The 57,671-nt window shown below is 50.6% G+C and carries 57 protein-coding genes, 1 tRNA gene and 1 pseudogene (2 of these 59 cut by a window edge); 31 read left to right on the top strand and 28 right to left on the bottom strand.

The window, feature by feature from the left end; all coding sequences use genetic code 11:
* The 8 genes from clpX to HUU10_09220 all read right to left on the bottom strand — a co-directional run.
* Positions 1–128, bottom strand: the beginning of a protein-coding gene (gene clpX, locus HUU10_09255) for an ATP-dependent Clp protease ATP-binding subunit ClpX (GenBank protein ID NUQ81782.1). 1,144 nt of this gene lie to the left of the window's left edge; 128 of the gene's 1,272 nt are visible here — the first part of the coding sequence; its start codon is at positions 126–128; its stop codon lies off the left edge, out of view.
* Entirely contained in the window at positions 125–736 is a 612-nt protein-coding gene (gene clpP / locus HUU10_09250) for an ATP-dependent Clp endopeptidase proteolytic subunit ClpP (protein ID NUQ81781.1), read from the bottom strand. Before clpP ends, clpX begins: the two co-directional genes overlap by 4 nt.
* A 91-nt stretch (positions 737–827) precedes the next feature.
* Positions 828–2,117: a trigger factor gene (gene tig / locus HUU10_09245; GenBank protein ID NUQ81780.1), complete on the bottom strand. Its 1,290-nt coding sequence runs from the start codon at positions 2,115–2,117 to the stop codon at positions 828–830.
* 86 nt (positions 2,118–2,203) lie between these two features.
* Positions 2,204–2,285: transfer RNA gene (locus HUU10_09240), tRNA-Leu, on the bottom strand.
* A 72-nt stretch (positions 2,286–2,357) separates the two neighbouring features.
* Positions 2,358–3,200 carry an acetyl-CoA carboxylase carboxyltransferase subunit beta gene (locus tag HUU10_09235; protein ID NUQ81779.1) on the bottom strand — a complete coding sequence of 281 codons (843 nt, stop codon included), beginning with the start codon at positions 3,198–3,200 and terminating at the stop codon, positions 2,358–2,360.
* Between the two features lie 8 nt (positions 3,201–3,208).
* Complete coding sequence (gene tsaB, locus HUU10_09230) at positions 3,209–3,859, bottom strand: tRNA (adenosine(37)-N6)-threonylcarbamoyltransferase complex dimerization subunit type 1 TsaB (GenBank protein NUQ81778.1); 651 nt, start codon at positions 3,857–3,859, stop codon at positions 3,209–3,211.
* Positions 3,856–4,278: a tRNA (adenosine(37)-N6)-threonylcarbamoyltransferase complex ATPase subunit type 1 TsaE gene (gene tsaE, locus HUU10_09225; GenBank protein NUQ81777.1), complete on the bottom strand. Its 423-nt coding sequence runs from the start codon at positions 4,276–4,278 to the stop codon at positions 3,856–3,858. Before tsaE ends, tsaB begins: the two co-directional genes overlap by 4 nt.
* 6 nt (positions 4,279–4,284) lie before the next feature.
* A complete protein-coding gene (locus HUU10_09220; protein NUQ81776.1) occupies positions 4,285–5,856 on the bottom strand; it encodes a bifunctional response regulator/alkaline phosphatase family protein in 1,572 nt (523 codons plus the stop codon).
* Between the two features lie 231 nt (positions 5,857–6,087).
* Between HUU10_09220 and HUU10_09215 the strand changes: the two genes are divergently transcribed.
* The 10 genes from HUU10_09215 to HUU10_09170 all read left to right on the top strand — a co-directional run bounded on the left by HUU10_09215 (position 6,088) and on the right by HUU10_09170 (position 15,107).
* Entirely contained in the window at positions 6,088–6,504 is a 417-nt protein-coding gene (locus HUU10_09215; GenBank protein ID NUQ81775.1) for a hypothetical protein, read from the top strand.
* Between the two features lie 16 nt (positions 6,505–6,520).
* Entirely contained in the window at positions 6,521–8,407 is a 1,887-nt protein-coding gene (locus tag HUU10_09210) for a hypothetical protein (GenBank protein ID NUQ81774.1), read from the top strand.
* Positions 8,398–9,249 (top strand): ABC transporter substrate-binding protein, encoded by an 852-nt coding sequence (locus HUU10_09205; GenBank protein NUQ81773.1) that lies wholly within the window; start codon positions 8,398–8,400, stop codon positions 9,247–9,249. The genes HUU10_09210 and HUU10_09205 overlap by 10 nt, the downstream gene beginning before the upstream one ends.
* On the top strand, positions 9,246–10,235 hold the full coding sequence (locus HUU10_09200) for an iron ABC transporter permease (GenBank protein NUQ81772.1): 990 nt from the start codon (positions 9,246–9,248) through the stop codon (positions 10,233–10,235). Before HUU10_09205 ends, HUU10_09200 begins: the two co-directional genes overlap by 4 nt.
* Complete coding sequence (locus HUU10_09195; protein NUQ81771.1) at positions 10,235–11,023, top strand: ABC transporter ATP-binding protein; 789 nt, start codon at positions 10,235–10,237, stop codon at positions 11,021–11,023. Before HUU10_09200 ends, HUU10_09195 begins: the two co-directional genes overlap by 1 nt.
* A gap of 35 nt (positions 11,024–11,058) precedes the next feature.
* Positions 11,059–12,174: a Glu/Leu/Phe/Val dehydrogenase gene (locus HUU10_09190; GenBank protein NUQ81770.1), complete on the top strand. Its 1,116-nt coding sequence runs from the start codon at positions 11,059–11,061 to the stop codon at positions 12,172–12,174.
* A gap of 78 nt (positions 12,175–12,252) precedes the next feature.
* The gene (nusB, locus tag HUU10_09185) at positions 12,253–12,699 is read left to right on the top strand and encodes a transcription antitermination factor NusB (protein ID NUQ81769.1); all 447 of its coding nucleotides are present in this window, start codon (positions 12,253–12,255) and stop codon (positions 12,697–12,699) included.
* Positions 12,699–13,409, top strand: coding sequence for a serine/threonine protein phosphatase (locus HUU10_09180; protein ID NUQ81768.1), 711 nt, complete (start codon positions 12,699–12,701; stop codon positions 13,407–13,409). The genes nusB and HUU10_09180 overlap by 1 nt, the downstream gene beginning before the upstream one ends.
* A complete protein-coding gene (locus HUU10_09175) occupies positions 13,399–14,667 on the top strand; it encodes an MFS transporter (protein ID NUQ81767.1) in 1,269 nt (422 codons plus the stop codon). Before HUU10_09180 ends, HUU10_09175 begins: the two co-directional genes overlap by 11 nt.
* A gap of 53 nt (positions 14,668–14,720) precedes the next feature.
* Positions 14,721–15,107, top strand: coding sequence for an aspartate 1-decarboxylase (locus tag HUU10_09170; protein NUQ81766.1), 387 nt, complete (start codon positions 14,721–14,723; stop codon positions 15,105–15,107).
* Between the two features lie 329 nt (positions 15,108–15,436).
* On the opposite strand, the gene hisI is transcribed toward HUU10_09170, so the two are convergent.
* From hisI to hisH, 4 genes are read right to left on the bottom strand one after another with little or no spacing between them, the layout of a single operon-like run.
* A complete protein-coding gene (gene hisI, locus HUU10_09165) occupies positions 15,437–15,736 on the bottom strand; it encodes a phosphoribosyl-AMP cyclohydrolase (GenBank protein ID NUQ81765.1) in 300 nt (99 codons plus the stop codon).
* Between the two features lie 35 nt (positions 15,737–15,771).
* Positions 15,772–16,536, bottom strand: coding sequence for an imidazole glycerol phosphate synthase subunit HisF (hisF, locus tag HUU10_09160; protein ID NUQ81764.1), 765 nt, complete (start codon positions 16,534–16,536; stop codon positions 15,772–15,774).
* Positions 16,537–17,331, bottom strand: a complete 795-nt coding sequence (gene hisA / locus HUU10_09155) for a 1-(5-phosphoribosyl)-5-[(5-phosphoribosylamino)methylideneamino]imidazole-4-carboxamide isomerase (GenBank protein NUQ81763.1) — start codon at positions 17,329–17,331, stop codon at positions 16,537–16,539.
* 3 nt (positions 17,332–17,334) lie between these two features.
* Positions 17,335–17,937: an imidazole glycerol phosphate synthase subunit HisH gene (gene hisH, locus HUU10_09150; GenBank protein ID NUQ81762.1), complete on the bottom strand. Its 603-nt coding sequence runs from the start codon at positions 17,935–17,937 to the stop codon at positions 17,335–17,337.
* 84 nt (positions 17,938–18,021) lie between these two features.
* Here hisH and HUU10_09145 point away from each other — a divergent pair, with 84 nt between their 5' ends.
* Positions 18,022–18,831, top strand: coding sequence for a hypothetical protein (locus HUU10_09145; GenBank protein NUQ81761.1), 810 nt, complete (start codon positions 18,022–18,024; stop codon positions 18,829–18,831).
* Here HUU10_09145 and HUU10_09140 read toward each other — a convergent pair.
* From HUU10_09140 to HUU10_09090, 11 genes and pseudogenes are all read right to left on the bottom strand, one after another.
* Positions 18,828–20,363 carry a YifB family Mg chelatase-like AAA ATPase gene (locus HUU10_09140; protein NUQ81760.1) on the bottom strand — a complete coding sequence of 512 codons (1,536 nt, stop codon included), beginning with the start codon at positions 20,361–20,363 and terminating at the stop codon, positions 18,828–18,830. The two genes, HUU10_09145 and HUU10_09140, sit on opposite strands and share 4 nt — an antisense overlap.
* A 429-nt stretch (positions 20,364–20,792) precedes the next feature.
* Positions 20,793–22,181, bottom strand: coding sequence for an argininosuccinate lyase (gene argH, locus HUU10_09135; protein NUQ81759.1), 1,389 nt, complete (start codon positions 22,179–22,181; stop codon positions 20,793–20,795).
* A gap of 76 nt (positions 22,182–22,257) precedes the next feature.
* Positions 22,258–23,472, bottom strand: coding sequence for an argininosuccinate synthase (locus HUU10_09130; protein NUQ81758.1), 1,215 nt, complete (start codon positions 23,470–23,472; stop codon positions 22,258–22,260).
* Positions 23,473–23,589: 117 nt separating this feature from the next.
* Positions 23,590–23,943, bottom strand: a pseudogene (locus HUU10_09125) (four helix bundle protein).
* Between the two features lie 91 nt (positions 23,944–24,034).
* Complete coding sequence (argR, locus tag HUU10_09120; GenBank protein ID NUQ81757.1) at positions 24,035–24,505, bottom strand: arginine repressor; 471 nt, start codon at positions 24,503–24,505, stop codon at positions 24,035–24,037.
* Entirely contained in the window at positions 24,505–25,470 is a 966-nt protein-coding gene (locus tag HUU10_09115) for an ornithine carbamoyltransferase (protein NUQ81756.1), read from the bottom strand. Before HUU10_09115 ends, argR begins: the two co-directional genes overlap by 1 nt.
* On the bottom strand, positions 25,467–26,636 hold the full coding sequence (locus HUU10_09110; protein ID NUQ81755.1) for an acetylornithine transaminase: 1,170 nt from the start codon (positions 26,634–26,636) through the stop codon (positions 25,467–25,469). Before HUU10_09110 ends, HUU10_09115 begins: the two co-directional genes overlap by 4 nt.
* Positions 26,633–27,412, bottom strand: a complete 780-nt coding sequence (gene argB, locus HUU10_09105; GenBank protein ID NUQ81754.1) for an acetylglutamate kinase — start codon at positions 27,410–27,412, stop codon at positions 26,633–26,635. The genes HUU10_09110 and argB overlap by 4 nt, the downstream gene beginning before the upstream one ends.
* A 69-nt stretch (positions 27,413–27,481) precedes the next feature.
* A complete protein-coding gene (locus HUU10_09100) occupies positions 27,482–27,847 on the bottom strand; it encodes a four helix bundle protein (protein NUQ81753.1) in 366 nt (121 codons plus the stop codon).
* Positions 27,848–27,910: 63 nt separating this feature from the next.
* Positions 27,911–29,116 (bottom strand): bifunctional glutamate N-acetyltransferase/amino-acid acetyltransferase ArgJ, encoded by a 1,206-nt coding sequence (gene argJ / locus HUU10_09095; GenBank protein ID NUQ81752.1) that lies wholly within the window; start codon positions 29,114–29,116, stop codon positions 27,911–27,913.
* Entirely contained in the window at positions 29,100–30,137 is a 1,038-nt protein-coding gene (locus HUU10_09090; protein NUQ81751.1) for an N-acetyl-gamma-glutamyl-phosphate reductase, read from the bottom strand. The genes argJ and HUU10_09090 overlap by 17 nt, the downstream gene beginning before the upstream one ends.
* 343 nt (positions 30,138–30,480) lie before the next feature.
* Between HUU10_09090 and HUU10_09085 the strand changes: the two genes are divergently transcribed.
* The 8 genes from HUU10_09085 (at position 30,481) to HUU10_09050 (ending at position 37,183) form a co-directional block, all read left to right on the top strand.
* The gene (locus HUU10_09085; protein NUQ81750.1) at positions 30,481–31,323 is read left to right on the top strand and encodes a phytoene/squalene synthase family protein; all 843 of its coding nucleotides are present in this window, start codon (positions 30,481–30,483) and stop codon (positions 31,321–31,323) included.
* Positions 31,324–31,328: 5 nt separating this feature from the next.
* The gene (locus tag HUU10_09080; protein NUQ81749.1) at positions 31,329–31,835 is read left to right on the top strand and encodes a hypothetical protein; all 507 of its coding nucleotides are present in this window, start codon (positions 31,329–31,331) and stop codon (positions 31,833–31,835) included.
* Positions 31,832–32,509: a lycopene cyclase domain-containing protein gene (locus HUU10_09075; GenBank protein ID NUQ81748.1), complete on the top strand. Its 678-nt coding sequence runs from the start codon at positions 31,832–31,834 to the stop codon at positions 32,507–32,509. The genes HUU10_09080 and HUU10_09075 overlap by 4 nt, the downstream gene beginning before the upstream one ends.
* Positions 32,499–33,974 (top strand): phytoene desaturase, encoded by a 1,476-nt coding sequence (gene crtI, locus HUU10_09070; protein NUQ81747.1) that lies wholly within the window; start codon positions 32,499–32,501, stop codon positions 33,972–33,974. Before HUU10_09075 ends, crtI begins: the two co-directional genes overlap by 11 nt.
* Entirely contained in the window at positions 33,971–34,597 is a 627-nt protein-coding gene (locus tag HUU10_09065) for a 1-acyl-sn-glycerol-3-phosphate acyltransferase (GenBank protein ID NUQ81746.1), read from the top strand. Before crtI ends, HUU10_09065 begins: the two co-directional genes overlap by 4 nt.
* On the top strand, positions 34,594–35,697 hold the full coding sequence (locus tag HUU10_09060; protein ID NUQ81745.1) for a glycosyltransferase: 1,104 nt from the start codon (positions 34,594–34,596) through the stop codon (positions 35,695–35,697). The genes HUU10_09065 and HUU10_09060 overlap by 4 nt, the downstream gene beginning before the upstream one ends.
* Complete coding sequence (locus HUU10_09055; protein ID NUQ81744.1) at positions 35,664–36,305, top strand: carotenoid biosynthesis protein; 642 nt, start codon at positions 35,664–35,666, stop codon at positions 36,303–36,305. The genes HUU10_09060 and HUU10_09055 overlap by 34 nt, the downstream gene beginning before the upstream one ends.
* A 176-nt stretch (positions 36,306–36,481) precedes the next feature.
* A complete protein-coding gene (locus HUU10_09050) occupies positions 36,482–37,183 on the top strand; it encodes a fatty acid desaturase (protein ID NUQ81743.1) in 702 nt (233 codons plus the stop codon).
* Between the two features lie 507 nt (positions 37,184–37,690).
* Here the strand turns inward: HUU10_09050 and HUU10_09045 are convergent.
* A complete protein-coding gene (locus HUU10_09045) occupies positions 37,691–38,668 on the bottom strand; it encodes an arsenic resistance protein (protein ID NUQ81742.1) in 978 nt (325 codons plus the stop codon).
* Between the two features lie 90 nt (positions 38,669–38,758).
* Here HUU10_09045 and HUU10_09040 point away from each other — a divergent pair, with 90 nt between their 5' ends.
* From HUU10_09040 to HUU10_08985, 12 genes are all read left to right on the top strand, one after another.
* Positions 38,759–39,673, top strand: a complete 915-nt coding sequence (locus HUU10_09040; protein NUQ81741.1) for a hypothetical protein — start codon at positions 38,759–38,761, stop codon at positions 39,671–39,673.
* 423 nt (positions 39,674–40,096) lie between these two features.
* Complete coding sequence (locus HUU10_09035; protein ID NUQ81740.1) at positions 40,097–41,674, top strand: T9SS type A sorting domain-containing protein; 1,578 nt, start codon at positions 40,097–40,099, stop codon at positions 41,672–41,674.
* 66 nt (positions 41,675–41,740) lie between these two features.
* Positions 41,741–42,067 (top strand): helix-turn-helix transcriptional regulator, encoded by a 327-nt coding sequence (locus HUU10_09030; protein ID NUQ81739.1) that lies wholly within the window; start codon positions 41,741–41,743, stop codon positions 42,065–42,067.
* Position 42,068: 1 nt separating this feature from the next.
* Positions 42,069–42,494: an arsenate reductase ArsC gene (locus HUU10_09025; GenBank protein NUQ81738.1), complete on the top strand. Its 426-nt coding sequence runs from the start codon at positions 42,069–42,071 to the stop codon at positions 42,492–42,494.
* A 114-nt stretch (positions 42,495–42,608) separates the two neighbouring features.
* The gene (arsB, locus tag HUU10_09020; GenBank protein NUQ81737.1) at positions 42,609–43,670 is read left to right on the top strand and encodes an ACR3 family arsenite efflux transporter; all 1,062 of its coding nucleotides are present in this window, start codon (positions 42,609–42,611) and stop codon (positions 43,668–43,670) included.
* Positions 43,667–44,233, top strand: a complete 567-nt coding sequence (locus HUU10_09015; GenBank protein NUQ81736.1) for a sigma-70 family RNA polymerase sigma factor — start codon at positions 43,667–43,669, stop codon at positions 44,231–44,233. Before arsB ends, HUU10_09015 begins: the two co-directional genes overlap by 4 nt.
* A gap of 64 nt (positions 44,234–44,297) precedes the next feature.
* Positions 44,298–44,693: a glyoxalase/bleomycin resistance/dioxygenase family protein gene (locus HUU10_09010; protein NUQ81735.1), complete on the top strand. Its 396-nt coding sequence runs from the start codon at positions 44,298–44,300 to the stop codon at positions 44,691–44,693.
* Between the two features lie 334 nt (positions 44,694–45,027).
* Complete coding sequence (locus HUU10_09005; GenBank protein ID NUQ81734.1) at positions 45,028–45,390, top strand: DUF1304 domain-containing protein; 363 nt, start codon at positions 45,028–45,030, stop codon at positions 45,388–45,390.
* A gap of 9 nt (positions 45,391–45,399) precedes the next feature.
* On the top strand, positions 45,400–45,897 hold the full coding sequence (locus HUU10_09000; protein NUQ81733.1) for a methylated-DNA--[protein]-cysteine S-methyltransferase: 498 nt from the start codon (positions 45,400–45,402) through the stop codon (positions 45,895–45,897).
* Between the two features lie 29 nt (positions 45,898–45,926).
* Entirely contained in the window at positions 45,927–46,625 is a 699-nt protein-coding gene (gene pepE, locus HUU10_08995; protein NUQ81732.1) for a dipeptidase PepE, read from the top strand.
* 135 nt (positions 46,626–46,760) lie between these two features.
* On the top strand, positions 46,761–52,121 hold the full coding sequence (locus HUU10_08990; protein NUQ81731.1) for a VCBS repeat-containing protein: 5,361 nt from the start codon (positions 46,761–46,763) through the stop codon (positions 52,119–52,121).
* A gap of 62 nt (positions 52,122–52,183) precedes the next feature.
* Complete coding sequence (locus HUU10_08985; protein ID NUQ81730.1) at positions 52,184–53,932, top strand: T9SS type A sorting domain-containing protein; 1,749 nt, start codon at positions 52,184–52,186, stop codon at positions 53,930–53,932.
* 218 nt (positions 53,933–54,150) lie between these two features.
* On the opposite strand, the gene HUU10_08980 is transcribed toward HUU10_08985, so the two are convergent.
* The 4 genes from HUU10_08980 to HUU10_08965 all read right to left on the bottom strand — a co-directional run.
* Entirely contained in the window at positions 54,151–54,912 is a 762-nt protein-coding gene (locus tag HUU10_08980; GenBank protein ID NUQ81729.1) for a DnaJ domain-containing protein, read from the bottom strand.
* Positions 54,913–54,930: 18 nt separating this feature from the next.
* Positions 54,931–55,563 (bottom strand): alpha/beta hydrolase, encoded by a 633-nt coding sequence (locus tag HUU10_08975; protein ID NUQ81728.1) that lies wholly within the window; start codon positions 55,561–55,563, stop codon positions 54,931–54,933.
* A gap of 77 nt (positions 55,564–55,640) precedes the next feature.
* On the bottom strand, positions 55,641–57,035 hold the full coding sequence (locus tag HUU10_08970) for a hypothetical protein (protein NUQ81727.1): 1,395 nt from the start codon (positions 57,033–57,035) through the stop codon (positions 55,641–55,643).
* A gap of 22 nt (positions 57,036–57,057) precedes the next feature.
* Positions 57,058–57,671 carry the 3' portion of a cytochrome b N-terminal domain-containing protein gene (locus tag HUU10_08965; GenBank protein ID NUQ81726.1) on the bottom strand. Its footprint extends 484 nt past the window's final position, so 614 of the gene's 1,098 nt are visible here — the last part of the coding sequence; the start codon falls outside the window, past its right edge — the gene reads right to left on this strand; the stop codon is at positions 57,058–57,060.

The following is a 57,671-nucleotide window of genomic DNA, read 5'->3' as shown; positions in this document are numbered from 1 at the left end:
ATTTCAACCGCACTGTTCACACACCGGTCGCAGATGTAGGCGCTCAGACCAGCCACCATCGAATTCACTTCGGTGGAGGGTCGTCCGCAAAACGAACATTTTATCCGGAGGTTCTCGGTCTTACTCATGGTTTCCGTTCCAGAATTTCATCGACGAGGCCGTATTCTTTGGCTTCGGTAGCCGACAGCCAGTAATCGCGTTCAGAATCTTTGTGAATCTTATCGAAGGTCTGACCGGTATGCCGGGCCAGAATCTGATACAGATTTTCTTTCATTTTCAGGATTTCCCGAGCATGAATTTCAATATCAGTGGCCTGGCCCTGAACCCCGCCCATCCATGGCTGGTGAATCATGACCCGGCTGTTGGGCAATACCGACCGTTTGCCTGCTTTACCGCCGGCAAGAAGAACAGCTCCCATGGAAGCGGCCATTCCGATACAGATGGTTGCCACATCGGGTTTAACGTACTGCATGGTATCATAAATGGCCAGACCCGAAGAAATCGATCCGCCCGGCGTATTCAGATACATAAAAATGTCGCGTTCAGGGTCTTCCGATTCCAGGAAAAGCAGCTGAGCAATAACCAGGGAGGCCGTTACATCATCAATGGGAGATCCGATGAAAATGATCCGTTCCTTCAGTAACCGGGAGAAAATGTCATAAGCCCGTTCGCCGCGACCGGTTTGTTCGATAACCATGGGAACGAGGTTGTTGTGAAAATCGGGGGTCTTGTACATCATGGGGGGTGTCCTTTATGTCTGTTGATAGCAGAACATTTCTTCCAAGGTAAAAATTTCGGGCCGGCAAAGAAACCGGCCCTTTTCCATATCAGGCGTTCTGAACCCGGAGTTTGAAGTCTTCGGGAGCAACCATGGTCACCTTCACTTTTGATGTGATCAGGGAAACCAGCTTATCGGTCAGAATCATGTTGTTAACTGACTCACGGGCATCGGGTTTTGAATAAGCCCGACGCAACGATTCCACTGGAATTTTATCCTGCTCAGAGACCTTTTTCAGGTAGGCTGTAAAATCGTCTTCAGTCACAGCCAGATTCTCTTTTTCGATGAGGTTTTGCTTGATCAGATACCATTTGGCGCTGCGCTCAGCCAGAGGTTTATTCTGGGCGCGGTAACTGTTTTCATCGAAATCGGCAGGAAGTTTATGATCCTTTTGCTGATGGGCCACTTCGTGAATGAAGTTTTCGAGAAAGGCCTCAACCAGTGTTTCGGGAATTTCCATTTCAGCAAGTCCGACCAGTTCATCCATGATGGAATCCTGCAGACTGGTTTCACTGCGCCGGGCAAACCGCCGGGCAATGCCTTCCTTCAGGTTCTCACGAAACGCATCGACCGTCTGGAACTGACCTTTTGTATAGTCTTTTACAAAATCATCAGTCAGATCGGCCTTTTTAAGGGCAGTGACATTCTGAATGGTAACCTGCACCGGACGCCCGCTTTCGGTACCATCAAGCATCGTCAGCGCAACGGAATCTCCTTTGGATTTGCCGATGAGCTTTTGTTTGTCCGATTCAGAAAACTCTTCTGACCGCATGCTGAAGAATTTGGGATTCAGCTTATGTCCGGAAGGCTTTCCGTCGGCACCCAGTTCTTCCACTTCGAGGGTTGCAAAGTCTTCAGATTCAAAGGCTTTGGCCGCATCATGTTCAAAGGAACCAGAAATTTTGCGGATGTAATCCAGTTCATTATCCACATCGGCTTCATTGATATCGGGAGAGATCTGCTTCACCGATAATTTTTTATAATCGGGCAATTTAATCTCGGGCTGAACGTCATAGGCCACCGTGAATTTCAGGGGCTGCCCCGGGTTAAAATCGATGGAAGTCATCACCGGACGGGCCACCGGCTTCAGACCTTTTTCATCAAATGCCTTCTGAAAAAACTTCTGGGCAATTTTTTCGATCTCCTGATACTGGATCGACACGCCATACATTTTTTCAATCATGGCCATGGGGACTTTCCCCGGCCGGAATCCGGGCATGGTCGCCTTCTGCTGATAGCGGCGGTAAGCCTCGGAAAAGTGAGGGGTCAGTTCATCGGTTGAGACCTCGACATGGAGTTCTTTTCTGACTTTTGTAACATCAACAATGGTTGATTGCATGGATGGTTCTTTCATCGTTTTAAAACAAAAAAACGGAACAGGGTTCCGTTTCCGTTGGTTCCACCGGTTTCCCGGCAGATATGTTGTACGCGAGGAGGGACTTGAACCCCCACGGGTTACCCCACCAGATCCTAAGTCTGGCGCGTCTGCCAATTTCGCCACTCGCGCGTTAAGTCAAACGGAACCTTAAATATCAGATTTCTCCGTTTTAAAAGCAAAAACGGAATATCATCAAACCCGTCAGACGCGGGTCATGGAAGCCAGTTTGCTGATGGTGTTCTTCAGATCGGCCCGGGGAACAATGAGGTCGAGAAAACCATGTTCCTGCACAAATTCAGAGGTTTGAAAGCCGGGAGGGAGATCCTTGCCGATGGTTTGCCTGATGACACGCGGACCTGCAAAACCGATTAGAGCACCGGGCTCTGCAATATTAAAATCGCCCAGCATGGCAAACGAGGCGGTAACCCCGCCGGTGGTCGGATCGGTCAGAACCGAGAAGTAAGGCAGACGTGCTTCGGCAAGAAGTGTCAGTTTGGCAGAGGTTTTGGCCATCTGCATCAGAGAAAAAGTGGCTTCCATCATCCGGGCGCCACCCGATTTGGATATCATCACAAACGGACATTTCAGTTGTAGAGCTTTATCGATGCCGCGGGCAATTTTTTCGCCCATTACCGAACCCATCGATCCGCCAATGAAGCCGAAATCCATACAGGCAATCACGATGGCATTGCCATTCATGGTTCCAGAGGCATAGCGGCAGGCATCGTGCAATCCGGTCTTTTTGATGGTGGCCTTGATTCGGTCGGTGTACCGCTTGGTATCAACAAAACCCAGCGGATCTTCCGAGATCATATTGGCATCATACTCGGTGAAATCGTTGTTATCGAACAGGATTTCAAAGTAAATTTCCGAGCCAATCCGGAAATGGTGTCCGCATTTGAAGCATACATACAGGTTATCGACCAGCTGACGTTTATACAGCATGGTTCCGCAGCTGTCACATTTGCTCCATAACCCATCGGGTGAATCCTTCTTTTCAGATTCAGCCGTAATCCCTGCTTCTTTCCGTTTAAACCAGGCCATAGTTTCTCCTAAATCAACGACGGATTTCCGGAAATCCGCGCAACAAAATCCTTGATGTAAACCGGTTCGGTGACAAATACGTCATCCGATTCACCCTTTGCCAACCGGCGTCCAGCCAGAATACCCACCGAAACCGCCAGTCTGCCCGCATCCGGGTATGTTTTCCAGCTTTCTATCCGAACTCCTTCCCGTACCGGAATCTGGTCACTTTCGACCATCCAGACCCGGGTGCCGGACCGTTCCGACAACCAGGCATCCAGGGACTGACAGGCCAGTCGGCCATCCGGATGGCGACCGTACCAATCTCCCTGGCGGGCATCAATCAGACATCCAATTTCAGCGATCGCGGGGTCAGACGCAAGCCGGTGTTCCCATGCCTGAAAAGTTGGAACCACCAGAAAAGGGCAGTTCCACCCCAAAGCAAGGCCCTTTGCCACAGAAAACCCGATACGCAGACCAGTGAATGAACCGGGACCTCCGCAGACCGCCACGGCATCGGGACGGGTGACGCCAGTCCCGGAAAGGATCTTAACTATTGCTGGCATGAGCTGTTCACTGTGACCGTTGGGAATCCAGTCGGACCATGCAGCCCTTTCCTGCTCACCCTCGGTCAGGGCCACTCCGGCCATGGCAGAAAAGGTATCAATTGAAAGAATCATCCTGGCTCCGACAATGAAATGGTTCTGGGTTCATCACCGGTTCCGGTCAGATGAATCCGGTAATGAACGGCGGGCAGCACCTCGGGACACTTTTCGGCCCACTCGATCAGCTTGATTCCCGGAAGCAGCCAGTATTCCTCAATTCCGATGTCCCATAATTCTCTTACATCATCAATCCGGTAAAAATCGAAATGATAAACGGGGACTTGGCCTTCATAGGCATTTACAATGGAAAAGGTCGGAGAGCTGACCTGACTGCCCTGAATACCAAAGACGGATACCAGCCCGTTAATCAGGGTGGTCTTTCCCGAGCCCAGGTCACCGGTCAGGGCCACGACCGATCCCGTGTTCAGTTTTTCACCGATGGCTTTACCGATGGATCGGGTCTCTTCAGCCGATGACGAGGTCCAGGAGTGCATACAATATTAACGTAGTCTGGGTGACAGAACCGACACGGGAACAATCATTTCTTCCATGGAAAGTCCGCCATGCTGGAACGTGTCGCGGAACTGGTTCTGGTATTGGTTGTAATTATTCGGATACAGCAGAACGGCATCCTGCTTGGCAATCATGTAATTGGTGTTACCGCTGTATTTCGGAAGTCTGAAATCGTTCGGATTCCGGATAATCAGAATATCCTTGGGATCGCCATTGAGGTTCCTTCCGTACTTATACCGCAGATTGGTGCTGGTTTCACGGTCTGCGTTCACCCGGGTTCCCCGAGTACAACGGACACAGCCATGATCGCTGGTCACAACCACTTTCACTCCGGCTTTCGACAGATTAATCAGAAGGTCTTTCAGAAAGGAATGATCGAACCAACTGTTCGACAGCGACCGGTAGGCCTGTTCATCGGGTGCCAGTTCCTTCAGAATACCCATTTCGCTGCGGGCATGGGAGATCATGTCGACAAAATTGATCACCACCGCTGTCAGATCCTGCCGGATAAGATTTCCAAAGGATTGCTCCAGCCCTTTAGAATCGGCCTGGGTATTGATTTTAAAATAGCGCGGATCCTGACTTAAGGATGTCCGGTTACGCGCAAAAAAGGCTTTCAGTAGCTCAGCCTCGTAGGCATTCAATGACTCTTCACTATCCACCGAATACGTCCACAGATCAGGATACCGGTTTTCGATTTCAGAGGGGAACAGTCCCGAAAAAAGTGAGTTACGGGAATATGGAGTGGCAGTGGGTAAAATGCTGAAGTAATAACGTGTATCTGCTGTGAAGTAATCGGTCAGTCTTGCTTCAAATTCCATCCACTGATCGGAACGCAGGCAATCGATCACAATATAAAAGACCGGTTGTTTCGATTTCAGTTCAGGAACCAGAACCTGCTGCAGGATATCCACACTCAGAAGCGGACGTTCCCCCGGTTTTGCGTTCACCCAGCCCCGGTACTGGTCTTCGACAAAACGGATAAAGCGAAGGTTGGCCTGTCGTTTCTGGTCGGTAAGCATCTGCCTGATGCTGTCATCCTGCACGGATGCCATGGCCAATTCCCACCTGGTCAAAGAGGTAAAGACTTCTATCCAGTCATCGGCAGAGGAAGCCAGGTCGATATCCTGATTGAGCCGGTTGGAGGACTGCAGATAGTCCCTGCTGGTGATTTCATGGGTGATCCGGCTGTTATCAAGGCTCTTTTTAATGGTCATCAGAATCTGGTTCGGATTCACCGGTTTGATCAGAAAGTCGGTGATCTGGCGGCCAATGGCTTCTTCCATGAGCGATTCGGCTTCGCTTTTGGTGATCATGACCACCGGAAGGAACGGTTTACGCTTTTTCAATTCACCCAGCGTTTCGAGTCCGCCCATTCCGGGCATGTTTTCGTCGAGAAAGACCAGATCATAAGATCGCTGGTCGACCAGTTTCAGAGCATCTGCTCCGCTGGCGACGGCATCAACCAGATATCCTCGTGATTTCAGAAAGGTAAGATGAGCGGTCAGATTTTCGATTTCGTCATCGACCCAAAGCAGGGTGGCCACCGGTTTTTCCATGTTCAGTCTCCGTTAAGTAAAACGATAGCCAGTGACAATAAAATCCTCCCCAAAAAGGTTGAATGTAATCTGCACCTTGCCGATTTTCAATGTTCTTTGTTGTTTAACCGGCAGGCTCTATCTTGACAAGACAGACGGGCAGCACCGGGTTTCAGTTGCTGGTGTACAACAATCAAATCCGGAAAAAAATTGCATCCGCTGCCGGCAGCACTCAACTTTTACAGGTATCCGATGAGCTATTCCCTGTCCCAACTGGTCTTTGAACTCAGTCATCATCTGAATGGTGAACTTTCCGAACTTCAGGGAAACTTCCTGATGCGAATTCCCATGCCCGACGGGGAAATTCAGGAAGTCATTTTTATCCAGATCGAAAATCAGAACAAGGAAGTCATTCTGAAATATTTCAGCATTGCAGGTCCGGTTGAACCTACCGCCCAACTTCTTGAATTCCTGCTGAGGAACAATCTTGGAATGGATTATGGCGGGTTTTCACTCATGCAACTGAACAACGCCGAAAACCTGGTAATTTACGAATCAAGAGCCATGGAAACGGCCAAACCGGCCGAAATGGTAACTGCTGTGGCTTACGTCGCCAAACTTGCCCATGAAGCCAAAAAACGTCTGAGGTCTGGTCTTGCCCCACTGTAATCACCGACGTCTGACGGTGTTGGGTCTGCTTTTGGTACCAGGTCTGATTGCTGCATCGGTTCCCGACTCACTGCGGACAGCCTCCATGTCAACCATTCCCTCCGTCCGGCAGGAAGCCGTTTTTCAGAATCAGGCATCCGACAGCAGCCGGTTTTATTTTCCTTTCCGCGATCTGACGTGTCTGCAGGCCCTGGTACGGCCCGGGTACCATTTCTCGGGTTACGGTCCGTCTGTCAAGTCATCCTTTTTTACCGATGGATTACTGCCGGGGGATCAGGGTCTTGTGCTGAACGGGTTCGATCTGCGTGATCCGGTAACCGGGTGGTTACACCCTTCCGCATTGTTCATCAGTGCCATTGATGGCTTGCAATGGGGTCCGTCTGCTTTTTCCACAGCAGCTGCCTCCTGGGAACTGAGCCAATCCATCACACAGCCCGATGTTCCGCTTTCGAAGGTCTTTTTCCACCAGGGTTATGATCGGTTATCGGTTTTTCAGGGGCAGTTTACAGCCCGGGTGACAGGTCCGACCACCATTCAGGCCGGTTTCGGCCGCACCATTTTTGATGGTCCGTTTAAGTCGGACATCGGATTTAATCCGGTACTTCCCGGCTCTTCCGACCAGTATCAGTACCTGTTCCAGATTCGACACCAACTTACCGAAGGGTCGACCCTCCGGGCCTGGTTTAACGGATCCAAAATCCGGAATGGCAACTATGGTGGGGTCGATGATTCCCTGGTTGCAACAGGTCAGAGCTCGGCCTACAATCCCATCGATGCCGTGCTGGTCTCTCCCGATAAGTATTCCCGGACCACCACAACCCTGATGGGGGCCGACTGGACTCACCGCGATACCCTGGCGGGTCAGGTTTTCTCGTTTTTTGGTCGGCTGGCCTATCAGCGTCACGGGTACAAATCCCGTGGTCCGGCAGATGAATACAACGACCAGACGCATTGGACGGGATGGGATGTTGAACTTACCCGTTTCCGGACCGGACTGGAAGCCTTGCCGGGTGGATTTCCCGTTCAGATCTGGACCGGAGTAGAAACCACCAGCCGGCCTGGATCCACTTTTATCCCGGCATTTTCCTCGATGACCCGGTTTCCGGGCGGGTTGTCTGCGCACACCCCATCCGGTCTTTTCCGGTTTTCGGCTGGTGTGACAACCGGCGACCTGAAAGATGCTGCTGACTGGCGGACTTTCTGGGCAAGCGCCCGGATGTCGGTACTCAATCATACCCTTTCACTCAATGTTTCGGATAGCCGTGAACCGCTTCCCATTCTGGATCAGGTCTTACTGACAGGTTTTGCTGATGGAAAGGCGATCAAATCCATACGCATGATGAGTGCATCCTGGGCATCAGGAAACGAAACCGGAGAGTACTCCGTTTCTGTGAGTTACCTGCAGCGAAACAGTCCAGGTCCGGAATGGACCACCGGGCGGGTGCAGCCCGATTCCATTGTCTACTATTTTTCCTCGCAGTCAAAGGCCCGTTATCTCGCCGGAGGGGCCCGGTTTCTGCAACGGTTTGGGTGGTTTGAAACCGATGGGGATGCTGCTTTCCATTCGGACCATCGCCTGCCGGCCTGGCAGACCCGTCTCGGAGCGGCCGTGAATCTGCTGCTTTTCAGAGACCATCTTTATCTCAAAGCCGGATTGGAAGGGTACCTACGTCCTGAGAGCTCACGGCTTTACCCCGATACCCGTTTTAATCAGATTTTTTTCACAGGAGGAAACACACCAGCCCACAAACAGGTGAATGTGTTTCTTCGCGGGAAGGTCAATGATATTCTCTTCTGGTGGCAATGGGAAAATGTCACCAATGAACCAGGGTATCTGTATGACGGATTTCCAATTCCGGTATCGGTATTCAGTCTGGGTCTGACCTGGTGGTTATGGAACTGAGTTTACGGATTTTCCTGATGGGTTTGCTGGTTGCCGGCTGTTCTAAACCCGCCCCACAAACCGGAGAAACGATCACCGACGAGGTGGGAAGAACCCTTCAGGTGACCATTCCTGCAAAGCGGATTGTATCGATGGCACCCAGTATCACAGAAATTCTGTTTGCCATTGGTGCCGGTAAGCAGGTTGTTGGAGTCACTGATTTCTGCAATTTCCCGGCCGGAGCTGATTCACTGCCCACCATCGGCGGTCTGACCACCCCCTCTGCAGAACAATTGTTGCTTCTGACCCCCGACTTGGTCGTTGCCACTGCAGACGGAAACCCCAGACAGCTGGCTGACCGTCTTGGCAATGCTGGAGTTCCCTTCTACACCACGCACCCGGTTTCCATCGTCAGCCTGTATGACGGCATTTCCAGATTGGGATATCTGACCGGACATGTCCGTGAGGCCGATTCGCTGATTGCTTCCATGATCTCAATCATTGGCAAACAACCCGATCGGGTACAGCCACCCACGGCCTTTGTGGTCATTGGCACCGACCCGCTTATGTCGGTTTCTTCCGGTTCTTATCTGGATGATGTCCTGATGCTTTCCGGTCTGAAGAACCATTCAGCCGGACTTGCGGTCCGGTATCCTGTGATCAACCCGGAAAGTCTGATTCTGAATCCGCCCGATTACATCCTGATTCCTACCGGGTCAACCACCATGCCCGATCCTCATTTGCCGGAATCCATTCTACAGTTGAACCGCCCGGTGATCCGTGTGGATGCTGATTCCTTTTACCGTCCCGGTCCCAGGCTGGCCACGGTCATCGCAGACATCCGCCGGCAGGTCAGGCTGTGACCACTTTTCATCCTCTCCGGTTTGCTGCTCATTTAACCGGCTGGATGGTGGCTCTGATCATCCTCTCTCTCGCTTCCGTCCTGATCCAACCGGGATCAGCTTCTCTTACTGAATGGATTTCCTGGTTCCGGACCGGTGAACCCGAGTCATTGGGACTGATCTGGACCGAATTCAGACTGCCACGGCTGATTGCGGCAGGAATGACCGGCGGGGCACTTGCCGTGTCGGGGTTAATTCTGCAACTCATGCTCAGAAATCCTTTGGCAGAACCTTACATTCTGGGCATCAGTTCAGGCGCTTCACTGGGTGCTATTCTTCCCCTTCTGCTGGGTGTTCATCTGTATTTCATTCAGGCTGGGGGCGCTTTTCTGGGTGCCGTAATCGTCAGTGCGGTGGTATTCAGAATTGGCTACCGCTTTGGTGTGCTCGATACCGGCCGGTTGCTTTTGGGTGGGGTCATGATGTCGGCCCTTCTGTCTGCTGTTATTTTTCTGGCCCTGCATCTGACCGGCGACAGTCTCCGAATCGCCATCACCTGGCTGATGGGAAATCTGAGTCTTTCCGATCCGCAGCTGGTCTGGCCCTTGTTTCCCGTTATCCTGTTTTTACTGGCTGTGCTGATCCGGTATGCCTGGTCATTTAACCTGTTGCTCACCGGAGAAGCCGTGGCCCGTCAGTCGGGTGTACCCGTTGAACGGCTGAAAAGGGTGGCCTATCTTTGCGTTTCGGCCATGACCGGACTGTGTGTGGCAACCAGCGGAATCATTGGCTTCACCGGACTGGTGGTTCCGCACATCCTGCGGATATTTTATGGCAACGATCACCGGTATCTGATTCCGGTTTCCTTTCTGGCCGGTGCCATTTTTCTGATTCTGTCCGATTGGATAGCCAGAAGTCTCCTCTATCCGTCCGAATTACCGGTCGGAGCCATCACGGCCCTGATTGGTGCACCCTATTTTATCTATCTTCTGATTAAAAAAACCTGATGAGTTTCCGCCTGGACCATGTCAGTTTCCGGTACCCTGATCACCAGTTTCTGACACTGGATGCGCTGAATTTTTCCATCGAACCCGGTTCTTTTGTGTCGGTGATCGGACCCAATGGAAGCGGCAAATCCACGTTACTGAAATTGCTGGCTGGTATCCATCCGCCCGCAATGGGATCCATCTGGTATCACGATCGTTCTTTCCATACCATGCGCCCGGAAGAACGCGCCACCCATATCGCTTATGTTCCCCAGCAACACCCGTTGCTTTTCACCATGACGGTGACCGAACTGGTTGCCACCGGACGTGCACCCTATCTGAACTGGTGGGGTCAGCAGACAGCCGCGGACCTTCAGGCCATGGATGAAGCCATGAATCTGGCCGATATCCATCATTTGAAACCATTGCCTGTCGATCAGCTTTCCGGCGGGGAACAACAACGTGTCTGGATAGCCCGGGCCCTTGCCCAACAATCGGAAACCATTCTTCTGGATGAACCAACGGCTCACCTCGACATCCGGCATCAGATTGATGTCTACCAGTTGCTGAAAAAATTACAGACCCACAGTGGCCGGACCATTGTCACTGCCTGTCATGACCTGAACCTGGCGGCCCGGTTCAGCAGCCACATTCTTGTTCTGGTCTGTGGCCGGCCGTTCCGCTTCGGAACGGTTGCCGACACCCTGACTCCCTCTGTCATCCGGGATGCCTTTCAGGTGAACACCCACATTGAATCAACCCTTGCCGGTATCCGGATTGACCTGATTCCGGATCCGGCAGATCCATAAACCATGACTGACCCAGAAAAGGAGAACCCATCACCATGAATGTATTTGAACTGATGTCGCAAAGGGACCACGAACAGGTTGTTTTCTGTTCGGATACCCGCACCGGACTGAAGGCCATTATTGCCATTCACAACACCACACTCGGACCTGCTCTCGGGGGAACCCGGATGTGGAAATATGAAAACGATGCCGCTGCCCTGAACGATGTGCTGAGACTTTCCCGCGGAATGACTTACAAAGCCGCCGCTGCCGGCCTGAATCTGGGCGGAGGAAAAGCAGTCATTATCGGAAATCCGAAAACCGACAAGAATGAAGCCCTGTTCCGCAATTTTGGAAGGTTTGTAGAAGGACTGGCCGGTCGCTATATCACCGCAGAAGACGTTGGAACCGAAACCCGTGACATGGAATGGGTGCGGATGGAAACGAAATATGTTACCGGAATCTCTCGCAATCTGGGCGGAAGCGGTGATCCTTCACCAGTAACCGCCCTTGGCGTGTTTATGGGCCTGAAAGCCACCGTCCGCGATTTGTACGGAACCGATGTGCTCGCCGGAAAATCGGTCGCGGTTCAGGGTGCCGGACATGTGGGATACTATCTGATCGGACACCTGAAAAAGGAAGGTTGCAAGGTCTATGTGACCGATATCGACGAAGAACGGGTAGGTAAGGCTGTTCGTGATCATGGTGCCATTGCTGTGACCACCGACGAAATCTATGACCTGCCGGTCGATGTGTATTCACCCTGCGCACTGGGTGCAACGGTAAATGACGACACCATCCCACGGCTGAAAGCAAAGATCATTGCCGGTGCAGCCAACAATCAGCTGGCCGATGAAGAAAAGCACGGACATGAACTGATCCGCCGCGGAATTCTTTATGCACCCGACTTTGTGATCAATGCAGGCGGACTGATCAACGTGGCCAACGAACTGGAAGGATACAACCAGGAACGGGCACTCACCCAGGCGGAGGGTATTTATGACCTGATGCTGAAGATTTACAACATTGCCCGCGAAAACAAGATCCCAACATACGAAGCAGCCAATCTCTACGCCGAAAAACGCCTTGAGCTGATTGGCCGTGTGAAGGGCATTTACGCCAGCCGAAGTGAATTTTCAGGCCGTCTTGGCGAAATGGGACGCCACCACTGAAAATAAAACGAAACGCCCGGACCATTTTATCCGGGCGTTGTATCCTTTAACTTTGCACCCATGGAAAAAAAACCTTCAATGAGCCGGCGGGAACTCAGGGCCAAAGTCATGCAGGCGCTCTATGCCAATGAAATGTCGGGTGACCCGATCGCCCACCTTCGCTCCACCATTCTGCCCGAAGTGGAAGACGACTCCCCCGAATACACCTATGCCTCCCGGATGCTCAACCGTCTGATCGGAGACCCGTCAGAAGTCACGGCCCTGCTTGAATCGCATCTGAAAAACTGGGACCGTGAACGGGTGGCCGTTATCGACCGGATTCTGATCCAGATGGGGATCGCCGAGTTTCTGTTCTTCCCCGATATTCCTCCCAAGGTAACCATCAATGAAATGATCGAAATTGCCAAAGAATACAGCACCGAAAAAAGCGGACTGTTCGTCAATGGCATACTGGATGCTATCAGAAATGATCTGGTGACCGAAGGCCGTATCAATAAAACCGGACGGGGTCTCGTCAATTCGTAATGCTTAGTCTGTCTTCCCTCCCTGCAGATAATACCTATGCCATCGGAGATATCCATGGATGCAGTGATACCCTGAAGGCTCTGATTGGTCAATTGCCGTTGAATGATCAGTCAGTCCTGATTTTTCTGGGAGATTATGTGGATCGGGGCCCCGATTCACGCGGAGTGATTGACTACCTGATTGACCTTTCTGGCCGCCAGACCTGCTACTTCCTGCGCGGAAATCATGAAGACATGATGCTGCACGCCATGGAAACCGGCAATGTGACCAACTGGCTGATGAACGGTGCCAAAGAAACCCTGATGAGTTATGGTGCCACCACGCTGGGCAGCCTTCGGTTACCCGATTCTCACCTGTCATTTCTTAAAAACACCCTTTATTACATCGATACACCCGGCTTTTTATTTGTTCATGCTGGCGCCAATCCCGATCAATCATTGGCCGATTCCATCAGAAACCGACGATTTGAGGACTTTATCTGGAGTCGATCTCACCTGCGCGCCCGCAAGCTGAAGTGGGAAAAAACCATGGTTTGCGGTCACACCCCCCATGATCAGGCCATCCTGACAGACAAACTGATCCTCATCGACACCGGCTGCGTTTACAAAACTCCGAAATTCGCCCGTGACATGGGTATCCTGACCGCCATTCAGCTCCCCTCACGCAAACTGTTCCAGACCGACTACTGCGAGTCATTCGATGTCCTCTAAAAAAGGGGCCATCAGCTGGGCATTGTACGACTGGGCCAACAGCGCCTTTGCCACCACCGTGATTGCCGGATTCTTTCCTATTTTTTTTAAGGATTACTGGAGCCGGAACTCCCCCGCCGAAACATCCACTTTCTGGCTGGGCCTTTCCATTTCAGCCGCTGGTCTGATGGTTGCCGTTTTTTCACCCGTCCTGGGATCGCTGGCCGATATGAGTGGTCGCAGGAAGGAATTTCTTGCCTTTTTTGCCATGGTTGGCGCGTTACTCACCGGTGCTCTTCATTTTATTCCTGCCGGGGATTGGCCTGCTGCAGCCGCCGTTTACACCCTGAGCACCGTCTGTTTCCTCAGTGCCAATGTGTTTTATGATGCCTTGCTGCTGAACGTCAGCACGCCGGGCAATGTCGACCGGATTTCCAGCTTTGGTTATGCCCTCGGGTATGCGGGTGGCGGACTGCTCTTTCTGGTCAATGTCCTGATGGTTCAGCAACCCGCCTGGTTCGGACTGGCCGGTCCGGCCGAAGCCGTGCAATGGTCGTTTCTGATGGTGGCTGTCTGGTGGATTGCCTTTACTCTGCCGCTGATTTTACGGGTACCTGAACCTTTCGACCTGTCAGTTGCCTCCCGGAAAATCGTCCTGCGCGCCGGTTTCCATGAGTACCTCGTAACGCTGAAATCCATGATCCGTAACCGGAACATGGCGCTTTTTCTTCTCGCCTATTGGCTTTACATCGACGGAGTTGATACGGTCATTTCCATGGCGGTCGACTTTGGAAAATCCATCGGAATCGGTAATTCCGATCTGATCACCTCCCTGCTGATTGTTCAGTTTGTCGGTTTCCCCTTTGCCCTGTTGTTCGGCTGGCTGGGTCAGAAACTGGGACCACGACCCATGATCATGGTCTGTATTGTGGTGTACATCGGTGTGTCGGTGGGGGCCTCCGTCATGACGGCATCCCCGCTGATGGTGGGTGATATCGCCATCAGTCAGTTTATGATTCTTGCCTTTGCAGTTGCGTTGGTTCAGGGAGGCATTCAGGCACTCAGCCGGTCCTTTTTCAGCCGGATGGTTCCGCCGTATCACTCTGCTGAGTATTATGGCTTTTTCAACATGATTGGAAAATTTGCCGCCATTATCGGACCGGTTCTGATGGGATTCATTGGCGTGGTTACCGGCAATCCCCGATTCGGAATTCTATCGGTGGCCATCCTGTTCATCGCCGGAGCCCTGCTTCTCATGAGGGTTAAAACCACCGAATAACCAACCGATTTTTATTTTCTGAATCTTTTTTCCACTTTTATGATATGACTATGTTGCGTTGGGTCCTGACCTCAAAAATCCAGAAAGCAGTGGTAACCGAAGCCAATCTGGCTTACGTTGGCAGCATTACCATCGATGAAGATCTGATCGAAAAAGCCGGTTTGTGGCCTGGTGAGCGCGTTCTGGTCGTCAGCAACACCTCGGGTTCCCGCCTCGAAACCTATGTGATTAAGGGTGAACGGGGATCGGGCGCCATTCACATGAATGGTGCAGCCGCTCACCTTATCAAACGGGGCGAAGAACTCATCATCATGGGTTTTTCTCTGACCGATCAACCCCAGACTCCAAAAAACATCCTCGTCGACAGCCATAACCGGTTTGTCCGTTACATCGAAGAGCTGGAAAGAATGGAGCTGCCTGACTCGCCGTTCGACCGGTAGTCTGCAAAATTCTGGTGATTGGTGATGGGTGATTGGTAATGGGAAAAAACCGGACCCTGAGGTGAAAGTTTACCCCGATGAAGTCGGGGAAGGGTTGGTGTTTTTCCAGGGACGAGTGACAAGAAAAAATTATTGAGTGGTGATGGAAAAACCAGAACCCCGAGTTGATCGAAGGGACAAGGGATTTTCCGGCTGAAATTCAATTGACCCTTACCCCTTCCCTCTCCGGCAAAGAGAGTGAGATTCCGTATTCTGAATTCTGAATTCTGAATTCTGAATTCTGAATTCTGAATTCTGAATTCCGTATTCTGACTCCTGACTCCTGTCTCCTATCCCCTGTCTCCTGCATTTAATACTTCTGTAAAGAAACAACTGACAGCGCCGGTATGGCAGGCAATACCTCCGGCAGGATCCACTTCGGCCAGCAGGACATCCGAGTCACAATCCACCGATATCCTGATAACCTTCTGTACATGTCCCGAAGTGGCTCCCTTGTGCCAGAGCTCCTGACGTGACCGGGACCAGAACCACATTTCCCTGGTTGAAACCGTCTTTTGCCAGGCTGATTCATTCATCCAGGCCATCATGAGAACCTGCTTTGTGGAAAAATCCTGCACAATGACCGGCATTAATCCATCGGGAGTTCTTTTAAAGTCTGACCAGTTCAACCGACCCTCCTTACCGGGATGCCCCGGTCGTGCAACCAGTTTTTCAGATCGGCTATTTCCAGTTCCCTGAAGTGAAACAAGGAGGCAGCCAAAGCAGCATCGGCTTTTCCAATGGTAAATGCATCATAAAAATGGTCGGGTTTTCCTGCCCCGCCCGAGGCAATAACCGGGACCTGAACCTGGGAGGAAATACGGGCAAGCAGTTCGTTGTCATACCCCGACTTACTGCCATCGCGGTCCATCGAAGTGATTAAAAGCTCTCCGGCACCCCGTCTGACACCATCCAGCGCCCATTGAACGGCATCCAGCCCAGTGGCTTTCCGGCCGCCATGTGTGTATACTTCCCAGGAATCTGAACCCGTTCGTCTGGCATCAATTGCGAGAACCACACATTGTGATCCGAACCGTTCAGCGCCTGCCGAAATCAGGTCCGGGGTGGCAATGGCTGAAGAATTGACCGAGACCTTATCGGCGCCGGAATCCAGCATGGCTTTCATATCATCCACCGTGCGGATTCCGCCTCCCACTGTCAGCGGTATAAAAACCTCGGCAGCCGTTTTTTCAATCACCGAATACATGCTTCGGCGATTGTCGCTGGTTGCGGTGATATCGAGGAAAACCAATTCATCGGCACCCGCCGCATTGTAAACACGGGCTTGTTCAACCGGGTCTCCGGCATCGACCAGATTCACAAACTGAATGCCTTTAACCACCCGGCCGTCATGGACATCAAGGCAGGGAATGATTCGACGGGTCAGCATTCAGTTTCCGGAACAGCGTTTGAAATCGTGTTCGGTGAACACCTTGATTTCCTGTTCAACATGCAGGTCCTTTTCACATTCCCGCCAGAGGGATTGGCAGGGAAACCGGTTTTCATACAAGGCTTTGCCCACAATGACAGAGTCGACTCCGAACGGAGTCAGTTCTTTCAGTGCGATCAGATCTTTAAATCCGGAAACTCCCCCGCTGGCTGTGACTTTCAGTCCGGATTTCACCGCCATGTTTTTGGTGGCTTCCAGATTGGGTCCCTGCAGCATGCCGTCCTTTGAAATGTCGGTAAAAACGACCCGTTCCAGGCCCATCGACTTCATTTCACAGGCCAGGTCGACTGCATCACGGGCCGAGGTTTCTGTCCATCCCTTAATGGCAACTTTGCCATTACTTGCATCGATTCCAACCACCACGCACCGCTTTCCGAATTCGGAAACAGCCTGCCTGACGAGTTCAGGATTTTTCACAGCTGCCGTTCCGATGATCACGCGGCAAACCCCGATGGACAGGTAAGAACGGATATCTTCCAGAGTCCGGATCCCTCCACCGACCTGAACGGGAATGTCAATTCCCTTCACGATCTGTTCAATAACAGATAAATTTTCACGGGACCCCGACAGGGCACCATCCAGATCAACCAGATGAATAATTTTCGCGTTTTCAATCCGCCACAATTGCGCGGTTTTTACCGGATCAGAAAAATAGACGGTCTCATCTTCGAACCGTCCCTGCTGCAACCGCACGCACTGGCCACCCTTGATATCGATGGCCGGTATTACCAACATGATTTATAAGTCTCCGAAATTTTTCAGTAACGTCAGTCCGGTTGTTGAACTTTTTTCGGGATGGAATTGCATTCCAACCACCCGATCTTTGATCAGAACCGATGAATAGTCACCGTAGTAATCGGTCGTGGCAGCCGTGCCATCACCGACCGGTGCATAATAACTGTGTACAAAGTAAACGTAATCTCCCGGCAAAGCATTCCGGAACAGCGGGTGATGCGGATCAACCGGATGAAGGGTATTCCATCCCATCTGAGGGACCTTGGGGCAACCGGTAAAACTGGTAACTTCCAGATTAAAATATCCCAGACCCGGAAACCAGCCGAATTCATGGCTGCCGCTGCAAAGCAACTGCATTCCCAGGCAGATTCCCAACAGCGGGCGGCCGGCGGCCGTATGCTCATGAATCAGGTCTGTCAGACCAAGTGAGTTCAGTTTTTTCATGGCGGGCTGAAAAGCACCCACGCCGGGCAGCAGCAGTCGGTCTGCCCTGGAAATAAGAGTCCGGTCGGCGGTAAACGTCACCGTATAACCCACATGATTCAGGGCGTTCAGTACACTCCGGATGTTGCCGATTCCGTAATCGATGACTGTAATGGATTTCATAAAAGCGCTTACAACCAAAGGTAGACCACCCGGCCATCAATCTCAAGAAAACGGATTTTCCCGCCGGATCTGGTTTATATTTTCATGGAATCCCTTTACTTTCGGGCCTTTCTGAATGAAAGGACCTGCCGGATGCCTGCACCAACCCAACTTCACGACCGCCTGAATGCCATCGCCCGTTCGCTGGAATCTGATTCCGCCGGATTGGCCCTGATAGGTCTGGGATCGGTCGGCGCTGAAACCGACCGGATGGATGCTTACTCGGATCTGGATTTTTTTGCCATTGTATCTCCGGGAAATAAACAGCGTTACATCCAGAATCTGGATTGGCTCTCACGGATCAATCCCATTGCCTACTGCTTTCTGAATTCAGCCGATGGATACAAGTTGCTGTTTGAGGATGGCATTTTCTGTGAGTTCGCCGTTTTTGAGGAGCATGAACTGGCCTCGATTCCGTTTGCAGAAGGGCGCATCATCTGGAAACGGGACTGGATTTCCGATTCGATCGGGGTTCCCCACCGGCCAACACCCCAGCCCTCCGGCTCACCCGTGGACTGGCTGGTTGGCGAGGCCATTACCAATCTGTATGTCGGCTTATGCCGTTACCGGCGGGGAGAGAAACTTTCAGCCATGCGGTTTATTCAATGGTATGCCGTGGACCGTCTGCTTGATCTTGCGGGACGGATTGAATCCGTTCAACCGGGTTATCCCGATTTCTTCTCTCCGGATCGCCGTTTCGAATTCCGGTTTCCAGGCCTGGCGGAAAAGCTGGGGTCCTTCTGCCAGGGTTACGACCGGTCACCCGAGTCGGCGCTGGCCTACCTGACTTTTCTTGAGCAGCACTTTCCGGTCAATCCGGCCATGGCAGCCGAGATCAGAAAACTGGCCCGCTAAGCTGCAAACAGGTTCCGGTCCAGGGACCGGTATTGAATGGCTTCGGACAAATGTTGCGGACGGATGGAGTCACTACCATCCAGATCCGCAATGGTCCGGCTGACCTTCAGAATGCGGTCATAGGCTCTCGCTGAAAGTCCCAGCCGGTCCATCGCTGTTTTAAGCAATTGCTGGCACGACTCATCCAGCCGGCAGAATTTCCGGATATCCTGAGGTTTCATTTGTGCATTGCAGTACAATCCGGACCCCTGAAAACGGTCTGTCTGGATTTCGCGTGACCTGATCACCCGGCTTCTGATCATTCCGGATGGTTCACCCGGTGACCTGGAACTGAGTTCTCTGTATCCAACCGCAGCCACTTCCACATGAATATCAATCCGGTCCATCAGCGGACCAGAAATCTTCGACATGTACTTCTGAATTTGCGGTGACTGGCAGGTACAGGCATGAGCCGGATCGGTGTAATACCCGCACGGACAGGGATTCATGGAGGCAACCAGCATAAACCGGGCAGGATAGTCCACCGTCAGGGCAGCCCGTGAAATGGTCACACGTCCATCCTCGAGGGGTTGCCGCATCACCTCGAGCACATTTCTGGCAAACTCGGGAAGTTCATCCAGAAACAGAACCCCATTATGGGAAAGGGATATTTCACCCGGTCTCGGGTTGTGACCTCCGCCAACCAGGGCCACATCGGATACCGTGTGATGCGGTGACCGGAATGGCCGGGTGGCAAGCAAACCGGTACGTCCCGGCAACATGCCGGCTACGGAATGGATTTTGGTACACTCCAGTGCTTCATTCAACGACAGGGGTGGTAAAATCGATGGAATCCGTCTGGCGAGCATGGTTTTACCACTGCCGGGAGGTCCGACCATGATAATATTGTGTCCACCAGAGGCGGCCACCTCCAATGCCCGTTTGACGTTTTCCTGTCCTTTCACATCCGAAAAATCATCATGATAGACAGACCCTTGTGAGAAGAGTTCATCCATATCCACCTGATAGGGCGGTACAGAATCGGGTTCTGCCAATACCTGAACCGCTTCCTGAAGAGTTGCAACCGGTATAACCGACAATCCGGAAACCACCGCTGCTTCCAGTGCATTCTCGGCCGGAAGAATCAGCCGGCGGAAACCCTGAGAACCGGCCGCATAGGCAATGGGAAGACTTCCCTTCACAGGTCGTAGCCGCCCTTCCAGAGACAGTTCCCCGATGATCAGCGTATCCCGCAGTGATTCAGCCGGAAATTTACCGAAAGCAGCCAGAACACCCAGTGCGATGGGAAGATCAAAAGCCGATCCTTCCTTACGGATATCAGCCGGGGCCAGATTGATGGTGATTCGCTTGGGTGGCAGGTTATATCCTGAATTCCGGATGGCACCAGCCACCCGTTCCCTGCTTTCGCGCACAGCCGAATCGGGCAATCCGACCATGACAAAACCGGGCATGGCCCCTTCAAGATTACATTCCACTTCAACAATAAACGCGTCCACGCCCAGCGTGGCCGCTGAAAATGCCTGTGAAACCATACGTTCCTCAATATTGTGTCGGGATCAGTGACGAATTAAAGATACTTTATTCTTCTGAAAGACAAAACAGAAACAAGGAAGGAAATGATTGGGATGGGCATAAAAAAACCCGGGTTTACCAGCAGATCGGGATACCTGCCTTCAACCCGGGCTCACAAACAGGAGGAAGCCGCTTAAACCAGATAAAGCAACCCGAAACTGAAGCCAATCAGCATGACGGCCAGAATCAGATCACGAATTTCCTGTCTTGACATAAACACCTCTACCCTTTAAAAAAATCTTATTACAAAGGTACGGCAGATTTGTGAACCCAGGATTAATGCAAATCACAAAATCAGCATTTCATTCAGGTCAAAACAGAATTATATTAAGTGGAAGCGGTTGTATATTTAGAATAAGTTTAGTAAGTAAGTTATTTCAGCGGTTTTCTTAAGTTTTTGCTTCCCGCTTCAGTAGCTTCTGCCAATGACGGATGGTTTGCTTTACCCGGTCAGGATGGGGAGAACCAATGGTCTTTTTGCGTGAAAGTGCGGTGGAAATGCGCACAACCGGCAACACCTCGGTGTTGAAAACCGGGTGGATGGATGTCCAGTCGGCAAGGGTCAGATCGCTGAGCCGGCAGGAACGTTTCTCGCACAGGCGAACCACTTCACCGACCACATGATGGGCCTCCCGGAAAGGGATGCCTTTCAGCACCAGCCAGTCTGCCACATCGGTTGCCAGTGAAAAATCGCCATCCAGTTCTCCTGTAAAACGATCCTGATTGACTTCCATGGTGCCAATCATGAGCGACATGATCGCCAGACTGTCCTGAACGGTGTCCATGGCATGAAAAAGCACAGCCTTGTCTTCCTGAAGGTCCCGGTTGTAACTAAGTGGCAATCCTTTCAGCAAGGTTTGCAACTGAACATATCCGGCCGTCAGACCTCCGGTCTTGCCGCGGATCAGTTCGGCCATATCCGGATTTTTTTTCTGCGGCATCAGGGAAGAGCCGGTGGTAACCCTGTCAGAAAGCCGGATAAACCGCCATTCACTTCCCGACCAGAGAATTAACTCCTCTGACAGACGGCTCAGGTGCATCATGGTCATCGCGGCAGCATGAACTGCATCGAGGAAAAAATCGCGGTTAGAAACGGTATCCAGAGCATTGGCCGTCGGACGGGCAAATCCGAGCAACCCGGCCGTGATGTCACGATCAAGCGGAAGTGTGGATCCAGCCAAAGCCCCGGCTCCCAACGGACAGTCGGTCAGAGCACCGGCCACCGATTCCCAACGCAGCCGGTCCCTGTGAAGCATCTCCACATAGGCCAGCAGGTGGAAGGCCAGGCTGACTGGCTGCGCCCTTTGAAGATGGGTATAGCCAGGCATCAGCGTTCCTGCATGCCGGTCCGCCTGCTCGACCAAGGCCTCCTTTAAAGTCCAAATCAGGGTAAGAACCTGTGGCAGCTGTTTCCTGAGCCAGAGGACCACATCGGTGATGACCTGATCATTGCGGCTGCGACCGGTATGCAATTTACCAGCTGGGGTTCCAATCAGATCGGTCAGACGAGACTCTACCGCTGAGTGGATATCTTCGAACCGTGACGCATCGGGAAACCAGGTTTTCGCCCGGCTTTCCGACAGTATGGTCACCAATCCGTCGATGATCGCACTTTTTTCATCTGCAGTGACCAGACCAACCTGCTCGAGCATGGTCACGTGTGCAATCGATCCCTCGATATCTTCCTCGATCAGCCTGCTGTCGACTGCAAGGGAAGAAGAAAACCGCAATGCGGCCGAATCGAGTCCTTCTTCAAAACGGCCACCCCACAATTTCATCGTCTCCGGCTCCTTTTTTGTTCCAGGTTGCTGTTTTTACGAAGATACCCGACCCGGCCGTAAATGTCTGCCACACTCAGGCAGAAACTGATGATTCCTGGCGGACCTGAGAATGAATTTTGTATGGCAGACCAAAAATCTCGATAAATCCTTCCGATGCTTTGTGGTTGAATTTATCCGATGAAGTGTAGGTAGCCAGTTCTTCGTTGTACATGCTGAACGGTGAGGTTCTGGAAAGGGTTTTGAGATTTCCCTTGTACAATTCAATCACCACCTGACCACTGACCGATTCCTGCGTTGCATCCACAAAAGCCATCAATGAACGGAAAAGCGGCGAAAACCACAATCCGTCATAAATCAGATTGGCGACTTCATGCGACACTTTCTGTTTATAACGGAACGTTTCTTTATCCAGCACCAGGCGTTCCAGCTCACCATGCGCCCAGTGAAGAACGGTTGCAGCAGGCGCCTCGTAAATTTCACGGGACTTAATGCCCACCACCCGGTTTTCGACCAGATCGAGACGACCAACCCCATGCGAAGCAGCAATTTTATTCAGCGCAGAAAGCAGTTCAACCCCATCCATTTTTTTCCCGTTCAGCGAAACCGGAATCCCTGCTTCAAATTCCAGGGTAACCACTTCAGATTTATCGGGTGCAGCAGCCGGACTGATGGTCATCTGGTAGGCATCTTCGGGAGGGGCTACTGTCGGATCTTCAAGCACTCCGCATTCGATGGAAATTCCAAACAGATTTTCATCAATGGAATAAGGTGATTTTTTGGTGGCGGAAACCGGGATTCCCTTGGCAATAGCATATTCAATCTCTTCCTCACGCGATTTGAATTCCCAGTCACGAAGCGGAGCAAGCACCTTCAGATGCGGAGCCAGTGTCATAATCCCGACTTCGAACCGGACCTGATCATTGCCTTTGCCGGTGCACCCGTGCGCAACCATATCGGCGCCTTCCTGAATAGCCACATCAGCAAGCATTTTTGCCAGCAACGGACGGCCTATGGAAGTGGCCATGGGATATAACCCTTCATACAATGCACCAGCCTTTAATGCCTTCCAGACATAATCATTCACAAACGTGTGGCGAAGGTCCACCACATGAGCTTTAGCTGCACCTGTTTTATAGGCCTTCGCCTCCAATGCCTTCCAGTCTTCACGCTGACCAAGGTCACCCGAGGCCGTGATAATTTCGGCATCGAACTTTTCTGATAACCATTGAACCATTACCGAGGTATCCAGACCTCCGGAATAAGCAACGACAATTTTAGGTTTTTTCATATAAAGAGACTCCTGATGTTTCTATGTTAAAATGGATTGTGAAATGTATTCAGTAACGAGTAACTCTTTACTAATTGCTACTGAATGGGTTGACATAAACAAAATGTTGGACAAGTATCATTTGGTCTTTTCCAAAAAGGAAATCAGACCAATCAACATCCGGCGTATTTCACCTAATTCTTCCTGGACCTTATCGGGTATTTTCGCAACATTTAACTTATCTACCAAAATCAGATGGGTTTCCAATTCTGCAAGTGAACCCAAAGAAATATAGCAGAACTGTTTAAACTCCTTATTGTGGTTCCTGGCGGCGCCTTCCGCAATGTTTGATGGAAGGGATATTACCGCACTTCTCATTTAGGAAATCAGCCCAGATCTTTCGCCATCCGGGAATTGACTTGTGATAGAATAAATGGTTTTTGCAAATTCAATTGATCGTTTCCAAACATCGAGATCTTTGTGAGTTTTCATAAAAAATGAAATTACTTTATCCTTCAGTTTTTAACAGTCCTGCAAGAAATTGCCATTCAAGCCGTAATCTTTTCCTTTCACTCGTCACCCGTCACTCGTCACGAGTCAAGTCCCCGCTTTCCTCCATCATTTCCCTCAGAAAATGGACAAGAACAGGGATATTTCTTACCGTATCGGGAATAATCAGGATGGTATCGTCACCGGCAATGGTTCCGAGGATCTCGGGTTTATTCAGGCGATCAAAGAAATGACCAACCCCTTGTGCACGACCAGCCAGAGTCCGGACCACAATCACCATTTCATTATGAGTGACACTGATAATTTCATACCGGATCAGCCGGGCCACCTGGTGACCAGCCTCATTCTGACTGATGACATAATGTGCCCCCTCATCATCCCGCACCCTGATAATTCCCAGATCGGAAAAATCACGGCTCAGAGTGGCCTGAGTGACTTCGATTCCTTCTTTTTTTAACTGACGAACCAGTTCCTCCTGGCTGTCAATCCGCTTTTTCAGCAGAATTTCCTTGATTTTATTCTGCCTGTGAAGTTTTGTCGACATCAGGCTTTTACCAACGGACTGGTTGATTCCTGAGGAAACTGCGAACAAAACCACGCCATTCTCACCGGTTCAAGCAGGTAACCAAGGATGGTTTTCTGCACGTGCAGACGGTTCTCTGATTCACGGAAAATAACCGGCTTGAATTTGTTCATGGTAAAGTCATCAACTTCCTGACCCCGTTTGGCAGGAAGACAGTGGAGGATCACCGCATGGTCCTGCATGTAACCAGTCATTTCCTCATTGACCTGATAGGCGGCATATTTTGCCAACCGGGCTTCCGCTTCATCTTCCTGCCCCATTGATATCCAGGTATCGAGATAAACCACATCGGCAAGCGAAATGGCCTGCTTCGGATTCTGAATCCAGGTGAGGCGATCTTTCATTCTCGGATCATCAAACCAGGATTGAAAGGCCGTTGGAATATCCGGACTGGAAACAATGACTTTGATCGGGTAAAACAGGGCCATTTCGAGCCAGGATTGCAACACATTGTTCGGATCACCCACCCAGGTGAGAGTAAAATGACCGTCATTCCACAATCCGATTTCCTTAAGCGTCACCACATCGGCCATGATCTGGCAGGGATGGGAAAAGTCGGTCAGTGCATTCACGATGGACATATCGGACCATTGGCGCAATTCGTGCAGCGTCTGGTGATTAAACAGGCGGCAGACCATGGCATCAACAAAACCATTCAGCGTATTGGCCACATCATGAACCGACTCACGGGTGCCGATGCCTGCCATAAACTGTTCAACGATGGTTGTGTTGCCACCCAATTCCTGAATTCCGATATCAAAACTGACACGGGTTCTCAGACTGGGTTTTTCGAAGTACAAGGCAACCGACCGTCCCGCCAGCGGTTTAAAACCGGGATCGGGGTGTTTTTTCATGGTCAATGTCCAGGAAAAGACGGTTTCCAGTTCTTCTTTCGTCCATTCGGTGATATCAATTAAATGTTTCATACTGCAACTCCATGTGCCTCATAACCGGCCAATACCGATCCGAAGGCTTCCGTTAATCCGTCAATGTGTGAGTGTCCGATGGTGAAGGGCGGCAGTAACCTGATGACCGAGTTACCCGAGGTTCCCACCAGAAAGCCGCTTTCCTGTAATTGGTGGGCCACCAGTCTGGCCGACAGTCCCTGTTTCAATTCAATTCCTGCCATCAGTCCGAGACCACGGATGGACTGGATGCCTGGCAGGGATGCTTCTTTCAGTTTCGATTTTAAATAGGCTCCTCTTTCCAGAACCGAGGTCAGAAGGTCATCGGTGATCAGACCAGCCACAGCATTGGCTGCAGCCACCGACACCGGGTTTCCGCCAAAAGTGGACCCATGATCACCCGGTTTGATGGCCGAGGCCACCGCATCGGTACAAAGCGTGGCTCCCAGTGGCAATCCGTTGGCAACCCCTTTTGCAACGGTGAGAATATCTGGCCGGATTTCATCCCACTGATGAGCAAACCATTTACCGGTCCTTCCCATGCCGGTCTGAACCTCATCCAGAATCAGGAGAATATGGTGGCGATCGCACAACTCCCTGACCGCTTTCAGATAGCCAGCCGGGGGTACAATAACACCGCTTTCTCCCTGAATAGGCTCCAGCATGATAGCCACTGTTTCCTTGGTGATGGCAGCGGACAAGGCCTGAATGTCTCCATAGGGAACCGACATGAATCCGTGTACGAGCGGATAAAAACCCTGCCAGAACTTGTGCTGTCCGGTTGCTGACAGGGCTCCGTACGTCCTGCCATGAAATCCGCCAAGAGCCGAGATAATCTGGTACCTTCCCGAGCCCCACTTTCTGGCAAATTTGATGGCGGCCTCATTGGCTTCCGTCCCGGAATTACTGAAAAAAACCTTATCCAGTCCAGAGGCATTCGAAAGTGCAAGCGCAAGTTCCTTCTGACCGGATGAGTCGAACAGATTACTGGTGTGCCAGACCTGATTCAGCTGTTTTACAACTGCTTCGGTGATGACCGGATGTTTATGACCAAATCCGGTCACTGCAATTCCACTGAGAAAATCCACGTACTCTTTGCCATTCTGGTCTTTGACCAGGACTCCCTCTGCCGACACCAATTCAATCGGGTACCGGTTATAAGTCTGCATCAGGTGGTTACTGCTCACTTCAATTCTCCTTCCATAATCCAGGTACCGGCACCCGGAACCTGTTGAATTGCCTGAATAAATACATCTGGTTTGCCAGGACCGATCCAGACCGCACCCACGCCATTGTTCACCAGATCAAGGGCGCTGGTCAGTTTTGGAATCATCCCGTTGGTAATTTGTCCTGATTCAATGCCCGACCCGATCAGATCTGCATTCATGACCGGTTGTACCGTTCCGTTCATAATGACACCGGGAATATCCGACAGAAAGAATATCCGGCTGGTGCCCAGGGCTTTGCCCAACTCTCCGGCCATCACATCGGCATTGATGTTCATCAGTCCGCCATCCGTCCCCAGACAGGTGGATGAAAAAACCGGGATGATGCCATCGGTCAGCAGTTGACGCAGCCAGCCAAGGTCACCGGAAATGACCGGAATGCCGACCCGTCCCAACCGGTCATCCATCGGAGCAGCGCTGGCCAGCCCATGGTCGGCGCCGGTGAGCCCGACAGCCTTGATTCCGGCATGATTCAGGGCTGCAACCAGCCGTCCGTTGATCAATCCGCTCTGAACGGCGGCCACCACATCCATCATGGCATCATCGGTCACCCTCAGACCGTTAATAAAAGTCGACTCAAGACCCAGCGCCTTCGACCATTCGGTGATGAGTGTTCCTGCCCCATGCACCAGAATGACAGGATGACCCTGCGATTTCAACCAATGAAGATGATCGACCCATGCCGGCTGGCTGATAAACTCGTCGATGGTTTTTCCGGAAAGTTTAATTAATACCATAAGTTCAGGAAGTCAGAATTCAGAATTCGGAATTCAGAAGATGTTGAATAACGTCGGTTGAATGCATGATCAGTTGCCTGATTCTAAAAGTTTGTGGTTATAGGATTCTATCAGCATACTGACATTTTCCAGTATCGGCTGAAGACTCTCATTAGCATGGTATCCCAAATCCCTCGATAAAATGATGTAATACCTGCATTCTTCTAGCGAACTCTGCGAAAGCAGATAGAACCTCCCTTTATCAATTTTTGTCTTCCGCTTATAACCTTCTGCAATATTTGCTGCTACAGAAACGGCCGCACGGCGAAATTGACTCGTCAACCCATACTGCTCAGATTGAGGAAATTTTGAAGTTGTCTTATACACTTCAAGAACAAATTCATGGGCCTTTTGCCACATGATAAGGTCTTGAAAATTGTTATATTTAGCCTTCATTTATTGATTCTGCCTGCGGTCTTCTGAATTCTGGATTCTGAATTCTGAATTCTTCCTTATGATTTAACTCCGGTAATCCGCATTGATACGGATGTAGTCGGCAGACAGATCGCAGGTATACCAGGTTGTAGAGCCGGGTCCTGAGCCCACACGGATGGTCAGGCGCAGTTCTGATTTGGAGAGTCGCTTCAATGCTTCCTCCTCGTCGAGTACGATCTGATAACCCGGCAGAAAAACAGCCAGATCATCGAAATGAATAGAGACCTCGGCCGGATCGAAATCGGCACCGGAATAACCGGCTGCAGAGATAATCCGTCCCCAATTGGCATCTTCACCGTGAATGGCTGTCTTGACCAGCGGTGAGTTGGCAATGGCCCGTGCAATTTTATCGGCATCTGCCTCGGTGGCAGCACCATGAACCTGAACTTCCACCAGTTTGGTGGCCCCTTCGCCATCCACAATGATGGCCTTGGCCATTTCCAGACAAATGGCATGAAGGGCGTTACGGAAGGTTTGATAGTCCTCGGTTCCTTCCAGAATGGCCATTCCGGAAGTCCCGTTTGCCATGAGCGTAACCATGTCATTGGTGCTTGTATCGCCATCCACCGTGATCTTATTGAAAGAATGACTCACGGCATAGGTCAGAAGACCCTGCAGGACCGGTGAAGGAATGGCTGCATCGGTGGCCAGAAATCCCAGCATGGTTGCCATATTCGGCATGATCATTCCCGATCCCTTGGCAATACCGCCGATGGTCACGGTTCCATGGCTGAGCTGAACTTCCACTGCATACGATTTGATCCGCGTGTCGGTGGTCAGAATGGCTTCGGCTGCATCCAATCCGCCATCCGGATTGACCTGAGGGACAATGGCCTTGATTCCCGCTTCCACGACCGGCATCGGCAAGCGCTGACCGATTACCCCGGTCGAGCTGATCAGCACTTCTCTGGTGGAAATTCCCAACGCATCGGCCACCCATTGCTGGCAGGTCAGCGCATCCTGCATCCCGGGTTCACCGGTACAGGCATTGGCATTGCCGCTGTTAACCAGAATGGCCTTAATCTTACCGCCTGCCCTGACCACCGATTGTGAAATCAGCAACGGGGCTGCTTTGACCTTGTTCAATGTAAATGTGCCGGCCACAGTTGCCGGTGACAAGGACAGAATCAGAGCCAGATCCTTTTTTTTCTTTTTGATTCCGGAGAAAATACCGGCAGCCTGGATTCCGGGGACCGAGGTGATGGTTCCGTTTTCAATAAACTGATACATGTTGTTTTCCTGTTGATTGCAGGCCAAGAAAAGGTTCCCAGCCAAAATGAAGATTCATGTTTTGTACAGCCTGTCCGCTGGCACCTTTTACCAGATTGTCGATGGCCGTGAAAATCAGAATGGATTGGTTCCGGACCGACACGTGGATATCGGCGAAATTGGTTCCGTTCACCCAACTGATCTGAGGAGGAACCGACCGCAGCCGGATAAAGGGTTTATTCTGGTAAGCCTCCTGAAACCAGCCATCCACTTCCTGTTTCGAAAAAGAACGGTTCATAAAAACCGATGTGGTTGCATACATGCCAACCGCCAATGGAAGAAGATGAACGGTAAATGAAAAAAGTCCGTCATATCCAGCCTTTTTCATCTGCTGAGCAATTTCTGGTTCATGACGATGCTGATGAACGTTGTAAGCCCTCACATTTCCATCCATCTCTGAAAGCAACAGATCGGGATTGGCCGATTTCCCTGCCCCGCTGGTCCCGGATCCTGCCGATGTGGCAACGGAAATCACCGAAGCTCCGGCTGCTTTTACAATCGGCAATACAGAAAGCAGAGTTGCCGTCGGATAACAACCCGGATTCGATATCAGGGCCGACCCGGATGGGCCTTCCCAGTCGGCAAGCGCATACGATTTTGAGGCCAGCAATTCAGGGGATGGATGGGTAAAATGATACCAGCTGTCATAGGCAGATGCTTCATCCAGACGGAAATCACCACTCAGATCGATCACCACTTTGCCCGCTTCAACCAGTTTGGGTGCCAGTTTTGCCGCCTCACCATGCGGAAGGGCCAGAAAGTACACATCGGCTTCGGCAGTCAGAGAATCAATGTGGCTGACCATCAGATCGGGCGAAACCACCCCTTTCATTTCCGGAACCAATTCATCAAACGGCTTACCTGCCGAGGTGAAGCTGTACAAATCCATTCCCGAAACCATCGGATGGGCCGCCAGGTAAGAAACCAGCTTTTTTCCTGTGTATCCGGTACAACCGGTGATGGCAACTTTGATCATTTTCATGAGTTTAATGGGTAAAAACAGTGAGTTGAGTGACAAACCAGGGGCGGCAAACGCTCAGCGTCGCCGGATGATTATCCGGATGGGGTGCCTGAAGACCTTCGGCACTGGTCCTGAAGCGAGGCAAGGATGGCAAATGGATTCTTGGGTCATGATTATGCAAATATCTGCATATTTATTCATTTTGTCAATGTGTTTATGCATGATTTTTACCATTCCCTCTTTTAAACTGCATGATTGCCGGATAAAAGACCGGAAAGTGTTATTTTAGATCCTTGCCTGACCTGTCAGATTTTTAAATAATTTCGGAACAGAGCAGGCCAGACTTACTGTTTAGGGCTTCAGTATGTCATTTTCCTTATTCCGAAAAACCAATTACCGGTGTGCCAGGCTGATCACAAGGGCCTATTCCACGTCCTTCAGCATGGGTATCATGGCCTTTGGCTCCGCCCTGCGCGACCCGATCTATGGCATTTATGCTTATGTTCGGTATGCCGATGAAATTGTTGATACTTTCCATGACTATAATAAACCCGATCTGTTCATCCGGTTCCGGGAAGAAACCTGGAAAGCCATTGACGAACGAATCAGCCTGAATCCGGTTCTGGATGCCTTTCAGCATGTGGTGAATACTTACCACATTGACCGGGAGGTCATCGATGCCTTTCTCGACAGCATGGAAATGGATCTGGATCAGCGGACTTACAATCCTGAATCGTATTCTGATTATATCTATGGGTCTGCAGAAGTGGTCGGACTCATGTGTCTGCGTGTTTTCGTGAACGGAAATGAAGCGCTTTACCGTGAATTGGTCGGACCGGCACGAAGCCTGGGAGCTGCCTTCCAGAAGGTGAACTTTCTGCGTGACATGAAAGATGATTTCGAAAACCGGGGCCGGACGTACTTTCCGGGTATTAACTTCAGTCAGGGGTTCACCCCCGATATGAAGGCCGCCATCGAGACGGACATTCAAAAGGATTTCGATGACGCACTCGTCGGAATCAGGAAACTGCCACGCGAGGCAAAGACGGGCGTCTACATGGCCTACCTGCTGTATGTCACCCTGTTTAAGAAATTAAAATCGGCCTCGACCGATGACATCCGTCAATCGAGAATCCGGGTACCGGATACTGAAAAACTGGCCCTGATTCCGCTCGCTGTGTTCCGGACCCGCCTCGGAACGGTCTGATCACCATGCTCCTGCTCGCTTTCTTGTTTTTTTTCACACCTGCCGGCGGTTCCGCCACCGATCTGAATCAGATCAGGGAGCGGTACTATCAATCGGTAACCGATGAAGAAGCCACCCGTGACCTTTACCGTGAGTTAAGTTCCATCCCCCATCCAACGGCTCTGGTTCTCGGCTATCAGGCCGCTTTGGAAGCATTGTTTGCAAAACATGTATGGAATCCCTACTCGAAGCTGACGTGGCTCGATAAAGCCGAACTCAGTTTTGCGAAGGCGATCCGGCAGGATCCAACAAATGTGGAAATCAGGTTTCTCCGGTTCACTTACCAGCATTATCTTCCCGGTTTTCTGAAACGAAGTCCCAATCTGGATGAAGATCGGGCAGCCATCATTAACGGACTCGCTTCCAACGTAAATCAACCCGAGCCGGATCTTCGGAAAAACGTGATCCGGTTCCTGCTGGAATCGGGCCGTTGTTCACCCGTTGAATTGAAATTGCTGCGCTCCCTCCTATGAAATACACCTATCTTTTCCTGAATCTGATTACCATTCTCGGACCGGTGATCATGTCCTTCGAAAAGAAAATCCGGTTTTTCCGATACTGGAAACCGGCCTTCACGGCACTGACCTTTTCCGGTTTGTTTTTCCTTTCCTGGGATTACCTGTTCACTTACAAACGAATCTGGTCATTCAATCCCGACTACCTGACCGGGTTCTATCTGGGTGTGCTTCCCATCGAGGAGATCCTGTTCTTTATCACAGTCCCCTTTGCCTGCCTGTTCATTTATGAAGTGGTCCGCTTTTATTACCCGGCTCCCGGATGGAACCCGCAGGCTCTGATTATCGGCATCATCTGGGGCAGTTTCCTGATCGGGATTGCCCTGATGAATATTCCCAAACTGTACACGTCGGTTAAATTGCTCCTCACGGGCGGATTCCTTCTCTACATGAGCCTGATGATAAAACCGGTTTATATGGCTCAGTTCTGGATTCTTTATCTCATTCACCTGATTCCCTTTGCCCTTATCAACGGAGTCCTGACCTCGCTTCCTGTGGTGAGGTATGATGATTACTACAATCTGGGAATCCGGTTGGGCACCATCCCCATTGAAGACACTCAATATTCCCTTCTGTTGCTGCTCATGACCGTGGCGGTGTTTGAACATTACAAACAAAAGCATGGCCTCTGAACCTGCCGTTGTCATTGGTTCCGGAATTGCTGGTCTGGCCAGTGCCATCCGGTTGAAAGCGCAGGGGTATGAAGTGACCATACTGGAAGCCAGTCCTGTTCCCGGGGGAAAAAACCGCGATTTTTACCGCGATGGATTCCGGTTCGATGCCGGCCCCAGTGTGTTCACACTTCCCGAGCTCCTTAAAGACACCCTTTCCTCGGCCGGCCTGGATCCGGATGAATTCATTTCCATCCGTGAACTGGAGGCCAGTTGCCGGTACTTCTGGCGCGATGGCACCACCCTGACCGCCTGGACCGATCCGGATCGGTTTGCCCGCGAAGCGGAACAGGTGCTGGGTGAGCCGGCAGAATCGATCCACCGTTTTCTTGGCCGGGCAGAAAAGATCTATAATCTGACTGAACCGCTGTTTTTAAAGAAAAGCCTTCACCGGATTTCGACCTATCTGAACCGGGACGCCTGGCGTGCACTGGTGAATCTGCCTGCCATCGATACCCATCGAACACTGGATCAGGCGGTACGTTCATCCATCAGAAACACGAAATTGCAGCAGCTGTTCAACCGCTATGCCACCTACAATGGGTCCGATCCGTTTCAGGCACCGGCTACCCTGTCGGTCATTGCCCATCTGGAACACACGCGGGGTGCCTATTTTCCCGATGGGGGTATGATTTCTGTCAGCCGGTCCCTGGTGAAGGCTGCAGAAAAACTCGGAATTGCCATGCATCTGAACACCCGCGCTCAGGAAATCCTGTTCCAAAACGGAAAAGTCACCGGCGTCCGGACCGACGGCCAGGTATGGCCCGCCCAGGTGGTGGTTTCCAACATGGATATTCACTACACGTATCATCACCTGCTACCCACCATTGATCCGCCCGACCGGTTGCTGAGTCAGCCCAAATCGAGTTCCGCATTGATTTTTTATTGGGGAATCCGCGGTGAAACCCCTTCATTCGGACTGCATAATATCTTCTTTTCCGACCAGTACCGTCAGGAATTTGACGATCTCTTTCAGAAACACCAGATTCCCGCCGATCCGACCGTGTACTTATACATTTCCTCAAAACTAAACCGGGCCGATGCCCCGGCCGGACATGAGAACTGGTTTGTCATGATCAATGTGCCAAACAATCAGGGACAGGAATGGGACCGGATGATCAACCAGATCCGCCCGGTGATTCTTAAAACACTCAGTCAGGCCGCCGGTTTTGATGTATCCGAACGATTGGTTACCGAAAGCTCGCTCGATCCGCGTTCCATCGAATCGCAAACCCTTTCCTGGCAGGGTGCGTTGTATGGCAATTCGTCGAACAACCGGTTTGCTGCATTCCTTCGTCACAAGAATTTTCTGTCTTCGGTAAGGGGACTGTATATCGCCGGTGGCAGTGTGCATCCCGGAGGCGGGGTTCCGCTTTGCCTGCTTTCTGCGAAAATTGTGAGCGATCTGGTAAAGGAACGCGAATGATCAAAGCCAGGCATCATCCCGTTAAGCGATGGATTCTGGATTGGTATTCCAGGATCCGGATTCATTTTCACTTCAGAGAATTGCTGATTCAATCCGACCTGAACCTGCCCGCTGACCGGCCGGTGGTGGTATTGGGTAATCATTTTTCCTGGTGGGACGGACTGTGGGCGTGGGTGATTAACAAGCGCGCCATCGGCCGGGTCTTCCACGTCATGATGCTTGAAGATTTTCTTGAAAAAACGCCTATTCTAACGGGAATCGGCGCCTATTCCATCAAGCGGAATTCCAGGTCCATTCTGGAATCCTTTTCCTACACCCGTGAACTGCTGACCAATCCTGACCATGTGGTGTTTCTGTATCCGCAAGGGGCGTTGTTTTCCCAATCGGTCGATGAGGTCGCCTTCAAGTCGGGCATTCAAAAACTGCTCGACACCCTGCATCAGCCGGTCACAGTGGTATTCATGGCCGTTTTCCTGGATTATGGGATTCACGACAAGGAAACCGTGTCGGTGATTCTTCACCAGGTGCCCGAAACCACCCCCATCCGCAATCTGGAAGAAGCTTACAACACTTTTTATTCCGATGCCCACCGGAAACATCAGCAGGTGTTTGCCGATTTATGATCTGGCTGGTGGTTGTTTTCATTCTGCTCGGTTTCAGAGTGCTTTCAACGGTAACCGCGCTGGTAAACCTGTTTGGCAGAACCCGTCTCCGTGCAAGCCTGCCTCTGGCAACTTCACCAACGGTGTCGGTGCTGATTCCCGCCCGGAATGAAGAAACCACCTTACCATCCTTGCTGAAAACGCTGTCTCAGTCGGCGGGTATTCATGAAATTCTGGTTCTGGATGATCACTCCACCGATCAAACCGCCGCGGTGGTTAAACAGTGGCAGAAAACCGATCCGCGCATCCGGCTGCTGAACGGTAAGCCGTTACCCGCCGGGTGGCTGGGAAAAAATCACGCCTGTTATCAACTGGCAGCCGAAGCAACCGGTGAACTGCTCCTGTTTGTCGATGCCGATGTGCGACCGGCACCGACCGCCATTCATGCCACCATCCAACAACTGGTTTCCAACAATCTGGATATGGTGTCGGTGTTTCCGCATCAGCAGATGGTTACCCTGGGCGAAAAACTGACGGTGCCGATTATGCATCACATTCTGCAATCGCTGTTACCGCTCCCGTTGGTTCGCAACACCCGGGAATCATCACTCGCTGCTGCCAATGGGCAATGGATTGTAATCCGGAAGCAGGTGTATCAGCAGTTGAAATTACATGAGACACTCCGGAACCAGATTGCCGAAGACATCGCCATGGCACGGTTAATGAAACAATCCGGTTTCCGGGTGGATTGCCTGGTCTCGGACGGACTGATTTCCTGCAGGATGTATTCCGGCTGGAATGAAGCGTTAAATGGGTTCACCAAGAACATCCGGCAGATGCTGGGCGGATCGGTTACCAGTTCCGTCATCCTTACCATTCTGATGACCACCACGTTTCCGTTGTTGCTTATTTCACCGTGGCCCTGGCTGGCTGTGGCTGACGGAGTGGCCATCCTGATCACCCGTATGGCAATCAGCATGAATTCGGGCGCTTCAGTCTGGATGGCCATCTGGACCGTTCCCATTCTATTTTTTGTTCAATGGATGTTGGTTTTCAGAACACTTACACGATCCGGAAAGGAGATCACATGGAAAGACCGGCCGTTAACCACCGGATCCTGATTGGCGTTCTGATCATCTTATATGCCGTTGGTCTGGTGGGTTTTTCACAGGAATCCCTGCAGCCTCTGTTTATTGAACTGGTCCCGGTTCATCTGCTGGTGGTGACCGTCATTCTTCTTTACACGACCCATCCGCTGAATACACGGGTTGTTATCATTCTGGCCGCCATTGGTATCACCGGCTTTTTTGCAGAAGTGGCTGGTGTGTTAACCGGATTGATTTTCGGCAGCTATTCCTACGGACCGGCTCTCGGGGTAAAATTGTGGGACGTTCCGCTTCTGATCGGATTAAACTGGGTTTCGCTCACGCTGGCATCGGTAATCATTGTCAGCCGTTTATCTTTTCCGGCCTGGATAAAGGCCCTGCTCGGCGGCAGTCTGATGGTCTTCCTGGATCTGTGGCTGGAACCGCTTGCGGGTCCTTTGCATTACTGGTATTGGGAAGGCGGTGTTATTCCCATCCAGAATTATATCGCCTGGATGTTCTTTTCGGTTCTGTTTTGCTTTACCCTGCTGCGTTTTGGTCCTAAACTGACCTCTCCCATTGCTGGCTGGTGGCTTGGACTGCAGATTGGTTTTTTTGTGATTTTAAATGGGGTGCTCTGGTAAAAACGTACGCAAAGTCGGTAAGACGCAAAGAATTCAAAATATTAATTGTGTGTTCTTTGCTTTGAATGTCTATTTACCACCAAGTCCACGAAGAGTAAACAACCAAGGACACGAAGGATCCTATATTGAAAACCAGAAACTCTTAGCGTATTCGCGACTTTGCGACCAAATTATCTATGAAAATCCATTCCTTTCCACATAATCCGACCACTTCACTCAGCATTGCCCTGCTGATTATACTGCTGTGGACGGGATCGCTTGTGTTCATGCTGTCGCTGGAATTGACGGATGCCAGTTTGTGGTTCTGGCTACCGCTATTCATTCTGATTCAAACCCATCTGTTCACCGGTCTGTTTATCACCGCCCATGATGCCATGCATCATCTGATCACACCCTCTCTCCGGCTGAATCATGCAATTGGTTGGATCTGTTCACTGCTGTTTATGTTCAACCGGTATGACCAACTGTACCCGAAACACCATGACCATCACCGGTACCCGGCCACCGATCGGGATCCCGATTTCGCGACCGGCGGATTTTTCCGGTGGTATGGTTCTTTTGTGCGGCAATACGTGACGGTTTTTCAGATTCTGGCTGTCGCGGTTTTATTCAATTTGCTGGCACTCTGGATTCCGCAAACCAATCTGATCCTGTTCTGGGTGATTCCATCGGTGCTTTCCACCATACAATTGTTTTACTTCGGAACCTACTTACCACACCGAGGTACGCATCCGGCCGACAATCCTCACAAGGCCCGGTCCTTCACCGGCGGTCCGGCAGCCGCCTTTTTCACCTGCTACTTTTTCGGATATCATTACGAACATCACGACCGGCCCTACCTGGCCTGGTGGCGTCTGGCAACGGCGAGAATCCGCTAAAACAGATCACCGATTGTTACTGCCGGCAGTAACATCCGATTTCCATTTCATTTGACAATATCCAGCAAGTATATCATACTCGTCTATTCCCGGAATCAATATGAAAACTATAACCGTAAAAATAGACGAAACCACTTTCCACGAGATGGACCAGATTGTGGAAGAAACCAATTTGAGCCGGAATCGTTACATCAACGACGCCTTGCGGTAATACAATCACCTGCAGAAGCGACGGTTGCTGGCAGAAAAGATCAAAGCGGAATCCCTCTTGGTCCGGGAGAACTCAATGAACGTGCTGGTTGATTTCGATTGGATGGACGACCATGATCAGGCATTTTTTAAATCCGGTCTGCAAACCTGAATCCATTGGTTGGGACCCCACTAAACCCTTCAAACTATTTTCAATTCTTAATTCGACTGATCTGTTCCACTTATAAATGGTTGTCACATAGAGACTGCAAAGTAAGGCCATCATTGCCTCTGCTTCTGTAAGTCTCACAGTGAAAATCACCCTGCCCGCTTTGCTGCCCATTTCGAATACACCGATGAAAGCGGAACCTGAACAAAAAATGCCAGCGCCACCATGAGAACCACCAGGGCGCTGCTGGTTCCATCACCCAGTAACGGAACAGCAATTCCCAATGCCAGTGCCAGATACCGGACCGAGGTACCGAACACCACCGCCACTCCAACCGGAAAGGGAAGTTTACTTGTCAGCAGGGTACTTAATCCAAACATGAGCAGGTAATACAACACCAGCGGAATAATGGCCTTCCCGACCAGGACCGGATTTTCTATAATCATCGTGTTCACATCTAGCGACATAATCAGAAAGAGAACCACCAACAGGCCCAAAGAAGAAAGACCGGCAAAGAGCGGCTTTTTCGATTTGAAATACTCCTCCCCTTTCTTTTCAATGATCCACCGGCGGGTCATGTCACCCATGAGCAGCGGAACGATGATGACAGCAATAATCCGTTGAAAAATGAACCACGGTCCAACCTCCAGCAAATCCCCGGCCACCAGCGGTAACACCAGTGGCAGCGTCACCACCACCACCAGCAGGCTGATGGCAATAATCGACAGAGCCACTTTCAGATTTCCCCTCGACCGTTCCGTCCAGGTGGCCGTCATTCCGCTGGTGGGAATCAGGGCTATCAGCATCAGACCCAATGATAAATACGGATCCTGACCCAGAAACAGCCAGCCAAGTCCGAATGCAATCGCGGGTGACAGGATAAAATTAAGTACGAGTGAAAGGGCGACCGGCAGCTTATGTTGTGTGATTTCTGCGACGTCCTCGATTCGCAGATTGATAAACATGGGATAGATCATCAGAAAGGATGCCACTGCACAGATGATCAGATTGAAGGGAATTCCACCCAGAAAGTAGCTGTTTGCCAGTCCAAGAATCATGACGACCAGAATCAGACGGGTGAGATTCGTCTGAACAAATGACGTGGTGGATTTTAATATCGCTTCCATCGGTTACCTTTAAATTTGTGTGATGAGCCTGTTGGCTCGTTTCAATTGCAGATCAGACCACCGAATCCGATTAAAGTGTCAGGATTGAGTATGACCAGAATGATTCCACAGATTTTTCTTCTCATCATTGGGTTTCTTTTTGCTGCGCCGCTCAGCGGATACGGTCAACTGTTCACCGGGCGCAGTCAGATGACCATTCCCGATTCCTCCCTTCCGGTTGGCTGGTTACCTGGACTCGGTCTGTCGGCGGAGATGAACAGCGGATACGGCTCGGTTGCTGAGGAACAGGCGTGGAATTACAAACTGCAGGGAACCATTTATTTCGCCCGGCTTGATTCCTGGATCCTGTCCGGAACACTGACCCACGAACAATCGGCCAATCCCTACAGCGATATCAACTTCAATCCGAAACGGGCCTGGTGGACCGAAACCATCAATCTCAGCTATCTGACCACCGATTATATCATTCAAACCGGCATCTTTCACCGCTGCAAGCACGACATTGATAACGCGGAAGCCACCAATCCAGAGAAGCCTGAACCCGTTTCCACTCAACGGGGACCGATTGTGACCGGTTTGCATCTGACAGTTCTTTCATCCCCGCAACCTCTTCTGAGAACCATTCAACATCGGTGGGGGGGATCTCTGAATTATCATTTGTTCGGATCGGATTACCGGAATCCATCCAGCGAAGAGATTAACCGGATACAACCGCGTCTGGATGAATCGGTCGGATCGGTCTGGGCTCTCAGCCGGTTGGATGCCCCGGTTCTGGAGTGGTTGAATGCCTACCAGCGGATCTGGTTACAAGCCGTATTCTTTGAACGGGACGAACCGGGATTTAACTCCCGCCTGGAGTGGGGACTTCGGCTGAAGGGACTGCGTGGCAATCTGGATGCATTTGGAGGATACGAATCAACCTTTGATGATGTTGCCCTGAACACACCGCGACCAACTGACTGGTGGTTTCTCGGACTGCGGGTTTCCGGTCTGGGTTGGGAGTAAGAGAAAACCGGAATTACCGGTCCCCGAGTGATTCGACCATCCGGACCCCGAGTGATTCGACCAACGGGAGAATCGTATCGAGGGGCCGGTCCCCGGGTGATCCCGCTTGCCCCGATTCAATCGGGGAGGGGCCCGGTGTCATGCCCTCCCGGTCATCTCGATATCCGTCAGTGCCGGACTTTCAGCATCTCACTGCGTTCATCACTCGATGACCGATTCCCCGGACCCCGAGTGATTCGACCGAAGGGAGAATCGTATCGAGGGGCCCGGTTTCCGTCCCGACGGACATCTTGCTATACGTGCCCTCCATCACCCATTTCCCACCACAAGGGCAACATGGAATCCCCAGCCTTGATCCGGTTGAAGCCAGACTGGTATCTTCCGCCCTGACCACAAATCCCAAAACCAATCATCCGAAAAGATATGACCAGACTTACTATTCTTTTTCTTTTGTTCACCAATAGCGCAATCGCGCAACCCCTTCCTTTTCATCAGTTCACTTTTCCCACCGACAGCATGGAAGTGACCGTCACAGATCTGGTAGCCGATGAGGATGGGATGTTGTATATCCTTGCCAGCCGCCGGATTCCTGCCAATTTTGACGAGAAAGCCTGGGTGGCCGCTTATGACCACAGCGGAAACCGTCAATGGGAGTTTACATGGGGCGAAAAATTTGGAAATCCCACCTATTTTCTTGCCGAATGGGGTCCCGATCATCTGGTGGCCATTGTTCATCCAGAGGATTCCACCGGCACCTTCAATGTGGCGGTGCTGAAACTGACAAAGGCCGGTTCGCTGGTCTGGAGTTACTATTACGGCAAGATGGATGGCCGGATGGATATCCCCACCGATTATACCTTCGATCAGGATCAGAATCTGATCATTTCGGCTGGTGAACATAGTACAGAAGCTAAACAATTACTCCTGAAACTCTCTCCCGATGGCGTTCCTGTGTTCACCAAAACACGTTCCTTTCCCGAAACAAACTCCAGTTCGTATTTATTGGATACCTGCGTTGATTCGCTGGGAAACGTCATCAGTTTCAGCCGTAATCTGATGAGAGAAACCGATCTGGTTTCAATCGTGAAACATTCTCCGGACGGGGACTTTCTGTGGGCCAAATCCTTTGACTTCTGGCCTACCCATGAAATCAGACGAACGCAACTGATTACCATCGGGACCGACATTCTGTTTGCCGGACCGACTTACCAAAGTGGGGTGGGCGGTACGGCCGAACTGAACATCGTCCGCCTCGATGAGAATGGAACGACTCTTTCGCATAAAACTCATTCAATGGCTCAGCACGGATTCATTCAGTCTATTCTGTCTGTGGCCTGGTGTGCACCAGACCGGTACCTCATGGTCCCTATGACATTTACCAATGGCAAGTACAGCATTCCCATGTTAATTGTGGATGGAGACGGAAATCTGATATCCAAATTTGTACCGGAACCCAGTGCCGAAATCCCCAGCGTCTTCGTCATGCCTCCCGACCAGAATCAGATCGTTGTGTATTCCTACGGTTCATCCATTCAGAAAACGGTTTTCGGATTTCCCAATGAACAGTCCTTTCAGATTCAGCAATTCCCTGCCATTCCCGCCCCTCAGTATCTGGCCGGATTAACCCATGATGGCAGTCTGATCTGGGGATTCAGCGACCGCCCCTTTGAACCCACCGTCATTATGGCATTCGATCAACCCACGCTGACCACAGTCCCATCCGATGAAAACGTTCCTGCCGGTTTTAAGATCAGGTCGGTGTACCCGAATCCGTTCAATCCCTCCACCATGGCAGAGATTGAACTGACCGAAGCCGGTCCGGTTTCCTGGTCGGTCTGCGATGTAACCGGAAGAATGGCTTTACCAGTCACAACCACTTTTTATCAGACGGGCAGACATTCCATCCCCATCCACCTCACGGGTCTCTCTTCCGGGCTGTATTTTCTGCGGATTCACCAGGGCGCTACCGTTCAAACAGCTAAACTGGCCTACATCAGATAAAAACATCTGTCGTAAATTTGCGTCATTCTTCGATCTGTCGTATAATTACGTCAGAAAGAGGATGGTATGACCAAAGTGGTGTTATTTGAAACAGACTTACAGGAAAAGGCAGCTCTATTCAAAGCCCTCGGGCATCCGGCCCGGCTGGCTATTCTGAAATATCTGGCAGAAACCGGTGTCTGCATGTCGGGTGATATTGCGGATGAATTGCCTTTGGCCCGAACCACGGTTAATCAGCATTTATATGAATTGAAGGAACTCGGACTGATCAAAGGTGAAATTGATGGGGTCCGTGTCAATTACTGTCTGAACATGGAAAAACTGAATCAGGTGAAAAGCCTGATCAATTCGTTTACTGATTCAATCGGTTGCTGCGGCGACCAGGAGTGTTAATATGAAAGTATTGATTTTATGCACAGGAAATTCCTGCCGCAGCCAGATGGCCCACGGATTTTTGAAATCATTTGATTCCAGAATCACCGTTGAGTCTGCCGGAACCGAAGCTTCCGGAAAACTGAACCAGAAGGCGGTTGAAGTGATGAAGGAAATCGGCATCGATATTTCCCATCACACCTCAGATCAGGTGAATAAATATCTGGGAGAAGAATGGGATTATGTGATCACGGTCTGCGGAGGTGCCAATGAATCCTGCCCGGCATTTCTTGGAAAAGTAAAACATCGCCTCCATATGGGATATGATGATCCCTCACATGCAGTCGGCACACCAGAATTTATTCAGTCGGAATATTACCGGGTCCGCGATGAAATAAAAGATGGTTTCTGGAAATTGTACCAAACCGACATTTTACCAAAACTGTAAAAACAGGTAACCACTAAGTACACAAAGGGTTCATACAAAAGATCACAAAGAAGTTCAAAGCAATCCGTTGTGGACTTTCGTTTTCTTTGTGTGCGTTGTGGTTAGATATCTCATATGAAACAAATCGCTTTTTTTGAAAAATATCTGACTCTCTGGGTTCTCCTTTGCATGGTGGCCGGGCTTCTTCTCGGCCAGATTGCTCCAGGCCTCATTTCCGGATTAAGTGCCATGGAATTTGGTGAAGGTTCCCAGGTCAATATTCCCATCGCCATTCTGATCTGGCTGATGATTTTCCCCATGATGCTGAAAATTGATTTCCGCGGATTGAAAGCCGTGGTGAACCGGCCAAAGGGATTATTGATCACGCTGATTGTCAATTGGCTGATCAAACCGTTCAGCATGGCTTTTCTGGGTTGGATTTTCATAACGGTTCTTTTTGGTGATGTTCTTGGCTGGATTGAAACCGAAACAGCACGCAATTATGTGGCCGGACTGATTATTCTGGCAGCAGCTCCCTGCACGGCCATGGTGTTTGTCTGGAGTTACCTGACCGACGGGGATCCTGCCTATACGCTTGCTCAAGTGGCCATCAATGACCTGATCATGATTGTGGCTTTTGCTCCCATCGTCATGGTGCTGGTCGGCGTGGCCGGCATCAGCATTCCCACCCAGGTTCTGCTCACATCGGTAATTGTTTTTATTGTCATTCCCCTGTCAGCCGGATGGATCACCCGTGAACTGCTGATCAGATTCAAAGGAAAAACGTGGTTCGAGCAGTCTTTCCTTCCCCGTTTTCAGCCGGTGACCATGATTGCCCTGCTCATAACTCTGATCCTGATATTTGCATTTCAGGCAGATAATATTCTCTCCAACTGGATCGCCGTTCTCCTGTTGGCCATTCCGATTTTAATTCAGGTCTATTTTAATTCAGGTATCACCTATTTCATCATGAAATGGGCCAGGGTCCCGCATAATATTGCTTCTCCCGGTGCTCTGATCGGTGCCTCCAATTTTTTTGAACTGGCGGTGGCCGTGGCCATCATGTTGTTTGGCCCTTCCTCACCAGCCGCATTGGCCACTGTAGTGGGTGTGCTGGTCGAAGTACCGGTCATGTTATCGGTTTGTCAAGCGTGTAATTTAAGTAAAAAGTGGTACGAGGAAGAAATCGCCTCATGATGAAATCCGCAAGACCTGCCGACTCACCCTGGAAGGACGAAATTCCCTTGCTTCGCAATTATATACGCAAGCGGATTTCCAACCGGGAAGATGCTGCCGATCTGATTCAGGATGTCCTGATCAAGGCTCACCTGCAGGACAGGAACGATTTGCGAAATCCCTCTTCATGGTTGTTGCAAACCGCCTCGAATGTGGTAACTGATTTTTACCGAAAGAATAAGCCTGTGCCGACAGAAGAAATGGATCCGCCTGTTGAACAGGACTTTTCTTCCTATGAGCAGCTGGCCGTTTATCTTCCACCATTACTCAATTGCCTTCCAAAAGAATACGCCGATGCACTCCGGTTGGCTGATCTGGAGGAATCCGGGCAGGCCGATATTGCAAGGGAAAAAAATCTGTCTGTTTCCGCCATCAAGTCCAGAGTTCAGAGGGGAAGAAAATTGCTCAGAAAAGAAGTGGAAACCTGTTTTCATGTGGATACCAATCCGGAAGGAAAACTGGTGGATTTTCGTTTAAAGAAATCCTGCCGATCCTTAATCCGTTACGAAAAAAAACTTCAATAAAGTCTGCGTCTTTTTTCGACCTCAATCGTCATGACAGATGAACCAATTACAAAGGAGATCTGAAATGAAACGTTTACATATCCACATTAAAACCACCGCATTCGATGAATCCGTCCGGTTTTATTCCACGTTGTTCAGCATGGAACCTGCCGTCCTGAAATCGGATTATGCCAAATGGATGCCAAACAACCCGGCTATCAATCTCGCCATTTCAAAATCGGGGTCTGAAAACAAATTGGAGCATCTGGGAATTCAGGTTGAAACTGCCGGTGAGCTGACGGACCTGATGGAAACACTTGAAAAGGCAGGATCTCCGGATCATGAAGGTGAAACCGTTTGCTGTTATGCAAAGAGCACCAAGTCATGGATCACCGATCCTGCAGGTCTCACCTGGGAAGCATTCCTGACCCATGGCTCATCGGAGACCTACCGGACAGAAACAAGTACCTGCTGCAAATAAAACCAACCCGAACCATCCGCATCTCCTCCCCGGAGAGACAATGGAAGACACCAGGAAAACTGAATACAACATTCGGACTATCCTGGTGTCTTTTGTTTTATGCAGATTTAACGACAATGAAAAGGTAAGCAAAAAGGCCAGACCGCTAAGTTTCTTCTATTGTTGACCAAATTTCTCTTTGCGTCTTAGCATCCAAATAAGACCATTTGCGTTCTTTTCGTATTTCTCTTTGTGTCCTTCACGTTGAAAGCAGGTAATGATGCAGAGAGACGACTTTACGTCCCTATTTAAATTGGTCGTTGCTTTCGCCCGACCCGGTTACGACCTTACGACCATGAAACTCATCTTAACCATTCTCATCCTCCTGATCGCCTTGCAACACCTGGCCTTTCTCTGGCTCGAAATGTTTGCATGGACCACCACCGGCAAAAAAGTCTTCCGGTCACTCAAACCCGACCTTTTTGAACCAACCAAAGTACTGGCCGCTAATCAGGGCTTGTATAACGGATTCCTCGCGGCCGGCCTGATCTGGTCTGTGCTCATTTCTGACCCCGTCTGGTCCGCGAATGTGGCCCTGTTTTTCCTCTCTTGTGTGTTCATAGCAGGTCTGTACGGCGGATGGTCTGCCAGCCGGCGGATTTTCTGGATACAGGGACTTCCGGCTCTGATCACCATCGGCGTGCTCATGATGGGCTGATTCCCATTTATGGCCGTTATTCACCTTGCTGTAATTCCTTCGCCCCTGGGTCCGCTGGTGGCAGAGGCAACCGATGAAGCCTTGCTCCGGCTGACGTTTATTGATCAGCCCCCCTCCGTCCCGCGGAAAGAAGACCACCCTGTACTGCAACGAGTCGCCACAGAACTGGAGGCCTATTTTGCTGGTACATTAACTGTTTTCTCTGTTCCGGTTTCCCCTGCCGGAACCGGATTTGAACAAACCATCTGGAGTTTGCTTTCCCGCATTCCCTACGGAACCACCTTGTCATATAAAGAGTTGTCCGTGCAATACGGAAACCTCAAAGCCATCCGGGCGGTTGGGAAAGCCAATGGTTCGAATCCCATTGCCATCCTGATTCCCTGTCACCGGGTTATCGGTGCTGATGGCAGTCTGACGGGTTATGCAGGCGGATTGGAACGAAAAAGATGGCTGCTGGATTTTGAGGCAAAAACATTCCCAGGCACTCAGCTGAATCTGGAACTCTGAAACTTTTCACCATTTATGGAATACTGTCTATGAAACTGCTCCTGCTCTCTAATTCTACCAATCCGGATGATTCCTATCTGAACCATGCCCTTCCCTGGATCAGCAACTTTCTGAGCACCGGTGTTAAAACAATCGCCTTTATCCCTTATGCGGGAGTTACGATTAAACCCGGAGAATATCTCTCGAAGGTAAAAGCAGCCACAGAGCCAATGGGTTACCAGATTCTTCACGTCCCGGAAAATGAAACAGCCTCCTCGGTGATCCGGAAGGCAGATGCCATCGCTGTCGGGGGCGGCAACACCTTCCGGTTGCTGAAAACCATGCAGCAATGGAATCTGATCAGTACCATCCGCGAGGAAGTGCTGAACGGAAAACCCTACATCGGCTGGAGTGCAGGTTCAAACGTGGCGGCGCCCACCATTAAAACCACCAATGACATGCCTGTTGTTCAACCCGACTCCTTCACAGCCATCGGACTGGTTCCTTTCCAGATCAACCCACATTATCTCGATGCCCATCCCGATCACCACATGGGTGAAACCCGGGAACAACGATTGCTCGAATTTCTCGAAGAAAACCAATCGGTCACCGTTATCGGATTGCGTGAAGGCAGTGCTTTATCGGTTAATCAGTCTCAGGTGACCCTTCTCGGATCAAAAACCGCCCGACTATTCCGTTACTCAAACCCGCCTGCAGAGATATCAGCCGGGGCCAGCTGGACTTTCTGAACATTACCAGTTCGGATTGACCAGGATCACCTGATTTATTCATTAAATAAATTTTGATTAACCCGCAAGGGATATAATGGATATTAATAGTCTTCTAATGATATATTGTAATGATTTTTTTGTTTGGAGGAACATATGAAAAAACGGTTAACGCTTCTTCTTCTGGTCGTCACGGCTGCCATTCAGGTACTGGCCCAGTTGCCTGTGATTCAGGATTTCCGGGGTACCACAGCTCCAGGCTGGACATTGGGCAACAATACCACCCTTACCGCAGCCAGTGGTGTCGATAGCGATGGCAGCGGATGGCTTCGCCTGACACGGGGGAACTATTCAGAACTCGGATATGCCTGGTTGAATCAGGACTTCTCCGCCTCATCCGGCCTGGTCGTTGAATTTGATTTCGTCGAATGGTCTTCCAATTTCCAGGGAGCTGACGGAATCAGTCTGATTCTTTATGATGCCGCAGATGGCGCTTTCACCCCAGGCACCGGTGGTGGCGATCTCGGTTACTTTAATGCCCCCGGAAATGTCTTTCTGGGAGTCGGAATTTCTGGCACATACCCGGCTGGCTTTACCGGAAGTGCCCATTCAGTGGCGGTTCGATCTTCAAAATCTTCCTCGATGTCGTCACTGGCAGCCGGCAGTTTACCATCAACTCCTCTTGGATTCGGAAATGCAAGTTCCCGACCCACCGATGGAAATCCCTCGAATAACCGTCGTATACGAGTTAAATGGTCGGTAGATGATTCTCTGCTTATCGATCTTAAAGCAGGTGAGAATGACTTTGTTCGGATCATCAGTATTGGCAATTTATCATCCGTGCTGGTCATGAACCCATCCGCGTTCCGGATTGCTCTGGTTGGTTCCAACGGCGGACTCACGGCCTTTCATGAAATCCGCAACCTGATTATTGATTCCGATGTGGCCACCAAAACCAGTAGTGCCACACAGGTCACCGAAACCTCTGCAAGATTAAATGGGTATGTTTATGCAATCACCGGTCCGACCACGGTTCAGTTTTCATACGGAACCCAATCAGGAAATCTCACAGAATCGGTAGCTGCTGTTCAATCTCCTCTTGCAGATTCCGGGTATTTTGCTGTCCATGCCGATCTGACTGAATTGACACCCGATACCAGATATTTCTATCAGGTGGAAGCCACCAATGATTCGGGGGCTTTCAGCGGTGGTGAAGTGGCCCTTTATACTTTCCCCACTGAACCGGATACGCAACCATCGCTTTTATCGACCAGTCCATCCAGCAGGTCTGCCACCATCCGGTGGACTCCGGCAGAAGGGACCGAAACCATTGTTCTCATGAACACCAGTGAATCCTTAACAGATTTTCCATCAGATGGTCTGTTTTATAACGCATCGGGATCCTTCGAAAACGGACCCTTTATCGGAAATTCAAAGGTCGTTTATTCGGGTCCGGCTGATTCGGTCGTGGTAACCGGATTGACCGACGAGACCACTTATACAATTCTGCTGTACAGTTATCAGACGGGATCCTTCGGTAAACCCAATTACCTGACTGTTGAACCGGGAACAGGAACCCTGACCACCGAACCACTTCCCTTTATCCTGGCAACCAGTGATTTCAGTAACGGTCACCAGAACTCAAAACTGGCCGATATGAATAATGACGGCAACCTGGATATCATTTCCTTCGGGGATTTTCTGTATGTCACCATGGCAGATGGTGAGGGTGGTTTTTATGAGCCGTTTAACACTGATATCAGCAATGGATCCAATGGGTTAGTTGCCCTTGAAGTTGCCGATTTTAACAATGATGGTCTGACAGACATCTTTTTTAACGGATTCAATGCCACCGGGATTCTTCTGAATGGTGGAGAGGGTCCTGTTTTGGTTGAATCTGAGACTTTCCCAACCGGTTACAACCCGATCAGTGCGGTCCTTGATTTCAACCGTGATGGCCGGACGGATATTCTGCTTTCCAATTCAGAAACACCCAATTTCCTTCTTTTTATCAACAATGGTTCCGGCTTTGAAACCATCGAACTGGATATTCAGGGCAAGCAGATGGGAGGAATTGCTGTTGCGGACTTTAATATGGATGGATATCAGGATTTTCTGTTCACGGGTTCTCAGGGCGATGCCTACACAGGAAGGCAGGCAGCCCTTTACCTGAGTGAATCAGGACAATCATTTACTGCCTCAGGAATTTCTCTTCCCGGCGTGCATTTCGGCGATGTGAAAGCAGCCGATTTTAACAATGATACGTGGCCCGATTTCATTTACTCGGGATCTACAGGTGATGGTGGTCGTCTGCTGGTGGTAGGTGTGAATGATCAGGCAGGCGGATTTACTCTTCATACCCGGGCGTTTGTCGAAGAGGAAGGACCACGCAAGGTTTCCCGCGAACAGGCACCCAGCACCTATGAACTTCCGGACCCGATGGCGGCTGTGGGAATCGGAGTTGCCGATTTCAACATGGATGGTTTTACCGACGTAATGATGTCGGGCACCATCGGTGGCGACCTTCAGGGACAAACCGCTATCTGGCTGAATGCCGGTATGGATGGCTTTGTTAAGTTTACCGATATGCCATTCCCCGATATGTATATTTCACGCATCTCAACCGGAGATATCAATCTGGATGGTGCACCCGATGTGGTGGTAACCGGGTCGGCCTATATGGAAGAAGCCAACGGGTATTACCTGTTTGCCAACGATTTAGCCGGGTCTAACTCATCACCTGAATCGCCTGCAGATTTGTTCTCTGAAGTGGAAGGAAACCGTGTTTCACTTTCATGGGGTGCTGCCACTGATGATAAATCAAACAGCCTTCAATATGCCGTCCGGATTGGGGCAAGCCTGACTGGAAATGAAATCCTGTCTGTGGTGACCGATGAAGTGGGTCACACCGGCATCCCTGACTACCAGAACGCAGGATTTTCAACCAACCTCGACCTGTTCTCACTGGAACCTGGTAAGTATTACTGGCAGGTTCAGGCAATCGATGCCGGGTTTGCTTCTTCCGGTTTTTCAGCTCCCGATTCATTTGAAGTATCCCAACCACTTCCGATCGGTCCTCCCACCGGATTAACCTTGTTCATGGATGGCGATACGTTGGTTGCTACCTGGAATCCGGTTGAAGTTGATTCTCTCAGATACTACCACTACTATCTGGGAACGAAACCCGGCGCCTGGATTCAGGATGGATTCACCGAAGAAAGAAATCCGCTCGACACACAAGTCCGGTTCACAAACCTTCCGGCCGGAATGAAATATTATGTAGCCGTGGCCTCCGTTGATACCCTAAACACTGAAGGGCCGGCATCATTCGCCAGAAGCCTGTTCATTTCCCCCTTCCAACTCATCTATTCAACCAGTGTTACTAACAATCGGGAAAGCATGGTATCTGCCGATCTGACTCAGGACGGACTGATGGATCTGATTTTCACCGGCGATGGTGCTCAGATTGGCGGTCGTCAGTCTGGTCCGGTTGTTGGTCAAACCAATGCGGTGGAAACCGAGGGTCTGAACATCGTCATTAATACATCTGAGGTTCCGGAAGCGGATTTCTTCACATCGGTTCCCACCGGAATTCTAAATGCCGAAGCAGTTGCGGCAGCCGATTTTACTGGTGATACACGACCCGACATTCTTTTCGTTACAAACGAGGGAATCGGAATCTTCGTCATAGCCGGCGAGGGATACGGTGTGTATCCGGTTTCAGAGAATAATTATGCCATGGGTTACCCCGATCTGGTAACGGGAGATTTTAACAATGACCTGCTTCTGGATTTTGTTGTCGTTTCCAATAATGGATCTGCCATTTATTATCAGACAGAACCCGGCTCCTTCAGTCAATCCCTCCTGCCATTTGGTGCCATTGATGATGGCTCCATCTCAACCGCCGATTTTGATCTGGATGGCGATCTGGATCTTCTGGTTACCGGATATCATTCTGTTGGAGGAGGAGGCGGCGGTGGAGAAGCAGCTATCTCTGCGATCATCCCTTCCGACGATGAAGTGACCCTTCTTTTCGAAAACGTGGGTGGTGAAACCGGATGGGAACTGGTTGAAACAGACTTCCCTGGCGTGTATCGCGGCAATGCAGAATTCGCTGATTTTAACGGCGATGGTTATCCCGATATCGTCCTTAATGGTGCTGGCGGAAACTCAACCCGGTACCTGAAAGTGTTCCGCAACAACGGGGATAAAACGTTCACCGATCTTTTCGTTCCTGCAAACGGACTCGCACGCGGATCGGTCAAAACCGGTGATCTGAACAATGATGGACTGGCAGACTTCGTCTATCTCGGGGCGTACGTCTCTCAGAATTATTATTCCATGAATCTGTTCCTCAGCAACGGAGATGATACATTTACTGCTGTGGACTCCACCATCTTTAATCCGGTTTATGACGGAGAACTCACACTGGGTGATCTGGATGGAGACGGAGACCTGGATATTTCAGTATTGGGTAATTTCCGTGGACAATCTGGCGGGCAACCCACTGTTAGTGCAGATGGTGGACCTGTGGAGACTCCCTCCCGGCTCGATGTTCTGACCGGTGACTATCTGGCTGTTTACCTGAACAAATACGGCCACTCCGTTACCCGACCAGCCGCACCATCCGATGTACTGGTTACCTCGAACTATGATACCTTGTTTGTCAGTTTCGACATGGGAGCCGATGAGGAAACACCGGCAGAGGGTCTGACTTACAATCTCAGAGTCCGCCCGGTCGGGTGGGAAGGTGGCTATATTGAGGTGTTTCCAGCCGGTTCAGATAGTATCACGGGGGTCAGTTATTTGGCTGCCAACGGGTTGATATCAGGCAGCAGGTCGTGGGCGTTCCATTCGGTACCCGATGGAAACTACTGGGTCAGCGTTCAGGCTGTTGATGCCGGATTCCAGACATCCGAATTCAGCGAGGAAATCCTGATCACTGTGAATCAGGCTGTCCCTGTTGTGTTGGCCACCTTTAATGTGGCGGTCACACAACAAACCGTAACCCTTAACTGGACCACCAGGACAGAAACGGCCAATGCCGGGTTCAACATTCAGCGTCAGATTGCCGGCGATGATTCGTGGCAATCGGTGGGTTTCGTGCAAGGAAACGGAACCACCACCGACCCACGTACCTATCAGTTTTCCGATAAGCCCGGAAATGGCTCTTTCCGGTATCGACTCGAACAGGTCGATCTGGATGGATCGGTTAACTATTCTTCCGTACTGGAAGTCGTCATCAATAAACCGGCTGTCTTTGCATTGGAGCAAAACTATCCGAATCCGTTTAACCCTTCCACCCGGATTAACTATTCCATTGCAACCCCCGGACAGGTGAATCTGTCCCTGTACGATGTGTTGGGTCGGAAAGTCCAGGAATTGGTAAACGAACAAAAACCAGCCGGAAGCCATTTCTTCGATCTGGATGCAAGGCAACTCTCGAGCGGTGTTTATTTCTATCGTCTCGAATCGGGTTCCTTCAGTCAGATCAGAAAAATGACCCTGGTCAAATAATTCATCTTCATCAACCAAAAGGCCCGTTTAAAAGCGGGCCTTTTTTATTTAAGGTCTCACGCATGAAAACATGGTTCCTCATCACCGGATTAATCTTTCTCTCTTCAGCCAGTTCTGGCCAGCCAACCGTGGTTGTGAATGCGGTTTCCTCTGTCACCAGTACAGGCGCCACTTTTACCGGTGCGGTCAGTGCAAATGGCTCGCCAACCATTAACCGTGTGCTTCTTGGTCTGACCCCTACCAGTTTTTTTGACTCGGCCGGTACCATTCCCGGCAACCAGTCTACCAAAATTACCGGTCAGAATATTAGCGTCACCCGTACCTACCCCGGTACGGCCAACAATCCACCGGCGTTAACGCCCAACACCACCTATTATTACGCCATGGGTGCGAAAGGCGATAATGGCCTGTACACCCGCTCCGGGGTTCAATCCTTCACCACTCCGGCGCTTTCAGCCCCAGACAGTTTTTCTGCCCATCCGAATACGGTAAATAGCACGGAACTCACGCTGATGTGGAAAGGGCAAAGTGAACATGTCCGCGTTAACGGTTCAACAACCACATTTCCTTCCACCCCCACCTCTGCCACTCAGGTTTTTTCTGGAAATGCCACCTCTGTCTCGCTCAGCGGACTCACAGATTCAACAACCTATTATTACCGCATCTGGGGCAAGGCGGCTGCCTCTTCCACCTACACATCTGGCTTTATGGACGTCATTGTTGCCACCCCGGGAAATTCCGGAAAAACAGGTATCTCCATTCCGGCCGGGTACACCTCCAGATTGGTTCCCGGATCTAATCATCTGGTTTTTGATATAACCAATAACACCGGCGGGGCGGGTTCTCTGCGGGTCGAAAAAACGATCGGACCTGTAAACGGACTGGTACCGGAAAGTGGACAGGCACCTGAAGGTGTCATTTTCCTGACGAGCCTGGCCAATGTGCTGTGGACGGTAACCCCGCAATCGCTCAGCGGAATAACCTACCGTCTCATTATCGATGTCAGTCAGTTTTCAGGACTGGAGAATCCTTCCCGGTTGGTTTTGCTTCAGCGTGCCTCACCGGAATCGTCCTGGGAGCCTGTCAGCAATCAGAGTGGTGTAACGGTAACCACCGATAGCTATAATCGCCTCATTCTGTCAGGTCTGACCAGCTTTGGAGAATTCACCCTTGGATTTAACGAAGCCGATTACACCGTGCCGGTTGAATTATCCTCCTTCTCAGGCTGGGTCTCCGGGGATCAGATTCTCCTAAACTGGACCACCAAGTCTGAACTGAACAATTACGGATGGGAAGTGCAAAAGAAGAATTCAGACCCCTCGGGAACTTCAGGGTCCGGAAGTCAGAATTCGGAAGAATGGAAAACGGTCGGATTTGTGGCTGGTAACGGAACGACCAATTCACCAAAATCGTATTCCTTCCAATCACCAATCATGGTCACTGAGCGGAGTCGAAGTGCCGTTCTCAAATCGCTCTTCCGTCTGAAGCAACTCGATCTGGATGGAACCGTGTCTTACAGTCAGGTTTTATCCATCAGAAATACTCCTTCCGGATTTCAATTGCTGGGCAATTATCCGAATCCGTTTAATCCTGCCACCAGGATCAGATTTCAGTTGTCAACGAGCAGTCAGGTCAGTTTGCAGGTGTACGATGTGACAGGAAGGTTGGTTTTCTCCCGCGAGGATGGTGCCTTGGATGCAGGTGTGCACTCTTTTGAATTCAATGCAGCCGGCCTTTCAAGCGGACTGTACTATTACCGGCTTCAGGCGGGCAACCAATCGGCAGCAGGGTCGATGGTAGTGTTGAAGTGAAAGGTGGGTTTGGTTCCGTAATCAGCATGATTCATTCAACCTTAGCCGGAACCATTGGGTAACCAGTTCGAACCTTCCCTCCTTTCTAAACAAAAGGATACTGATGGTTATGTCTTCATGAAAAGGCCAGATTTCCTGCACCAATCACAATTGCTGTTCTTTAAATGTATTCTGAGTTCTGACTCTTGTCTCAGGAATTCCGTTTCCCGGATTTTTCCTCACGCACTCCGGTCCTCATTCAGAAAATCATAGGCTTTCTGAATGTCGATAAATTTGTCACTGGCTGTCTTTCGCTCTGCTTCGGTTGCTGTTGGTGGGATACGGTCCGGGTGATATTGCAGCGCCAGTTTCCGGTAGGCCTTTTTGATCTCTTCAGCAGAAGCACCTTCCTGAAGTCCCAGAATCTCAAGTGCTTCACGGGTTGTATAGCCCTTTTTATGCATGAACCGGTCCAGAATCGATTCCGAAATACCAAAGGACCGGCAAATCTGGCGCAGTGCGTCCAGTTCATCCCGGTCTATTTGTCCGTCAGACTGGGCCACATCCACACACAGAAGAATGATTACCTGGTAGCTTTCCGGACGAAGGAAGGAGGCGATTCGTCTGACGTGAAAATTCAGATCAATGGGAGCTGTTTTATACCGGTCGATGGTTTCATCGATGTATGCCGAAATTGCCGCTTCCGGCCCGAGTTGAGCGGAAAGTATAAAAGACCTGATTATTTCCCGTTCGCGGGGATATAGTCTTTTATCGGCCCGTGCCACATGCATGGCCAGAGCCACGAGACTTTCAATCATGACTTCCACCCGGTATGGAAACACATTGCCGGGTTCCATCATGGGCTGACCGGTTGTGTAAAAGCTGCTTCCCGATCGTTGCTGATTTCGTTTGGATGAAATGACCAACCCGATGATGAATCCGAGAATCGCACCAATGGGTCCGAAAATGATTAAGCCGAGTATTCCAAAAATCCAGGCCACTTGCCCGCTCTCCGTTGTTTAAGTCGTTAAAAAGTCACATACCTGGTGTTTGAAGGTATGAATGTGACGGTTAAAGAAATGATCGCACCCGGGCAGAATCGTCAACTGATGGCTCTGCCAACCCGAGTCAGTAAGAAACTGCTTCATGGCCTCTGGTGACACAAACTCATCCTGGTCTCCCTGTATGAACAAGGCAGGAGCCGGTAACAGAAACGACTCGGGAATCAGGCCAAAAAATGTAACAGGGAGACCTGCAAAAACCAGCTTTTCAGGCTTGAACGCATAGTTCCGAAGAAAATTGAGCAGGGTTCTGGATCCGAAGGAAAAGCCGGTCAGGGTTACCGGAAGGGGGCCGTACTCTGTCTGGCACCATTCAAGCACCGCCAGAAGATCCTCAGCCTCACCAAAGGTTTCTCCATACTCTCCTGTGCTCTTTCCGACGCCTCTGAAATTAAACCGGATGGAAAGATGGCCCGTTTCTCTTCCGGCATCAGCAAGCGCATAGGTGACCTTGTTATGCAGGGTTCCGCCATGAAGCGGGTGGGGATGCATGGCGATGAGAATCCGTTCCGGATCACGGGGTAAAAAAAGAACCGATTCCAGTTGCCCATGTGGTGCAGGAATCAGTGTTTGAACAATCCGGAATGCCATACAATCAGCGGGAAACGATACTGGGATAGAAAGAACCGGACAGGTTCATTCAATGGAAACCTGTCCGATGTTGAATGTCAGTTTGATGCAGTCAGAACCGAGCCGGGAGCAGCAAGGTACCGGTTCAGCCAGTCAATTTGTGCCTGGCTTGCTTCAAAGGAGTTCTGTGAATAGGCAATCCACGCTGCCAGAGCTTCTGCTTCACGATCCGTACCGATAAAGGAAGGCAGATTGGACTGATAGATGTTATTCTCGCTTCCCCACCGGATAATCTTTATAAAATCCAGAATTTCCTGATAGGTTTTCCCCTGGCAGAAGGTGGTCAGTTCATTGAATCCGGAAGGGATTCCCGATCTGAACTGCAGGTCATAAAGTTCCTTGCCTGCGGCCAGTAAATTTTCATCGGTTACCGATTTATGGACAGTCCATCTGGCTTTCTCCAGAAAGCCGGTATTCAGGTCATCGGCCTGCGACAGTCTTATCGAGTTGTTGTAGGAGTATCCGGCAATGGCATACGGATTTCCGATCAACATCCGGGAATACTCAGAAACGGCACTGACAGACAGAGCCAGGAGAACCATCCAGAAGGCCATGGATCGTTTAAAGCCGTCAGTATTCAGAATACCACCCAGGAATGCAAAAAGGAACAAGGCCACCGATCCGAAAACGGCCCCCAGAACCAACCGGGAAAGGAAGGAATGATTGTCTGAGGCAAACCCGGTAAATCCATCCGTCAGTTTACCAGCCACAACAGGGTCAATGGTATTCAGGTACCAAAAAAGTGCAACAGGCATCAGCAGAAACGGATAAATTACAAATGACGCGCTGAATTCACCCAGCGCGCGCTTGGTCTGGCTGGCGGGAAGAACCGATAGTGCCACAAACGCCCACACGCCTGCAGCAGAGACCGATACCAGCAGCCGCAGGAACAATGAAGCCAGATAGGAGGTATTAAACCACGCATCCTCAAAATTTCCGGTTTCAAGCCAGAACCCTGGTGTTTGCTGAAAGCTGAGGGTGGCATTGGCAACAAACAGGGTGATCAGACCAAGAATAGCCAGACTCCATGAAAGTTCTGACTGAATGGCTACATCCCCTTTCTCAAGCGAGCGGACCAGCACGAAAAGCGTGGCTATTTCAAGAATGTAGGCCAGTGCCTGAAGAATCCAGACCCAGATAAATTCAAACACAATGGTGGTAAGGGTATCGGGTGAATGCAGGATGTGCACCAGCCACATACCCAGCAGAGCCAACGGACCTGCCACGGTGAGAACACTCAGGGCTGTTCTGGAAAGGGAGGCAATGAATTCACGATATCCATCAGCGTTATTCAATCCGGAATATTTGACCAGAAAAGCAGTATAAGCGCCAATTCCGAAGGCCGATAGAGTGGTTAACGTAAAGATTGAATGGGCAAGAATCATGACCCAGCCAGAAACCGTATCAGACATTCCCCAAACCGGATAATTCATGGTGTTTCCTATCTCTGTAATGTTAGTGACTGGCTACTGCCTGATAAGCCAGAACGGTAAAAATGATTAAACCGGCCAGCACGGCAGCCGAGAAGTACATGACAAGACGGTCCCGTTTATGACCCCAGAACGGAACGGTGATCAGCAGCAGTCCGGTCAGACCAAACAAAATATTACCGATCTCATCGCTTTGAAGTATGGGGGTATTGGGTATCAGTTTCAGAATCTGGAACATGGCCATGAAATACCATTCCGGATGGATACCTTGTGGTGTGGCTGCAAGCGGATCAGCCTCTGGTCCCAGTCCCCACGGGAAGAAGACCGCAATAAGGATGAGACCATTCAGTGCAATCAGCCAGACCAGGAAATCATCATACATGAAGGTCGGAAAGAACTTCACATACTTTTTCTTTTCTGGAGGCAATGCCTTGAAGCCGTCCGGCTCACTGATACCCTGTACCTGAATAAAGAACAGGTGCGCACCCAGTGTGCCGATCATAATAATGGGAATCACCCACACGTGCAGGGCAAAAAATCTGGAAACCGTATCATGTCCGACCTCAGGTCCGCCCTTCAGGATGTCCCCGATTAAAGGCCCGATTCCGGGTACGGCTGTTGCAATGTTAATCCCAATCT

The sequence above is a fragment of the Bacteroidota bacterium genome, from assembly GCA_013360915.1.
Lineage (GTDB): Bacteria > Bacteroidota > JABWAT01 > JABWAT01 > JABWAT01 > JABWAT01.
The sequence above is the reverse complement of the archived record's forward strand: the minus strand, read 5'-3'. Positions and strand labels throughout refer to the sequence as shown.

Coding starts and splice junctions, on each gene's coding strand:
- argB (NUQ81754.1), bottom strand. CDS start 27,412: ATGGTATTAATTAAACTTTCCGGAAAAACCATCGACGAGTTTATCAGC.
- HUU10_09100 (NUQ81753.1), bottom strand. CDS start 27,847: ATGAAGGCTAAATATAACAATTTTCAAGACCTTATCATGTGGCAAAAG.
- HUU10_09060 (NUQ81745.1), top strand. CDS start 34,594: ATGATCTGGCTGGTGGTTGTTTTCATTCTGCTCGGTTTCAGAGTGCTT.
- tsaE (NUQ81777.1), bottom strand. CDS start 4,278: ATGCACTCCTGGACCTCGTCATCGGCTGAAGAGACCCGATCCATCGGT.
- HUU10_09205 (NUQ81773.1), top strand. CDS start 8,398: ATGGAACTGAGTTTACGGATTTTCCTGATGGGTTTGCTGGTTGCCGGC.
- hisH (NUQ81762.1), bottom strand. CDS start 17,937: ATGAAATCCATTACAGTCATCGATTACGGAATCGGCAACATCCGGAGT.
- argR (NUQ81757.1), bottom strand. CDS start 24,505: ATGTCGACAAAACTTCACAGGCAGAATAAAATCAAGGAAATTCTGCTG.
- pepE (NUQ81732.1), top strand. CDS start 45,927: ATGAAACTGCTCCTGCTCTCTAATTCTACCAATCCGGATGATTCCTAT.
- HUU10_09075 (NUQ81748.1), top strand. CDS start 31,832: ATGAAATACACCTATCTTTTCCTGAATCTGATTACCATTCTCGGACCG.
- arsB (NUQ81737.1), top strand. CDS start 42,609: ATGAAACAAATCGCTTTTTTTGAAAAATATCTGACTCTCTGGGTTCTC.
- HUU10_09045 (NUQ81742.1), bottom strand. CDS start 38,668: ATGGAAGCGATATTAAAATCCACCACGTCATTTGTTCAGACGAATCTC.
- HUU10_09040 (NUQ81741.1), top strand. CDS start 38,759: ATGACCAGAATGATTCCACAGATTTTTCTTCTCATCATTGGGTTTCTT.
- HUU10_09130 (NUQ81758.1), bottom strand. CDS start 23,472: ATGAAAAAACCTAAAATTGTCGTTGCTTATTCCGGAGGTCTGGATACC.
- HUU10_09090 (NUQ81751.1), bottom strand. CDS start 30,137: ATGAAAATGATCAAAGTTGCCATCACCGGTTGTACCGGATACACAGGA.
- HUU10_09145 (NUQ81761.1), top strand. CDS start 18,022: ATGGAATCCCTTTACTTTCGGGCCTTTCTGAATGAAAGGACCTGCCGG.
- HUU10_09015 (NUQ81736.1), top strand. CDS start 43,667: ATGATGAAATCCGCAAGACCTGCCGACTCACCCTGGAAGGACGAAATT.
- HUU10_09140 (NUQ81760.1), bottom strand. CDS start 20,363: ATGGTTTCACAGGCATTTTCAGCGGCCACGCTGGGCGTGGACGCGTTT.
- HUU10_09215 (NUQ81775.1), top strand. CDS start 6,088: ATGAGCTATTCCCTGTCCCAACTGGTCTTTGAACTCAGTCATCATCTG.
- HUU10_09235 (NUQ81779.1), bottom strand. CDS start 3,200: ATGGCCTGGTTTAAACGGAAAGAAGCAGGGATTACGGCTGAATCTGAA.
- HUU10_09055 (NUQ81744.1), top strand. CDS start 35,664: ATGGAAAGACCGGCCGTTAACCACCGGATCCTGATTGGCGTTCTGATC.
- HUU10_09010 (NUQ81735.1), top strand. CDS start 44,298: ATGAAACGTTTACATATCCACATTAAAACCACCGCATTCGATGAATCC.
- HUU10_09030 (NUQ81739.1), top strand. CDS start 41,741: ATGACCAAAGTGGTGTTATTTGAAACAGACTTACAGGAAAAGGCAGCT.
- HUU10_09065 (NUQ81746.1), top strand. CDS start 33,971: ATGATCAAAGCCAGGCATCATCCCGTTAAGCGATGGATTCTGGATTGG.
- HUU10_09050 (NUQ81743.1), top strand. CDS start 36,482: ATGAAAATCCATTCCTTTCCACATAATCCGACCACTTCACTCAGCATT.
- HUU10_08975 (NUQ81728.1), bottom strand. CDS start 55,563: ATGGCATTCCGGATTGTTCAAACACTGATTCCTGCACCACATGGGCAA.
- tig (NUQ81780.1), bottom strand. CDS start 2,117: ATGCAATCAACCATTGTTGATGTTACAAAAGTCAGAAAAGAACTCCAT.
- HUU10_09025 (NUQ81738.1), top strand. CDS start 42,069: ATGAAAGTATTGATTTTATGCACAGGAAATTCCTGCCGCAGCCAGATG.
- HUU10_09000 (NUQ81733.1), top strand. CDS start 45,400: ATGGCCGTTATTCACCTTGCTGTAATTCCTTCGCCCCTGGGTCCGCTG.
- hisA (NUQ81763.1), bottom strand. CDS start 17,331: ATGTTGGTAATACCGGCCATCGATATCAAGGGTGGCCAGTGCGTGCGG.
- nusB (NUQ81769.1), top strand. CDS start 12,253: ATGAGCCGGCGGGAACTCAGGGCCAAAGTCATGCAGGCGCTCTATGCC.
- HUU10_09175 (NUQ81767.1), top strand. CDS start 13,399: ATGTCCTCTAAAAAAGGGGCCATCAGCTGGGCATTGTACGACTGGGCC.
- HUU10_09005 (NUQ81734.1), top strand. CDS start 45,028: ATGAAACTCATCTTAACCATTCTCATCCTCCTGATCGCCTTGCAACAC.
- HUU10_08970 (NUQ81727.1), bottom strand. CDS start 57,035: ATGAATTATCCGGTTTGGGGAATGTCTGATACGGTTTCTGGCTGGGTC.
- argJ (NUQ81752.1), bottom strand. CDS start 29,116: ATGTATCAGTTTATTGAAAACGGAACCATCACCTCGGTCCCCGGAATC.
- clpP (NUQ81781.1), bottom strand. CDS start 736: ATGTACAAGACCCCCGATTTTCACAACAACCTCGTTCCCATGGTTATC.
- HUU10_09035 (NUQ81740.1), top strand. CDS start 40,097: ATGACCAGACTTACTATTCTTTTTCTTTTGTTCACCAATAGCGCAATC.
- HUU10_09080 (NUQ81749.1), top strand. CDS start 31,329: ATGCTCCTGCTCGCTTTCTTGTTTTTTTTCACACCTGCCGGCGGTTCC.
- tsaB (NUQ81778.1), bottom strand. CDS start 3,859: ATGATTCTTTCAATTGATACCTTTTCTGCCATGGCCGGAGTGGCCCTG.
- hisI (NUQ81765.1), bottom strand. CDS start 15,736: ATGCCGGTCATTGTGCAGGATTTTTCCACAAAGCAGGTTCTCATGATG.
- HUU10_09115 (NUQ81756.1), bottom strand. CDS start 25,470: ATGAAACATTTAATTGATATCACCGAATGGACGAAAGAAGAACTGGAA.
- HUU10_09220 (NUQ81776.1), bottom strand. CDS start 5,856: ATGGAAAAACCGGTGGCCACCCTGCTTTGGGTCGATGACGAAATCGAA.
- HUU10_09180 (NUQ81768.1), top strand. CDS start 12,699: ATGCTTAGTCTGTCTTCCCTCCCTGCAGATAATACCTATGCCATCGGA.
- argH (NUQ81759.1), bottom strand. CDS start 22,181: ATGAAATTGTGGGGTGGCCGTTTTGAAGAAGGACTCGATTCGGCCGCA.
- crtI (NUQ81747.1), top strand. CDS start 32,499: ATGGCCTCTGAACCTGCCGTTGTCATTGGTTCCGGAATTGCTGGTCTG.
- HUU10_09190 (NUQ81770.1), top strand. CDS start 11,059: ATGAATGTATTTGAACTGATGTCGCAAAGGGACCACGAACAGGTTGTT.
- hisF (NUQ81764.1), bottom strand. CDS start 16,536: ATGCTGACCCGTCGAATCATTCCCTGCCTTGATGTCCATGACGGCCGG.
- HUU10_09195 (NUQ81771.1), top strand. CDS start 10,235: ATGAGTTTCCGCCTGGACCATGTCAGTTTCCGGTACCCTGATCACCAG.
- HUU10_08990 (NUQ81731.1), top strand. CDS start 46,761: ATGAAAAAACGGTTAACGCTTCTTCTTCTGGTCGTCACGGCTGCCATT.
- HUU10_09085 (NUQ81750.1), top strand. CDS start 30,481: ATGTCATTTTCCTTATTCCGAAAAACCAATTACCGGTGTGCCAGGCTG.
- HUU10_08985 (NUQ81730.1), top strand. CDS start 52,184: ATGAAAACATGGTTCCTCATCACCGGATTAATCTTTCTCTCTTCAGCC.